The sequence below is a fragment of the Aeoliella straminimaris genome (genome assembly GCF_024054565.1).
Classification (GTDB): domain Bacteria; phylum Planctomycetota; class Planctomycetia; order Pirellulales; family Lacipirellulaceae; genus Aeoliella; species Aeoliella straminimaris.
Map to the genome: position 1 here is coordinate 1 of NZ_JAMXLR010000038.1, position 57,671 is coordinate 57,671.

The window sequence follows — 57,671 nt, forward strand, 5'->3', positions numbered from 1 at the left end:
CCGGGTTGGTTGTCAGATCGGATCTGGCAACTCTGCCTTCTCCGGTCGGACCAGTTCGTAGTGTCGTAGCACTTCTTCGTCCTTGAGAGGTTGTGGGTAAACGGCTATCTCATCCAATTGGCCGATAAACGGTCTCCATTGGCGGCTACGATCGAGTTGGGCGATCAATAGCGTCAGATTGTCAGCAAGTGGGGTGCTGTCGGCAACCTCGGAAACCAACTTGCCGTTTACGTACAGCCTCGAAAAATCCGTGTCCTTTACGGACACCAGGTGGGCCCACCGTCGCGCTTCGTAGGGCACGTCGGAAAAACAGGAGGTGCCCGCTTCGACATCGCCGCTTGGCGGATTGCGGTGCAGAAAGCGAAACTGACCGGCATGCTCGATGATCGAGGGTGTGGCCAGGGTGCCTCCCAATTCGATCAGCACCCCGTGGTCGCCAGGCTCGCGAAACAACGAGACCAGGGAGCCCAGGTGGTAATGGCTTGGTTTCACCCAACACTCAACGGTGTAGCTGTTGCCAAGTTCGTCCTGCAGCGGTGCATCCGCCTCGATGTACGAATGCTGCGCCTCGGCCGTGGAATCCATGCCGAATTCGATCGCCTGGTTGTCTCCCTGATGGGACCATGCTGGACTGCCATGAACCACTCCGTGGTAGCGGTCGTCGGCCAGGTTCCGCACAATGCCATCGGCCACCTCGTCGAACCGCCAGTAAACGATCGGGGATGCCTCTAAAACCTCGTCGACGTACTCATCGGGAACTTCCAGCAGATCGGCAAGCATTGTGGATTGAGTGGTGAACTCCCAAGGTTTGGCCCCATCGCGTTGCATGGCCATCCGATCCTCATCCACAAATATGCGGACGCGCTCGCCCGACTCGACGTACTGTTTATCCGTGATTCCTCGCTTCGAGAACCAAGGGCAGTCGATTGCCACCCTGCCCGTGAAGACGTGAATCTCCACGTCCAGACCATTGACGGCGATGCCAAGTGAGGTTTCTTCAAGCACTCGCACACGTCCGAAAGGCATGTCAAAAGCCACCCGGTCCTCTCGTGGATAGATCCGCGAGGTGAACCTGCCCTGCGTGAGGCTGGGCCTGCCATCGGAAGTGAGCATCATACGGGCCGGGCCCTCCATCGCCAGGGTGGCATTTCCAGCAGTAGCAAAGTTCAGCTCGATCTCGGCGAGCCCTTCCATCAGGTTGAAACTTTCTCCCGCGTGAAGGTTGCCGGCGCCCACCTTGGGGGTGGCACCACCGGGCTCCCAGATGCAGGCCGTGTCCTGCACAAACTTCGCTACATAGGGCGACTCAGCAATCGCCGAGGGGGTTGTATCTTTCGCTACCGCGACGCGATTAGAGTTGCCCCGCGATTGATCGACCCAGCGGGTAAGCAAACTGCCCCCAATGGCACCGGCGCTCAGCAGAACAGCGGCTGCCAACCAGCCCAAGCGACTTCCCCAGTTTCGAGGGTGTACAGTCGAAGATCCAACCGTGCTGGGTGCGATGGTTGGAGCCATCGGCGAGTCTGGGGCAGATGAGCCGTCTTTAACGACCGGCCTGATGTTGCTCAGCAACGTATCCAGGTTCTCTTTCCCGTGGTCTTCCACATATTGCTGCCCAAGCCAGGCCTCCTGATGCAGAAGTTGTACCACGTGCAAGGCGAGTGCCTGATCACTTTGAATCAGGTGTTCCAGGCGGCTCCGCTGGTCGGCCGTTGCTTCACCAGCCACAATGGCAAGCACCAAGTCGGACAGTTCTCGTTGTAGTTCTTGTGAGTCCATTTTCACTTCTCATCTGCCACTTGTAGGGTAACGCATTTCATCAGGGCCGAGTGAACTCGCGTCAACGCTCGGTAGACTGAGTACACCGATCTGGAAAGCGATGCCGCCATTTCCTTCGGAGTCAGTTGCTGGCGGTACCGTTGTTCGATGAGCGCCTTGTCATGATCGGGCAGCTTCTCGACGCAATGTTCCAGGGCATGCTGGCGGGCATCGAGCGAATCGGAATGAGCAATGGCCTGGTCAGCCAGCACCTTTAAGGTCTCATCGCCCACGAGCAGCAGCCGTTTGCTCTTGCGACGCAATTGCAGTACCTCGTACGTGGCCATCTTGCATGCCCAGGCCGGGAAGTTTCCCTGCGGATCATACGAGTCGAACTTCTTCCACAGCAGCACGCACGTGTCCTGGAATATCTCTTCAGCGTCGGCGTGCGACATCACGAGCGTGAAAATGAAGTTGTAAATGCGACGGGAGTGCCGCGAGAACAACCGCAGGAACTCGTCATGTCGTTGTTGGTCCGAGTCCTGAATCATTGTCTCACCGTGTTGCGACTGCCGTTAGACAAGCTTACAGAGCGATCGGGTGCATCGACCGTGGCGTCCGATACGAAAGGCCGCCCGGCCGTGCTGAATTGAAATTCGCAACCACTCATAGGCTTTCGTAACTGGGCCGTCCGGTTTTGCGCGAAAAAACCACAATATCTTAGTCCTTCGCGCGCAACAAAATACGCCTCCAGGTACGATGGTTAGTATAGGCGGATCCCTTTCTCGTCCAATCGGAACAGTGCGCTGCGGCTGGCCGCAGCGCACTCTGCGCTCTCCAGGGGCCGAATTTCAACGACGAAACACGGCGATCTGTCAGCATTCGCTTAATCGTAGAACCTCCCTATATCCCTGGTTCCCGTTCGAGATCCCCAGGAAGCCTCTGATGACCTCGTCGGGGTCGGGGTGGCTATCTCCTGCGAGATTGATGCAAACTTCCCGAAACCCCATGCTCAATTTGTCGAAATGGTGTCGGCAGGTCCGTGTCGCTAACCGGCTAGTGGTGGGTCGCGTCGAACGCACTGGCTTCGGCCGGGCCGCGGACATTTGCACCCGTCGTGTTGGGCTTGGTATTGCGATGACTGATCGCCCCGTGAGATTTCTTCCCCCACTTTCAAGAGCAGTGCTTTTCGCTGCGTTGTTAGCGTCATGTTCCGCTGTCGTTACGCCCCATGCCAGTGCCCAGCTGCCCAGCGGCACCTGGCAGTACCAATGGGGCGACGAGTTTGGCGGCAGCGCGCTGGATGGAACCAAATGGCACAATGGTTATCCAGAATGGGGCATGTCATCGGCCGCACCGACTCAGATCCGCCAGGATCTGGCCACCGTCGACGACGGTGCACTTACGCTCACCGCCACGAGGGTTAGCGAAGGTGGTGCGGAGCCCTTTGCCGGCGGGATGATCTCCACCTATCAGAAAAACTACTTCAACGGCGGCTATATCGAAGCTCGGATCTTGCTACCCGATACTCCCGGCTCGTGGCCCGCGTTCTGGGGCTTGTACGATGGCTGGCCTCCCGAAGCGGACATCATGGAGTACCCGATCGACACGGCCGCTGGCAGTGGCTATAGCCAGGACGAATACCATACGGCGTTCCATTATCGAAATACTAGCGGAGGAAACTCGGCGGGAGCTGGCAAGGTGAACCCTGGAGGCGCGGGAGATCTGGGTGGCGCTTACCACAATTTTGGCATGGAGTGGCGCGAAGACGATTGGGTTGGCTTCTACTTCGACGGCCAGCTTGTCGGTCAATTTGGCGACGACGCAAGCATCGCCCAGATGCAGCGGATGTACCTAATTCTGAACTATGCTGTGGCCGGCTGGCCGGGCACACCCAACCTTACCGAGTGGCCGATTGGCCACCGTGACGAGACGAAGGTCGATTGGGTCCGCGTATGGAAGCAGGAAGCTGGATCGAGCAGCAACTGGAGTTACACGGGAACCAGCGAGTACGTGCAGTGGGACGCCGTCTCCAACTGGTCAAACGGCTCACCGAACCTGGGAGGCGTTGCCGCTTCGTTCGACACCGTCAGCGCGGCCGAGCAGCGAATCGACTGGTCGGGAAGAAGGACTCTAAGCGTGATGAATTTCGATGGCGACACCCGATACCGCTTCGGCTTCAACGACGATCGTTTGGTCCTGGGTCCTGGCAACAATGGTTCGCAGAAGTCGACGATCAATATCGCGTCGACTTCTACTGCCGAGCACGAGGTGCTGGCAACGCTTGAGTTTGCCGGCGGGCTGGACATCAACAACAACTCGACCCAACCGCTTCTGCTCACCGGCGACGTCAACGGGGGCGGTGGAAGCGTGCGTGTTCGCGGGCCTGGCGTCGTCAGTTTCGATGGCAGCAATAGTTACACCGCTGATACTTATATCGGCACAGGGCAGGACCAGGGCATCGCGCGAGCACGTGGTCAAAACGCTTTTGGTGTTGGAGGAACGGTCGTCATCGGCGAAGCCGGCAATGCAACGACGGCCCGCATCGAGTTGGAGAATAACGCGTTGGTTTCAAATAACATTGCCTTTCGTGGACGCACCAACTCGAGCCCAGCCATCGTAAACAAAAGTGGAAACAACACGATCTCCGGCACCTTGAACGTAGAATTCGGGGGCTCCACGTATCTGCTTCGCTCTGAAGCGGGGCAACTCACCCTGTCGGGTGGCGTGGCCCTCACCGCAGGTACGGATATGGGCAATCGAAATATCACGCTCGATGGCGCGGGCGACGGAGTGATCCGTGGCGACATCCTGAACGGGCCCCGAACCTCGCTGACTATTACGAAGACTGGCACTGGAATCTGGACACTAACGGGAAACAACTCTTACAGCGGCACGACAACGGTGGCTGAAGGAACACTCGCCTTCAGTGGTTCCACCGGCCAGGGCGCGACGAGCGTTGCTGCGGGGGCGACGCTGGCTGGCAGTGGTACCGTATTCGGCAACTTGAGTGCTCAATCGGGCGCCGTAATTCGAGTTGGCAGCGCTGGACTGACCAGCAAAGTGGCTGGCGAAGTGATCGACGACTTCGATGGCTATAACAATGGTAGAAATCAGAACATCGGCGCCCATGCCAATGGAGACGTGACTGGCGGAGTGTGGGACGGCGTGTTCGACGGTACCGGCGCTGCACAAGTCGTCGACAACGCTGGTTCGGGCGACAATTCACTGTTGGTCTATGGTGCTCCTTCGTCGGGCGGCGCCGGCTGGCGTGGTGGAGTGACAAGTCTTGCCGAAGGCTACGCGAGAGATTTCAGCTTGCTAGATGGTCAGACGGCTACGTATTTCTTCCAGGTCATGAATGAAGGCAACGCGTTTGCTGATACCATGATCGGTCTGACTGCTAGGACAACCACGATAGACGTGAACGACGCCTGGCAGGACTACTCTGTGATGCCTTACGTCAACGGCAATCCCGGATCAACAAACCTGAACGTCTATGGCGACAATGGCACAGGCGGGCTGATTACGCCCCTAACCGATGGTCTGTGGCAGAATATATGGCTGGTTGTAGACAATGCGACGAAAACCTTCGATGTGTACACTTCAGCCGGAACGGACGCGGGAACCTTGGCTCTTTCCGATGTGGAGTTTGGGCGAATGACCGACCCCGTCGACCTCGAGGCTTTTGGCGTTATGGGACGAGAAGACGGCCGAGTTCGAGTTGATAACATCTATCATCTGAGCGGCGTAGATATAACGAATCCGTTGGCTCCGGAGTTGCCTGCCGGCGAGATTCTCTCCGTGCAGGGCAATCTGACGCTCGGCGGCGCTACGCTTGAGGTCGACCTCGATGCGAACACGCACGACACGATTGAGGTGCTCGGCACGGCCAACCTGGATGGCGTGCTCGCCATTTCATTGGAAGAGGGGTTCCATCCGGCTGTCGGCGAAGGCTTTACCCTGCTATCTGCCAGTGCGATCTCCGGTACCCTGATGCTCGGCGGGCCCGACGGATCGAGATTCACCCTCGCCAACAGTACTGCGACCGAACTCATCCTGACCTGCCTGGGGGGACTGCCGGGTGATTTCAATAGCGATGGCGTTGTGGATCTGGCCGACTACGTCGTCTGGCGGAACAACCTGGGCGCGCCGGAGTCGGTGCTGCCGGCTGGTAGCTCGGACGACGCCAATAGCGTGGTGGATGCCGGCGACTATGCCACCTGGAAGGTGCACTTCGGTCAGATGTCAAACGTCGGCTCGGTTGGAAGGAGCTTTGCAGGTGCCGTTGAAGTTCCAGAACCCAGTGCCCTCTGGTTGCTGACTCTCTCCGCGGCACTTTTTCGACTTAGAAGGCGAGTATGAGGCAATTCCTGGCGGTATTGTACTGTATCGGGCTGTTCGTCACCCTGCTGACTGAGTCGTCGGCTGCGCTAACTTTCTCTGTCAATGGCAGTTGGCCCGATCAAGCTCGCTACGACGCCGCGGTGGCCGCAGCTAGTTCGGCCGTCGACCGCTACAACGCGTATGGCAACTTCAACAATTTTCAAGGCCACGTTGATATCTACTACAACGCGGGCATTCCGACGGCGCAGGCGAGTTTTGGCGGCGACATCGGATTCGGTGGAACTTGGCCGGCCGAACGCGTCATGATGCACGAGATGGCCCATTTCCTGGGGCTACCAAACTGGAGTTCGGGAGGCTGGAATGGAACCGGTTCGGGCATGATGTCCGGCGGTGTCTGGCAGGGCGCGATTGCCAGTCAGCTGGTGCAGCAGTTCGATGGCGAGGGCGCCGCGGTCCGAGGCGACACGCAACACTTCTGGCCGTACGGGCTGAACTACGACAGCGAAGGAAGTGAACTCAACAAACAGCGTCAGGTGGCCATTGTGTACGCCATGCGGGCCGACCTGGGCATCGGCCCCTCGTCCCACCCCTCCTCTGTAACTAGTGTGGCGCTGACGGCTGATGATCCGTTCGGCACGTCGGGCTTCAATTACATGGATCGCTGGAGCGATGACTACTTCGCTCACGCCGGTGCTACCTACTCCACGGATGATTATTTGCTTCGCACACCTGCAAGCTCCAGCAGCTTTACGTTTGCTGGTGATTCGCTGGTGGTCAATAACACCGACGGCATCGACGGTGGCTTATTGTTCAAAGGGGGCGGCAGCGCGGCCGTGACGACGATCAACAACCTGGTGCTCGACGGCGGCTACGTACGCCACGCCAGCGGTGCCGGCGATCTATTTCAGCTTGATGGCTCGATGACGCTCTCGGGTAGTCCAACCATTGATGCCGCACAAGGGAACATTAAGCTTCTGTCGCCCATCGCTGGCAGCGGGAGCCTAAACCTCAAATCCGCTGGTTTCACGGTCATGCTGGCCAGCCCGAGCAACGACTACTCCGGGGCTACGAACGTGCAAAGTGGAACACTCGCCTTGTCGGGATCGACTGGAACGGGACTCACCACGGTCGCCAGCGGCGCGGCCCTGGTGGGAGATGGACTTGTCCGTGGGAGCCTTACTGCCGAGAGTGGTGCCACGATTCGCGTAGGTGGTGCCGGCCTTCCTATCGGCTTTTCCAGTGGACACCAGCTGCTCGATAACTTCGAGTCATACGCCACTGGTCAGATCGGTGCTACTCCGAATACGACCGGCAACGTGTGGACTGGCGTACAAGACGGCACCTCCAATGCCAGCATCGTTGAAGGCAATCGCAACCAGGCGTTGCAGGTGCTGGGAGTCAATCAGTCCACAAGCACATGGCGTGGCGCCGTCACCAGCCTCAGCAGTGCCTTCGACGACGACTCCTCCCTGCCCCATGGTGATACGGGCACTTACTTCTTCCGCGTACGTCGTTCCGGCACCGGGACGATTGACACAATCTTCGGGCTGACCGACCAGGCGGCGAGCACCGGCACGGCACCGGGAAATGATATCGACTCACCCTGGAACGAATATGCAGTACTGCTGTCGATCTTCGGCGACACCAACAACTCACAACTACGTGCGTATAGCGATGGTTCGGGTGATGTAAATGTCGGATCTGTTGCCAATGCGGAATGGTTAAATGTCTGGCTGACGGTCGACAACTCGAGCAAGACCTATCGCGTCGCCACCTCTACCGGACTGGACGACGGTGTCGACTCGGGCGGCCAGTACCAGTTTGGCCGCCGCACTGCTGGCACAGTGGGCAGCAATTCGTTGGTTGGTTTCGGCTTCCATGAAGCTCGTGGGGTCGCCGCCCAATTGGATGATCTGTACTTCGTTGACGGAGTGAATCTGACGAATCCCCGCACGCTTGCTTCGACACTAGTGGGAGAGAAGCTCACGGTGGATGGCGACCTGACGCTGGGGCCTTCGTCGCAGCTTCTCATGGATATTGCCAGTCCGACGGCACACGATCAGCTAGTGGTTGGCGGCACACTGATGGCAAATGGCAGCTTGTCCGTAACGCTGGATCCCTCCGCCTCCTTGGTTGCGGGGGATTCGTTCGGGTTATTCCACTTCGCCTCGGCTACTGGCGTCTTTTCAAGCTTCGACTTGCCAGAACTCACAGCTGGCCTTTCCTGGGACACCACACTCCTGCTTACCGACGGAACGCTAAGTATCGTGGGAGACACGCCGGGCGATTTCAACGACGACGGCATCGTCGACTTGTCCGACTACGTTTTTTGGCGGAACCACCTGGGGGCACCCGAGTCGGTGTTGTCGCCCGGCAGTTCGGAGGACGGCAACGCGACCGTCGACGCCGGGGAATATGCTACCTGGAAAGCCAACTTCGGCGTAACCTACAATTTGGATAGCTCAAACAGTGCAGCTTCGGCCGCTGTGCCAGAGCCACGTAGTCAGTGGCTGATGGTGATCGCTGTCGGGTGTAGCCTGCTGCTGGTGAGGCGGCGATACTGGAGCTGAAGCCGGTTTGACTGGAAGCTTTCGACAGCGACCTCGGCTAGCTTTTCATGCAGTGGAGATTCTGATCATGGGATTGAGAACCTTGCGATATTATCTGAGCGCACTCGCGGTCATATTCGCCCTGGCGAACGAGCAAGCTTCTGCAGCCGAGTTCTTCGAACTGGCGGATGTGAAGCTCCTTGATAGCCCATTCCGGCAGGCAATGCAGCTGAATCGCGATCAGCTTCTCTCCTACGATGCTGACCGTTTGCTTGCCCCGTTCCTCACAGAAGCGGGATTGCCAGCAAAAGCCGAACGGTATGGTAGCTGGGAGAATGAAGGGCTCGGTGGGCAGACGGCGGGCCACTACTTGTCAGCTTTGGCCATCACCGCGACGGCCCTGGGTGACCAGCAATGCCGCGAGCGATTGCAGTACATGGTGTCCGAACTCGCCCGCTGCCAGCAGGCGAACGGCAATGGCTATGTGGGCGGGGTGGAGAACAGCAAGCAACTGTGGGACGAGTTGGGCGAAGGTAAGATCGATGCGTCCGGGTTCTCGCTGAACGGCCGCTGGGTGCCGTGGTACAACCTGCACAAGACCTTTCAAGGTCTGCGCGATGCATGGCAGATTGCTGGCAACGAGCAGGCTCGCGAGGTCTTCATCGGTTTGAGTCAGTGGTGCGCAAATTTGGCCAGTAAGCTAAGCGACCAACAACTTCAACACATGCTCGTCGCCGAGCACGGCGGAATGAACGAAGTGCTGGCCGATGCAGCAGTGATCACGGGAGACGATAGTTACCTCGACCTGGCCAAGCGGTTTAGTCATCGGCAAATCCTCGATCCGCTCGCCAAGCGAGAGGATCGGCTCAACGGACTGCACGCCAATACGCAGGTGCCCAAAGTCGTTGGTTTTGAGCAGATTGCCGCGCTCACCGGCGATGAGTCGTACCACACGGCCGCTGAATTCTTCTGGCAGACGGTCACGTCGAATCGGAGTGTCGCTCTGGGAGGCAATAGCATTGCCGAGCACTTCCCGACGCCCAATCAGTCCATCGGTTGGATCGAGCGACGCCAAGGACCGGAGACCTGCAATACCTACAACATGCTTCGCTTGACCAAGAAGCTGTTCGAGGCCGACCCCCAAGCGGCATACACCGATTTCGCCGAACGCGCTATCTACAACCACATCCTCTCTTCACAGCATCCGCAGCATGGCGGCTACGTCTACTTCACTCCGCTACGGCCGCGGCATTACCGCACCTACTCTCAAGCCGGTCAAGCATTCTGGTGTTGTGTGGGCACCGGCATGGAGAACCATGGCAAGTACGGCGAGCTGATCTACGCCCATGATGCCGATGATCTGTATGTCAACTTATTCATCCCGTCCGAACTCACATGGAAGGACCGCGGGCTAACCGTCCGTCAGACTACCGAGTTTCCGGCGGCGGGTACCAGCCAGCTGAGCATCCGTCTGGAGGAACCGCGGCAGTTCACCCTATTCGTGCGTCATCCGAAGTGGGTGGGCGAAGGCTTCGAAGTCAAAGTGAACGGCCAACCGGTCGAAGCCCCTTCCACCCCGGGTTCCTACGCTTCGATCGACCGGCAGTGGCACGATGGCGATACCATGGAGGTTGCAATACCGCTGCGGATCCATACCGAGTCGCTCCCCTACCTGGAGGAGTACGTTGCCCTGCTGCACGGCCCCATCGTCTTGGCGGCCCCCACGGGCACCGACGATTTGGATGGCCTGCTGGCAGACAGTGCGCGGATGGCTCACATTGCCCAAGGACCGCTGAAGCCGATTGACGAAACCAGTGTGCTGATCGGCGACAAACAGGAATTGTGCGAAACCGTCGAATCTTCTCAAGGGGCAGATGAAACCTTCACTTTGCCGGCGGCTCTGCGGCCGGCTGAATTGAGCGATATCGAACTTGTCCCATTCTACCGCGTTCATGACACCCGCTACACAGTCTACTGGCACTTGATGTCGGCTGATCAGTACAAAGCGGAAGCGGAGCAACTGCGGCTGGAGGAGCAGGCTCGCTTGGCGCTCGATCGGCGTACCGTCGACCGCGTGGTTCCGGGCGAGCAGCAACCCGAGTCGGACCACAACATCCAAAGCAGCAACTCTTCAACCGGCAGCTGGCGGGATCGCTCCTTCCGCCACGCGGACGGGTGGTTCAGCTACGACATGCAGGCCAGCGGCCAGCGCCATCTCGAGCTGCAGGTAACCTACTTTGGCTCCGACCGTCGACGCTTCGACATTCTCGTCAACGGCGAGGTACTCCAGTCGGTCGACCTTCAGGCACCTCGGCCCGATGAATTCATCGACGTTCAGTATCCGATCCCCGCGGCAATGCTCGAAGCTGCTCCTGAAGGCAAGCTGGTCATCAAGTTCGCCGCCAAACCAGGCTCGATGGCCGGCGGTATCTACGACGTTCGGCTGCTGAAACCGGACGCGAAGTAATTCGCCACTCATCGATGCGACTGCTACAGGGCGGTGAACTCCCGACTCTTCAGCGCGGAGTTTTGCCGCGCCTGTGCGGCAAAACGATTCACTGCGACTTTACTCACTGCCTGTGACTCGGGGCTTGCGACACAAGTCCCCTCCTCAAAACACCTTACGCCATTCCAGTCGCCAAGCGACCCGTGAGTTTTGGCGCTCGGTATCACGCAGGTGCGGCAAAACTCCCCGACCGCCCAATTCAGGTCTCCCTCAGTCATTGGAGGTGATATGGAAACTATCGAAACGCGCGAGCGCGCATCTCTATCCTCAGGAAACCGTCGAAGATAGGTTGCTACTTGCCAAAGACCCAAAGTGTGCAGAATGCCACGAGTCTATTGGACCAAGCCGCAGGGCGATTACAACGCCTATTTTTTACAACCGCCAGGTTGTGGGAAAGGTCCGGTCCGCCAACTCAGTCGCCTGCGGATGCACGGTCGACGCCATGCTGGCCGGAGTCTCGCCAGGCAGTAGCTCCTTCTGTTGGCGGAGACCGACTCTACCAAACTTCACGCTAAAAGTAGCTAGCGTTTGGGGCGGCATCTTATCGCCCCCACCAGCAAACCAGCTACCAGCAGCACCGCCGTCGAAGGCTCGGGAACCTGTCTGCCTGCCAGCAACGCGCCGAGGTTCAAGGCGCCGGCGTTGGTATGATTGGTGCGAATAACGTCCCAGTCGTACAGATCTACGACACCGTCCATGTTGAAGTCGCCATCGGCGTAGGTGTTCAGGTCGCCCACGGACAGTCCGTTGATGACCTGCCTTTTCTGCCAGTTCGCGATGAAAGCGGCGACGTCGTCGTTGGCTCCTCCACTGCCATTGCCCATCACCAGGCCATCCCCTGTGAGATCGCCCGGCGTGGCATTCGCCAGAGCCGAGGTGACAAACTCGTTATCGGTGGCCAGGTTGAAGTCGCCGTACTCGTCAAACGGATCGGCGGAGGCGGTACCGATCACAAACATTTCCAAGTTGTCGAGCACACCTTGGTAGTAGTCGGCCGTACCGGCGTTATCGCCGCTAATGGAGCCGATTACGAGAGGAGTGGCATCTGCATTTGCATAGCTGGTGCCACCGGCGGTTACCGCGATGCCATCGATGTAAAGTCGTGCGCCCGCAGCCGAGCCGAATGGACGTACAAGCATCACATGCGACCAACTATCGTACGCCACATCGGCATTCGACTCGTACTGGGTTCCGCCATACTGCATGACCCATTGGCCCGCAGCATTGATGCGAACCGCATGCTGTGGAGAATCAGCAACCAGTGACTGTTCGGCTCCGTCACCGGAGGAATAGGGGAACGCCCAGAATTGCATTCCCCGGTCATAGATATCGGCGTAGTTCCGATCGCCGTTCTGCGTGGCCGCACTGGTGGAGTTGAGTGGTCCATTGAGATTGAAGCCGTCCAGATAGTCGCCCGTTCCCAGGAACTCCGCACCCAATTCGCCGGTGCTCGCGCCGGGACGCCCCATCAGGTCCGTACGAACGTACTTGGGATCGCCATGTACCAGCAGGTCGGCATAGTTTTCGAGGTCCGAATCGGGGCCAATCGAATCCAGGGAACTATTGGCCACGGCATTCCCAGGGCCGCTGCCCACGAGATCGTTGGTTGCATTGGCGGAATCTTCCAGCGGATCGTCCCCAAATTGGTAGAGACGATCCGCGGTCGAAGCCAGGACAATGCTGGGCATGAGCATCAGCGTAAGACCCACCGTTAGCAAAGGCCGAGAACGTTTCATCAGTAGGAGTCCGCCGGCCAACAGCAACGTCCAAGCAGCGGGCTCGGGCACCGCCGCGACGGCCGCCGGCGAACCACTTCCCGAGATCGCGCCAAACTGACTCTTCCAATAGGCATAGTCTTCGGCGTCCACCACGCCAGGAGTCGTGGCCGATGGATTTTCGCCCATCAAGGCGACACTCGCTCCCAAGTTGTTGCGCCAGACCGTGTAGTCCGCAATGTCCACCGTGCCATCGCCGTTGTAGTCGCCACCCAGTACTTCGTCGATGTAGGTCGCCGCTACGTCGATGTAGCGATTCGAATTCGTGTCTCGATACCGTAACATGATGTCCTCGCTTCCGGTTCCCTGCTGGAAAACGCCTCCCAGGTTGACGGATGCCCCTGCTGCCAGGACTGAGTCGCCGGAAAGGTAGAACTCGCCCAATTCGCCGTTGTTGCTTCCGCCGGCTTCTTCCCAGCCGCTGCCGAGTCCGTCGCCCGCTGGAAAGTCAACCATGTCTTGGTCGTACAGGCTGTTCCACCCCGCCACATCCAGCGAGTCGGTTGCGCTCGTCAGTTTGTAGAAGTTAAATTGAATCGGACCTGCGGTGGCGTTGACGATCTGGGCGATGCCCGTGTTGGTATTGACCACCAAGGACAATTCGGGATCGGGAGCATTCAACGAAAGATTGTCCAGTGCAAAGTTGTTTCCTGAAGTGGCATTGCTGCTCACGTTGAAGCGTAGCGTATAGGTCGAGCCACTGGTCAACGAGACATTCGGGAAATCCGCCACGATACCGACGCCAACATTGCTGGCAGCATCGGCAGTCCCTAGTGGGCCGATTTGTACCGCTGATAGTTCGTTTAAGCCGGAATCGAGAATGCTCACATCGACGATCCCGCTATCGGGGTGCGCCCCAAGCTGATTCGCTCCGCCTCCGGAGATGAACTGGTAATCGAATTGCAGGTAATCCAACTGGATGCCGGGGGATGTGGCGTCAAACGTCAGGTCGATATTCCAGGGTCCAGCCGTGTCGATGTTCTGCGCGACGGCCAGTCGATCCAAGTTAGCAGCTGCACCACCGGTTTGAACGGTGGCCGGCGATGACAGAGCAATAGTCGAGCCTGGATCGCTGACGCCGTTGGTGGTCCAGGTAATGCCGGTGAACTCGGTTGCCCCATCGATGGAGCCGTGAGCATCGAAGTTGGAAGAAAGCACTTCCAGTGCAGATGCAGACTGGCCTGTGGACAGCATGGCGGCCACCAGCAGTACCGGGATGGCGGCGAAGGCCCTCTGCAGGCGGCGACCACCCCTCAGCCACCAGTAGAACATACCGCAGAGTGCCATCAGACCTACTGAGTTGGGCTCGGGCACGGCTGTCGCCGCGACCATCGCCGCAAAGGCGCCACCACCATACATCGCGTCGTACTGGCTCTCGAAAACCAGGAAATCATCTTCGTTACTCAGACCATCTTCATTCAGGTCGCCCATTTGATACTGCTCCGCGGGGGAAAGACCGGCAAGGTCGCTATACAAGTTGTCGCGTAAGGTTGGCCAGTCGTTCTCGTCGAACATGCCATCGAAGTTGAGGTCGCCACCGGGAATCGGATCGCCCGTGAATCGTAGAGAAAACTCCGCGGGGCCCGACGGTCCCAGCACCTGGAGCACCAGATCTTCATCGGGGTTCTGGATCCAGACATTTCCCAGGTCGACCGACTCGTTCTGTCCCAGCGTTACGCCCGTGCCTCCTGGCTGTTCCGCCTCACCAATGTTCTGGCGATCGCCGGCGGCCGTGAACTCAAACCAGTCGTCGTCCGGCGTGCCAGAGTCAGCGATCGAGGTCCAGACACCGTTATCAGAGTTGAGTGCCCCAGTTGCCGAGGTGAGAGAATAGCCAACGAACGTCTGTGGTGCCGGGAACGGGTTGCTGATGGTGATGTTACCGGTTTGGCGATTGACCTCAACCGCTAGCTGTGGTGTAGCGGTAACGGCCGAGGCCAAATCGGCGATCTCCATCGGAGTGAGCGCCGTGTCATACAAGCGAACGTCATCGAGATTGCCAAGGAAATCGCGGCCGGTGTCTTGGTAGCTATCGCCCATGCGCAGAGGGCCGAGACCCGTGGCCAATTCACGTGTATGGGAGAAATTGCCCGCGAACACACCGTCGACGTAGTACTCGGTTGAACTCACCGTGGCCGGATCGCTGGCAACCACAACTGCGACGTGGTGCCAGTCATCGTCAGCAAGAAGGGAGTCTGTGGTGAAACCACCACTCTGCACTTCGAGCCGCAAGTTACCGCTAGCCAATCGAATGTCGAATCGATTTCCAGCACCGGAGCCACTTCCCAAAGAAATCATGGTCGGGTTGGGATCGGGCTGTGTAGATGGCGCTTTCATGTAGAAGGCAACTGTACGGATCGTGCTGGTGGACCAGTCGAAGTCGTTGCCGGAGACAGCCCCGTCATCGCCCGCCGTGTCGGTGCCTGGATTGGCAGATAGAGCCAGAGACCCAGTGCCGACGAGGTAGTTGGTGTTGTCGATTGTGGCCGCTCCACCAAGTGTGGCGTCTGTGCCCACGGTGGCGCCGCCGCCGGTATCAAATGTGTAGTGGGCCACCAGCACGGCCTGCGAGGGTGTAGCCAGCCCGACCACCAGCATGGAACCGAGCAATGCATAACAAGATCGCGACATACTACTGCACCTTCGAGAATGTGTAGTCCATGAAAATACGCTGCGCTATCCCACTGTCCGTTGGACTACGGGGCACGATAGCGCAGTGCACTCGATTGAAGATGGGGGGGAATGGGCAAGACTTACTTGCGGCGTTGCCGAACGGCAGCAGCGGCCACTGCCAGCCCGAGCAACATCAGCGAACTCGGCTCGGGAACTAGCGAAGCAATCTCGCTGGCGCTAAGTGCCGAGTCGTACAGTCGGACGTCGTCGATGTGACCGACGAAGTCGCGATTGGTGTCTTGATAGCTATCACCAATGCGAAGCGGGCCAATACCCGTGTCGACGTTCTGACCATTCGAAAAGGTCCCTACATAAGCCCCGTCGATATAGTATTCCACATCGTCGACCGTGGATGTCGCATTCGGCACAACCACCGCCACGTGATGCCACTCGCCGTCGCCAACGGCGCTAGTGGTGGTGAAGCCGCCACTTTGCACCTCCAGCCGCAAGTTTTCTCCGGCGAGTCGAATATCGAACCGGTTCCCCCCACCTGTGCCGCTGCCCAAGGACAGCATGGTTGGATTGGCGTCCACCTGTGTGCCGGCCTTCATCCAGAACGCAGCGGTACGAACGTCGGAGGTCGTCCATTCATAGCTGCCGCCGGAAATGGCGCCGTCTTCGCCCGCGGTGTCGGTTGTCGGAGCGCCCGAGAGCGCCAAGGACCCTCCGCCCATGGCAAAGTCGGTGTTGTCGATGCTCGCGGCCGAACCAAGCGTGGCATCTAAGCCCACCGACGCAGTAGCATCGGCATCGAACGTGTAGTGGGTGACCAAAGCCGCCCTCGTTGAAGTTACCGAGATCAGGCCCAGGATGAGAAGACTAGTTGTGATGAGTCGCTGCATTGGTACATTTCCTTCCAACTGCAATGGATGTGGAATCGGTGACGCCTGTAGCGGAGTGAGGAACCCCAGCAATTTGGCGATGACGCTGCTCGTGATCGCTGATGCGATTTCCCACTGGTAGGAGAAGTACGGTCGGTCGCAATTTGATTACCCCTAAAAAACCAAAAATTCGGTAAACACGAATTTGGCCGTCGGCTCATCCACTTGGACAAAGCCTCCATACAGGGCTAGAAAGGCCTGAACGAAGAATTTCGGCGAACTTTTGTGGAACGGTGTAAAAAGATTTGGTCCAACTGCACTTACCTAGATGAGGGCACGATGTGCACTTGGACTGCGGAAACGCCGCAATGCCTGATTGGACTTCCGTTTCGATGAATCAAGGTTAAACGAGCGAGAGCCATGGAACTTTCCGACGACAGAAAGACCGAGGACTTCCTGCGACTCTACAACCAGGAGCAGCGGCGCATCCATGCGTACATCCGTACGCTGATGTTCTCGCCCGAAGAAGCGGAAGACGTGTTTCAGGAAACCTGCATCGCCCTGTGGAGGTCTTTCGATCAATTCGAGCCGGGAACCGACTTTGGGGCCTGGGCGCGAACTACGGCTCGCTATCGGGTATTGGCTCACGCCAGGAAGCGAGGCACGGACAAACATGTCTTCGCTTCGGAAACCGTGGAGCGATTGGCGGAGGAAATCGAAGACATGCCGGGCGAGTTGGCTGCACGGAGCGCCAAACTGGAAGGGTGTGTTGGAAAGCTGCCGGACGCCGATCGGCAGCTATTGGCAAGTCGTTACCTGGAAGGCAAGCCCGCTTCGGAGTTGGCTGAGGAGTTTAAGCGCCCCTTGAGCACGCTCTATAAGTCGCTGCGACGGATTCGCCGCGCCCTGCTTCAGTGCGTGGAGCTTTCTCTCAAGCAGGAGGAACACTCCCTGTGAACGATTCAAGCACACCTTCCGACTTCGATCAACTACTCGAGCGTTTGGGCGACGAGCACCTCTCGAAAGAGGAGTTCGAGCAACTCGAGCGGGAGATCGCATCGAGTCGAGAAAACCGGCGAGCCTATATCAAGATGTCTTGGCTATGCGGTGATTTGACCTGGCTGTTTCGCGATCAAAGCGAGGAAGCCTGTCCAATTGCCATTCCAGCCGCGCCGGGTGCCCCAACCGCTTCGCCGAAAGTCGCCGGCCACCGGAGTCTGTGGGGCAATCCCTTTCTGAGTGCTGCGGCATCCGCCATTGCGGCTTCCCTGCTGCTGTATTTGGGGGGCTTCCTGCAGTTTACCTCGCCCCAACCCAGCGCAGACCAAGTGGCGATTGCCGAGGAAGACAGCCAACCGTCAGTTGCCGAGAAAGCGAACCAAGGGGCACTTGTCGAGGAAAGTCCCGGTGATTGGGAGGCGTCCCCCGAGGTCGCTGCCACGCTGACTGGCTTGGACGATTGCCGGTGGGAACCTGGCTCGGCAGCACCAACCTACGGCGAGCCATTGCTGCCTGGCAGGACGCTAAAGCTGGCAGAAGGCCGGGCAAAACTGACCTTCGAAAGCGGGGCGCAGCTGATCCTGCAGGGTCCAACCGAATTCGAGGTCGTATCCTCCATGGATGGGTCGCTGCCCTTTGGCAAGCTGAGAGCGTTGTGCCCCGTGCAGGCTCACGGTTTCAAGATCGCCACGCCCACGGCGCAGGTCGTCGATCTCGGGACTGAATTTGGCATGCAGGTGGACGGGTTAGGGGAAACGGAAGTGCACGTTTTCGCGGGCGAAGTACTCACTTGGCCTGTTGATGCGAAGGGGAAGATCGCAGAGCACGCGTTGTCGTTGGTGAAAGACAAAGCGGCTCTGTTTAAGAAGGGCATTGCCGTCGAGCACGTTTCTGCCAAGGCAGACCTATTTGTCCGAGACATCGCGGCTCATCTCGATTCCAAGAGTTTGCCTCCCTTGCCGGTGCATCGCCGTCTGCAGCTCTGGCTGGCGGCGGACGTGCTGGCCAAGCGAGACGACGCAGATCGAGTCATTGCGTGGCGGGACATCCTCGTCGGAGATAATCAGTCTGATGAAGACGCCTGGCAGCACGACGAGGATGCCCGCCCGCTGTGGATCGAGGATGCCATCGGTGGGAAGCCAGCGTTGCGATTCGACGGCATGAATAGCCACATGTGCACCACCCCGTTCCTGACCACCCCGTCGCAAACCGTGTTCATGGTGTTTCAACGGCATGACTTGCTCGCAGAACCCAAGAAGGCGGAGAAGCGACAGCTGCTGAATTACAACGGCCCCCCCTACGATCTGCCAAAGACGATGCGGGCATTCCGCATTCTGCAGATCGACGACATGGAAGACGTCGGCAAGTATCGCGCGTACATCTACGCCGGTCTCGAGAAAGAGAAGATGTATGCCCAGTTGGGCGACGTGCGGATGAGAAAAGCGGCCCAGGTGAACGAGCCTGTCGTGTTGTCCTATCTGTACGATCCTGAGTCCAACCGTTCCGAGTTGTGGGCAAATAACGAAAGTCAGGGCTTCAGCAATGCACCAGCCGGCGAAGAGTTTACGTCGCGCAAGATCATTGGCCGGCATCCTTTGCACAAGACCTGCTTCCATGGCGATATCGCCGAACTGTTGATTTTCAACGAGGCTCTAACGCCCGAAGAAATCTCGCAAGTGAATGCTTATCTCGGGAAAAAATATTCCATTCCCACTTCATCTCCAGGCGAATCCGAAACGCAACCAGGCGATTGAAGCCCAACAGACGCTTATCGCTCAAGGAAGGATTTGTACCATGCCGGTTACCGTGACTTCAGATAGAAATACGAACAGACTACGCGGCTTCACGCTCGTCGAACTGCTGGTGGTAATTGCCATTATCGGTATTCTCGTGGCGCTGCTGCTACCGGCGGTCCAAGCCGCCCGCGAGGCCGCTCGCCGGACGGACTGCACGAACCGCTTTCACCAGTTGGGCATCGCGTTGCACAACCACCACGACACCAAAGGCCGCTTCCCGGAAGGTGCTCGAGGTCGTGATGTGACCTCCAGCACCTTGGCCTATCCAACCAATTCGGGGTATCGACGAGTTGCTTTTGCCATTCACCTGTTTCCCTTCATGGAGGAGGGGGCTCGATACGACCAGTACAACTTTACGGATTACCACGCGATGGTACGCGATCCAGACTCTCCGTTCGCTGTTCCCCAACCTGGGTTCATTTGTCCCAGTGACGAACCAGTGCGAACCACCAAGTGCGACGGAGGACTCGCTCGTGACTACAAGGGGAACTACGGTGTGAACTGGGGCCCCTGGAGTTATGACTGCCAGGTAGTCGAGTACCGAGGTTCGCGGGGCGGCGTAGTTGCGTCGCGGGGTTGTCCCACCGATTCGAGCGAGGCCGTGAAGATGCACAATGCTCCCTTCCACCAGGAGTGGGGAGCAAAAATGCGAAACATCACCGACGGCACAAGCAACACGCTGGCGATGATGGAGATCGTTCAAATTGAAGAAGTGGGCAATAAATGCGATCGGCGGGGCCGCATCTGGAATGACGATTTCGCCTGTTACCAGATCAACACTCGTGCCACTCCCAACAGTTCGGTCGCCGACGTCGGCATCTGCGACGCGGCCAACGAAATTCACCCCTGCCAGCAGATGAACAGTGCTCAAGAAGCTCGCTTGGTGGCCCGCAGCCGCCATCCTGGAGGGGTCGTCGTGATGCTGTGCGACGCATCGGTGCAGTTTGTTACGGATGATGTAGACCTCGTGACCTGGCAAGCATTCAGCACCATTGCCGGCGGCGAGTCGATCACCAGCCTGGACTGAGCGAGAGGACCCCAACGTTGAGTACACGAGTCATCTATTGCTGCGCATTGTCGCTCGCGCTGCTAGTTTGCGCAGGCTGCAATTCTCAATCAGGCCAAACGGTCGCGGGCACTATCACCTTGGACGGAGCCCCGCTTTCCCAAGGGCGGATAACCTTGGTACCGCTGGATAAGGGGCCATCCGGGGGCGGGGCGGTCGTCGATGGAGAATACTCCCTGCAACTCAACCTGGATTCACTACCTGCGCGCTACTCGGTGCAAATCTCTTCGATTCAGCCGACCGGGAAGATGATCAAGCATCCTGATGGACCCGGCGGAGAGTTGGAAGAGACGCGGGAGGTAATTCCTAGCCGTTACAACTCTGCTTCGGAACTGACGATCGAACTGACCACCGATCAATCAGAGCCCTTTGACTTTAATCTTGTGACTTCGAATTGATCGGAAACCTCCCCGTGAGAGATGTCTTACCTTCCAGTCTTATTGCACTGGGACTCGTGGCGTGGCTCGTATTTGGCGCGACTTCGGCCGGCGCGGATCCGACGCAGCCCCCCAACATTGTGTTGATCCTTGCCGACGACTTGGGCTACGGCGATCTGAGTTGCCTGGGGCAAAAGAATTTCGAGACGCCCCACCTCGATCGGATGGCGGCGGAAGGGATGTTGCTTACCAATCATTACGCGGGCAGCACGGTGTGCGCCCCTTCGCGGGCTTGCTTGATGACTGGTCAACACACGGGCCACGTATTCCAACGCTACAACGGCTCGGTCCAGTTTCGCGAGGACCCGCAAGACATCACGGTCGCGACATTGCTGGCCAACGCTGGGTACCATACCGCCCTAATTGGCAAGAGCGGCCTCTCATGCAATAGCAAGGATGGTGGTTTGCCCAACCGCAAGGGGTTCGAGTACTTTTACGGCTTCGTCAGCCACACCGCGGCGCACCGCTACTACCCACCCTTCTTGTGGAACAACGGAGAGAAGGTAACGTTCGACCAAAATTTCGGAAAGGAAGGCACGCACTACAGTGGCGATATATTCCTCGAGAAAACTTTGGAGTATCTGGAGATCCACCAGGAGGGACCGTTCTTTCTGCACCTCTCTCTCCAGCAACCGCATGCAGATTTAAATGTCCCGGAGAAGTGGAAGAAGCCTTTCATCGGGAAGTTTGATGAGGTTCCCTACGCCGGCGCCTATTATCGAGGCGATCCACATCCGAAGGCGACGTTTGCCGGCATGGTCACCTACCTCGACGATTCCGTCGGGCAGGTGTTGGCTAAGCTCCAGGAACTCGGCATTGCCGAAAACACGCTGGTCATTTTTAGCAGCGACAACGGCGCCATGTCCGAGGGCGGGTGGAGTCGCGAATACTTCAACAGCAGCGGGCCATATCGCGGTGGCAAGCGCGACCTGTACGAAGGAGGCATCCGGGTGCCGACGATCGCCTGGTGGCCTGGAGCCATCGCGGCTGGCAGCAAGTCCGATCACATATCAGCAGCGTGGGATTTTCTCCCCACGGCATGCGAATTGGCCGGAATGGGCGCGCCATCTGACATCGATGGCATTAGTTTCGCGCCGACCTTGCTTGCTCGCGGCAAACAACGGAAGCACGACTACCTGTACTGGGAGTTCTACGAGCAAGGCGGCAAACAAGCCGTTCGACGTGGCGACTGGAAGGGTGTCCGGCTGAAGGTAAGTGACACGCCTGTTTTCGAATTGTACAACCTGGCCTTCGATCCGGGCGAGCAGCACGACCTGGCTGAGGAGCATCCTGAAATCGTCGCCGAACTGCTGGAATCCATGCAGCAAGCCCATGAAGAGTCGGACGTTGTGCGGCTTACCAAACAGGAGAAGGCGGCTCAGGCGACACCCGTAGGTGGTAACCGTTGATAGGCAGCTTCTGTGTGGCAACAACCACAGCAACGGCATCGACATCACACCATGAAACTTGCAATTCAATTTGGCTGCGCTGTCACGGCGCTGGTGAGCTTCGCCTACCCGGAGTTCGCAAGCAGTCAAGCTCCCAACATCGTCCACATTTTTGCCGACGATCTGGGGTACGGCAGCGTGGGCTTTAATGGCCAATCGCAGATCCAGACCCCCAACCTCGACGCACTAGCCATCCAGGGGATGCGGTTCACCAACTCGTACGCGGCCACCGTTTGCGGCCCCAGCCGCGCGATGCTCTATTCGGGCTTTCACAATGGACACACCTTGGTGGATAGCAACGCCAATCTCAATGGCGATGTCTTTCGTTCCGAAGGGCAAATGGTGGGCGACTATCTGCAGTCTGCAGGTTACAGTACGGCCGTGTTCGGCAAGTGGGGTTTCGGCGGTACCGGCAGTGGCGGCGACGGCCTTAAGCCGAATCCAGTTGTAGACGGTCCAAATTCCATTCCCACGGCGCAAGGCTTCCAGTCATTCTACGGCTATCTCGACCACGCTCGAGCCCACTCGTACCGAGTTGACTCGTTATGGACGACCGAAGAGCCTGCCGATGACGACCTGGACGGTATCGATGAGGTAGGCGAGAAGTATCAGGCCAACGCCGACCATGGCCTGTGGCTCGAGAAAACCGGCAACAACAGTTCGAACCTGAACGTGAACTACTCGGCTGATCTGGTCACCCAGAAGAGCCTCGAGTACATCGAATCGCATGCCGGCAGCGGCCAGCCATTCTATCTGCAGTACGCTTCGACTATTCCCCATTTCGACATCGACGCGCTACGTAACTACCCCGGTTGGTTTGATGCCTACAACGGCGTTCCCGGTGCGGCGTCCTGGAACGACGATCAAAAAGCGTATGCGGCTATGATTACCAGGCTGGACGATGCCGTGGGGCAGCTAGTAGCAAAACTCGACGACCCCGATGGGGATGGCAACAACTCAGATAGCGTACTGGAAAACACGCTCATCCTGTTCTCCAGCGATAACGGGCCCACCGCCGAGGACGGCTCTCCCATCAATTTCTTCGATGCCGCGGGGGGCAAGCGGGGCGGCAAACGCGACCTGTGGGATGGCGGCATCAATACTCCCTCCTTTGCCTACTGGAAGGGAACGATTGGTCCTGGCCAGGTGAGTGAACGTTACACCGACCTACCCGACTTCATGCCCACGGCCCTGGAACTGGCCGGCACACGGGGGCCGGTGGGCCTGGACGGTGTTTCGCTGTTGCATGAATTGACTGGACAAGGAATTGACCGGGCAAAAGACTACATCATTCAAGAGCACCACGAAGGTAGTGGGCCCGACCCGGATGGCAAGAGTGGCCGCTGGGCGATTATCAAGGACGACTTCAAACTCATCAAGTACAGCGATGGGACGCTGCGGTTGTACAACCTGGAAACGGACCCCGACGAGAATAACGAACTCAGTCTGCAGGACTCTGCGAATCTGACTTTAGTCTCCAAACTGCAGGCCATCGCCCTGGCCGAGGGAGTGGAACAGAGCGATTCCTACAGCGTTAAGTTTCACAACTGGCAGGGCGCCGATGGCGGCCGTGTCGCCGACGCCGGCAACTGGACAGGAACCGATGCCCCAGCCGAATATTGGTCCGCGCTGCTGGCCAACACTGCCGGCACCGCCCATACCGCGATCGTCGACGAAAACGTGACCACCCTCGGCTTCGAGGTCCGTGGCAATGGAGGACGGGCCTCTCAGACGGTTACTGTCGAAGCGGGAAGTGTTCTCGAGGGACGCAATGAAGTGCGAATTAGCGCGTACGGCGTCCTTGAACTGCAGCAAGCGACACTTCGTTCGGTCCGTTGGGTTGACGTATTGGAGAATGGTCAACTCTCTGGCGATGGTCAGGTAGATGCCGACCTGTACAACGCAGGCAAGGTAGAGATTCACTCGGCCACTGGCGGTACCAGCCTCCTCAGAATCGATGGGCGTTTCCAGCAACTGGCGACGGGCTTGCTCGAAGTGAACGTAGGTGGCACGACCGGCGGGACGCAGTTCGACCAGCTCGAAGTCCAGGGCAACGCCTCGCTCGCAGGTACGCTCGATGCCCAGTTGGTTGCCGGGTTTATACCGCAGGAGGGCGACTTTTTTCCGCTGTTGAGGGCCGACTCCCTGACGGGACAATTCGATACGGTGTTGTTGCCAGCCGTTTCCGGCGTGGAATTGACCGTGCAATACACCAACTCGTTGGTACTGCTGGTGGCTGGCGACCTTGAACTCAAGGATGGCGACATTAACCTCGATGGACAGCTCGATCAGTTGGACGTCAACGCATTTGTCGAGGGCTGGCTCTACCATCAACCAGTGCCAGATGTCGTCTCCTACCAGAAAGGCGACCTGAACCTCGACGGCACGGTCGACCGACAAGACTGGCGTTTGTTGCGCGAGGCGTTCATCAACGCTGGCATGTCGGTTCCGCAGTTTGCCTACCAGGCTGTTCCAGAACCCGATGCTTGGATTGTAACGGTACTGGGCCTGTGTTGCATGGCGACTGCCGTCCGTAGACAAAGTCAGTTCTTCCAACCTGGCCTGAAGCAACCGCGACGAGACGGCTGAGACGTTGAAGACCAATCGAACACAATCTGACTACGGTCGCTGGTTATTTCCCACGCTAGGAACAGTTATTGCCATGCTGGGCGTCTCTCCGGTGCAGGGAGTTACGCTGACGTGGACCGGACTGGGAGACGGATCTAGCTTCACCGAGCTTGCCAATTGGTCGGGTTCTCCCACCGGAGGCTCAATCGATCCCGCAAATCTGGTCGACAATTACGTCATCAACTCCCCCGTCGACGTGCTCAGTACCTCTAATACCCTCGCTTTCCGCGCGGGAGGTGCTTTGCAGCAGAATGCCGGCACCCTGAACCTGCTGAACGGCAACGGGTTTGGCGTTCTGGAGTCGACCAATTCGTTCGGCTCGATGATCTTAGCTGGCAGCGAGGTCACTTCGCAGTACCTGGCGGAAATGAACGTCTCGTTGGGCGCTTCGGCGACCTTGAATCTGTTGGGCAGTGGTAACCCCGTAAATATCTCCACCATCAATTTCACGGATGTGACGGCCCAACTCCATTTTCTCGGTGAGTCGCCAACGGGTGTACTCAACGAGCACATCGGCAAGCTCACAGTGTTTGGAGAAGTGGCCGTCGAAGGAGTGAACCTTAGCGTGGTCAGCGACGGGGCGAGTGGAACCATTGTCTCTCCGATTCAGATCACAGAACCGGCTGTTGAACTGCTGGTCGACCGCGATACCGGATCGATGAAGCTGGCCAACCACACAGGCGGCACCGTCAGTTTCTTCCAGTATGATGTTTTCTCTCCTGCAGGTGGGCTGAACGCAACCGATTGGACTTCTATTGCTGGCAACTACGACGCGCCAACCAACGGTGGCGACGGAAGCGTGGATGCCGACGACGCCTGGTTACGGTTCAGTACTCCGGACAGTCGCACCGATCTGGGGGAAGGCACACTGGGAACCACCGCCCTGCCCCACAATGCATCGATCGAGCTTGGCAGTGCATGGACTCCGAGTCCGTTTGAGGACCTCACAGCCACCCTGTCACCAGTCGACGGAACCGATCTGGCGGTCGACGTCATCTACTCGGGTACTCGAATCGACGCTCCCATCGAGCTGGGAGATTTGAACGCGGATGGGGCGATCTCGGCAACCGACTGGCCGCTGATGCGGGACAATTTGTTCAAAAGTGTCGCCGGAAGTCTGGCCGTGGACGCCCATGCGGCCGGCGATCTCGATGGCAGCGGCAAAGTCGATGAATTCGACCTGCTGCTTTTTGAGGAACTGTACGATACCCAACTCGGCGCAGGGGCATTCTCCGCGATGCTGACCGAAGTGCCCGAACCACCAACATCGCTGGGGTTGTTGGCACTATTGTTGGGGGCAATTCGGCATATTCGGAGCTTGAACGCCCCCAAACGTTCGGCCATCTCTCCAAGCTCCGCATAGAATAGAAGTCTCAGAGGTCGCTAACCCGACGGTAGGCCGCCCCACTGGAAGTGGTGGCCTCTTGGAGGGGATAATGGCAGCGAGCCCGCCTCTGTAGTTGAATCCAACTTAGAACGCTGAGCCGGCAACTCGACTTTCACTGAATTAATCCCCCTTTGAGCCATGTGGTGGAATATGACACGCACCCGCCCAATTTACACATTCGTCACCCTGGTTGTTTCCATAGTCGCCAGCCAGTGGGGTAGCGTCAGCGGAGCCCAGCCGGATTGGGAAAACGAACAGGTCATCGGGAGGAACAAAGAGCCCGGACGAGTCTTCTCGGTGCCTTATGCGTCCAAGGACGAGGCCCGCCAATCCGCTTGGCGCGATTCCAGTCAGGTTAAGATGCTCAATGGGACTTGGAAGTTCCACTACTCCAAGCGGCCAGAAGATCGTCCGGAGGAGTTTTACCAGCCGGGATTCGACACCCAGGATTGGGACACGATTCAGGTGCCTAGCAATTGGCAAACGCAAGGCTTCGGCGTGCCGATCTATACCAACATTACTTATCCGTTCCGCCGCGACTGGCCACGAGTGATGGGCGAACCGTCCACCGAGTGGACGTCCTATGAGTTCCGCAATCCGATCGGCAGCTATCGCCGCAGTTTTAAACTGCCGTCCGACTGGGACAAGGAGGAAGTGTTCCTGCACTTTGGTGGCGTTGAATCGGCTTTCTATCTGTGGATTAACGGCGAACTCGTTGGTTACAGCCAAGGCAGCTACACGCCGGCCGAGTTTCGCATCACGCCGTATCTTAAGCCAGGAGAGAACAGCATCGCCGTGGAGGTCTATCGCTGGTCCGATGGATCCTATCTGGAGGACCAGGACTTCTGGCGGCTGAGTGGCATCTTTCGCGACGTATTTCTCTACCACACCCCAAAAACTCGGGTACAGGACTATCACTTCCAGCAAGATCTTGATTCGACCTACCGCAAGGCGTCTTTCGACGTTTCGGTGAATCTGCAGAACCTCGGCGATCTTCCCGAGGAAGTCACCTTGAAAGCAGAATTATATTCTGACGAAGGAGATTTGGTCTGGTCCTCCAAGACGTCCGAGAAAGTAAACAAAGACACCAATCAGGCGGTGGTACTCTCCGGAACGCTCGATTCGGTTAACACCTGGACCGGTGAGACTCCCCACTGCTATGACCTGGTGCTGACCTTGAGCGACAAGCAGGGCAGCGAACTCTCTGCTCACCGCCATACGGTCGGTTTTCGCAAAATCGAGATTAGCGAAAAGGGGGAATTCCTGGTCAATGGCAAGCCGTTCATCTTCAAGGGGGTTAATCGGCACGAACACGACCCCGACCGCGGTCGCGCGGTTGATATCGACCTGATGAAGCAGGACATCGCGCTTTTCAAGCAGCTGAACATCAATTCGGTGCGTCTCAGTCACTACCCTAATCACCCCGACTGGTACGAGTTGTGCAATCGCCATGGCATCTGCATGGTTGACGAGGCGAATATCGAGTCGCACGGCTACGGCTATGGGGAAGATTCACTCGCTCACCCCCCCGAGTACAAGATGGCGCATGTCGATCGCTGCGAGCGGATGGTACTGCGCGACCGCAATCATCCGGCTATCGTGATGTGGTCGCTGGGGAACGAAGCTGGCTTTGGAGACAACTTTATGGCCGCAAGTAAAGCCGTGCGGGCGCTCGACGATTCGCTTCCCATTCACTACGAGCGTGCCCCCTTCGATGTGGCGGCAACGGACGTGAATAGCACCATGTATCCGTCGGTCGAATGGCTCCACTCTGTTGGCCGGCGGGAGGGACCACGACCGCAGTTCATTTGCGAGTACGCCCATGCCATGGGCAACGCCATTGGCAACCTGGATGAGTACGTTGAAGCGTTCGAAACCTATCCGCGACTGATCGGTGGTTGCATTTGGGATTGGGTGGATCAGGGACTCCGCCAGCCAAATCCCGGTGACCAATTGTCGCCCAACGGACGCGCCGACTACTTTGCCTACGGCGGTGACTTTGGCGATCAGCCGAACAGCGGTAATTTCTGCATGAATGGCGTGGTGGGGGCAGATCGCTCGCTTTCCGGAAAGTCCTGGCAAGTAAAGTATTGCTATCAACCAGCCCACATCGACTACAAAGACGGACAACTGTCGATACGCAACGAGTATTTCCACACCAATCTCAAGGAACGGTGTGAGTTGCGCTGGACGATTACCCGCGACGGCGAAGAGATCGCCGCCGGCAGTGAGCCACTTCCTTCGATCGATCCGTGGACGACAGAAAGCCTGCCGATCGCACTTCCACAGCTCGAACAAGTCGCGGGTTCCGATGTACGCCTCAATGTTTCGTTGGTGCAGCCAGAAGACACGCCATTCTTGCCGAAAGGCCACACAATTGCCTACGAGCAGTTCGCCCTCCCCTCCCCTCCGCCGGTAGTAACCGATCCAGCAACACTTCCTCGCATCACTGTTGACGAAAGTCAGCAGGGAACGCTCAAGATTAGTGGCCAGGGATTCTCTGCGACCATTTCGCCTGCCGGCGAATTGACAGAACTCTCCTACCATGGCGAGAACCTGTTCGTGGGCGATAGCGGTTTTGAGCCGAACCTGTTCCGCGCGCCAGTCGACAACGACAATCCGTACAAGGGCGGATGGCGACAGTCGGGACTCGACCATTTGCAGGCCACAAGCGAGAAATCCAGTGTAGATGTTCGCGTGTCCCATCAAACCGACAATCTGGTGCAGGTGACCGTTTCGCGTCGTTTTGGAGGCACCGAGTTTTATGTCGACACTTCGACTGCGTACACCTTCTTCGGCGACGGTACCCTGCTCGTGGACGCGGTGGTCAGTCCATCGAACGATAGCCTCCCACTACCTCGGGTGGGCCTGCGATCCACTCTTGATCCTGGCTTGGATCAGGTCTCGTACTATGCTCGAGGCCCCTACGAAAACTACCGGGATCGCAAATCGAGTCAGAAGATGGGCCGGTACGATACGACAGTCCAAGAGTTGTTCGAGGACTACGCACGGCCCCAGAGCATGGGGAATCGATGCGATGTACAGTGGGTGGCACTCCGCAATGCCGACGGGCAAGGCGTCCTGATTAATGCCTATCAATCACTGAGTTTTACCGCTCTGGCATTTGCTGAGCAGCAGCTGGATGCGGCGGAGCATCCCTACGAAATTGGCCAGTCGGCCGGCACGGTGTTGAGCCTCGATGGGGCCCACACGGGGCTCGGAGGAGGCTCCTGCGGACCTGCTTGTATGACGAAGTACGTGCACCGCGGGCCAGCGAAAGTGCGTTTCTCTATCGCACCGTTAGCTGCTGGCGAAAGCCTCACTGCGAAGACCCGGCAACGATTCGCGGTTGGGCCTAGTCTCATCGTGGGCCGGAACCAACAAAATCAGCTTGTAACGCACTCCAGCGAACCTGTCAGTGCCGAAGTAAGCTTCAACGGAAAGCCGCCAGTTCCCCTAACTGAGGCGATTAACTTCGCTCAAGGCGGTACGGTCGTCGTACAGGCGACCAACGTGCCGGATCATGTGGTACCCGGGGTCACTACGAAGCGGTCGTTCCCCAAAACGTTTGATCGCTCCAGTTGGAAGGTAACGGTTAGCAGCGACGACAATGACGGGCGTGCTGCCAATCTGATCGATGGCGACGCGACGACTTTCTGGCATAGCCGGTGGCAACGTAATGCCCCTGAGCCACCTCATCAGGCCGTGATCGATTTTGGAGAGCCGCTGAAGATCACGGGCCTGAAAGTCGTTCCTCGGCGGCAGAACTCCAACGGTCGAGTGCGGGGATACCGTGTCGAGACCAGCAGCGATGGTCAAATCTGGACCGAAGCGGCAACCGGCGAACTCCCCAACCGCCAGCAGGCGGCCAACATCCGATTTGGCCAACAGCAAACGGCCCGCTACGTGAAGTTCGTGGCCACCTCCAGCTACTACGGCCCGTGGGCTTCAGTGGCTGAAATTGAGCCGCTGGAGGATTGACGCGTTCAGCTTGCACCGCGACGGTCACCTTCGTGCATCATGGGGGCACACATCGTGATGGTGTGCACTTGAACGTCTACCGGTACGCCACTCGCACGGATGTCGCCCTGTTGCTGGGCGAGTCGGAATAATCGCTAGAGCCCGTGCGATGCCAACACGGCAAGGGAGCGACTCGGCAGTTGCTGCCTCGTCTCCCCCGTGGATAGGCCCTCCGCGGCCATGACGAAAGCTACCCTTGGAGAGGTGGTCGTATTCTGCTGTGTTCACGCGACTATTTGCCCAGCCCCCTCTCCGACAAGAGCTCTCTGCATGATCGTTGTCGATGACTTCCACAAACAGTATGACCAAACTCTGGCAGTTCACGACCTGTCGTTCCGCGTCGAACCGGGAGAAGTGCTGGGGCTCATTGGTCCGAACGGGGCCGGCAAGACGACAACTCTTCGATCTCTGGCGGGCATCGTCAATCCATCGCGCGGGCAACTGAGCGTCGCAGGACACGACGTGTCGCGCGAGCCAATCGCGGCCAAGAGCCAACTCGCTTACGTGCCGGATGATCCGCCAAACTTTTCCGACTTGACCGTAGGCGAGCACCTGGCATTCACGGCCAGCGTCTACCGGGTCGATGACGCACAGAGAAAAGCGAATACATTACTCGAGCAATTCGAGCTCGCCGCGAAACAAAGCACTCCGGCTCGCAGCCTTTCCCGCGGCATGCGACAGAAACTGGCCATCTGTTGTGCCTATCTCTACGATCCGGCGGTGTTGCTGCTGGATGAGCCACTTACCGGACTCGACCCCCATGGCATACGGACGCTCAAGCGAACGATCCGCGAGCGCGCAGATAACGGCGCCGCCGCCATCGTCAGCTCACACCTGCTGGCGATGGTCGAGGATGTTTGCACTCACGTTCTGATTCTCGACAAAGGCACCAAGCAGTTCTGTGGGCCGATTGAAGACCTCTACCGGCACTACGAGCGTGAGCAGCAGGCCACGTCGTTGGAAGACATCTTCTTCGCGGCTACCACTTGACACGAGGAGCCGACACATTGAGAGGAATGGCAATCCACCCTGCGGTTGGCCAGTTGCTGCGTCTGCAACTGCAGGCTCGTTGGCGAAAGATGTTTGCCGGCATCATTAAACCTCGGCGAGTGCTTTTGACGTTAGTCGCGGCTGTGCTATTGTGCTTCTGGCTGGCGAACGCCGTGGCCAGCGTCCTATTCCGACAGTCGACGGACGATGAGAGCTTACGCATCTACGTGGCCTTCGCCCTCACCGCTTACACGGTGTGGCACGTCGTGCGGCTCGCTTGCTTTCAGCCCGCTCAGCCGCTCGAGATGCCCGATAGCGACCGGGCGGTTCTGGAGGCCTGCCCACTCACACCTTCCGACCTGGTGGGGCATCACCTGGCCGGCACATTTTGCGCGGCGTTTATCAAGTCTGCTTGCGTCGCGTTGCTGCTGCTTCCCGATCTCCGCCAGCCGGTGCTCGGATTCTTGGGGATCTTGATTGCCCTATGGGTTGTCGACTTATTGCGAATTGCACTGGAGATTACCACTTGGGGGATGTCGCGGCGTGTCTATCTGAGCTTTCGCACGATTGTGCTCGCCTCGTTAGCCGCTGCTTGCTTTCTTGCGGCGGGCACCGTTCGAGAAGCCGCCGTCGACGCGCTGGCCGTGGCCAGCGAAAGCAATCCCTTCGAGTCAATACAGGTTTTCTTTGGGCACCTCCAAAACACGACTGCGGCTGCCTGGTGCACCTGGTGCTGGCAGTGGGTACTTGAGGTGGTCACTGCCAAGGGGTTCTCCAGCACTAGTTTGCTCTGGCTATTGGCGGCCACTACCATGGTAGTAAGCATGGCGGCCTGCATTTTTCGGCTCTACAACCACGTGATGCGAGTAGTCGCTCTCCGCGAACAGCGGGAGTATGCGGCCACTCTGCAAAAAGTCGGTCGACTCCACACAAGCTCGCCTGCAGCATTGCTGTCTAGCTATGTTCGATTCCGTGTGCCGCCGCGGCTCACTGGAATTGGACCACTCGTCTGGCGTCAAACGCTGGGGGCATCGCGATACGCCGGAGGTCTGTGTACGGCGATGGCCGTGCCAGCGGCGTTGGCCATGGTACCCCTATTCGCTCCTGTCACATCAGAAGCTGCTTTCCTAAGCGTGGTGGGCGGGTTGGCGTTCTATACGTTTTTACTGCTGCCGACCGCCCTCAAATTCGACTTCCGTCGCGATTTGGACCGCATCGCCATGATTAAGGCATTACCGGTCAGCAGCCTGGGCACAGCCATTGGTCAAGTGGCAACACCCGTGATGATGGCCACCCTGTTTCAGGTGCTGGTGATAGCCATCGCCTGCTTCGTGCGACCGGTACCAACGGTTGTCCTTGCCGGTTCTGTCTGCATGTTGTTCTTGATGAACCTGTTCATCTTCGCGCTCGAGAATCTGATCTTCATGTGGTATCCCTATCGATTGCAGCAGGAAGGCTTGGAGATCTTTCTGCGAACAACGTTGGTCTTCACGGCCAAAGGATTGCTGTTTGCGGCAGCGCTCGCTGTTGTGGTGGCCTTGACCATACCAGCACGCTTCGTTGCCGACTTCGCATCGGATTCTCTTGGTATCGCCGTTAGCGGCTATGTCGTGTACTTTGTGGGAATCCAACTCCTGATGCTAACTGCGGGCGGAAGCTTGCTCTGTCTGCTCGCACGAGCCTTTGCCAGTTTCGATCCGTCACAAGATCAGGTGTGATGGCCACGCTGGGCAGCAAGTGCCCAACGCAACCGAATCGATTTCTGCCAGGCCAGCAAACAACCCTCTACAAACTTCTCGGTACTGCCTTTCGGAACTGGTACGGAGCAAGCAGACTGCTGTCATCTTCGAAATCGGTGAAGCATTCGTCCAGCGCGGCACGATGCTGCTCCTGCGATTGTTCGGAGGTCTCGATGGAAGTCCTCAGCTTTGGAGCCAAGCTTCGACCAGCAGGAAGTAACATCGCCAGTTGAGCGGCTGCATCGATCGCGGCCGGCGTCAGCTCGCCCGCTGCGGTCGGGACAGACGATGACTGCGTCTCGTGTCGCGATTCCGAATCGAGTGAGGTGACTCCTGCGATTGCCAGTGCCTGCGGCATATAAGCGCCCACATACACGTCATCGAAGTACGCAAGGGCGTCGCGCGTGCCAACTCCGACGTCTCCGTCTGTCAGGTCATCCGAGTATTGGCGCACAAGCTTCTCGGCTCCATCAACCAGCAGTCGTACCTGCGTCCCTTCGAGAATGACCTGCAGATCGTAATCCGTCCAAGGAGAAATCGGCTCGCTGTACGCTACGTCCGTGATCCAGCCCGTCGAATCTCGGTGCCCGATCAGCCACAAGTTGCTGGCAACGTACCCACCGGCAAACTTGAAGTTCGTGGGGCTTTGATAGTCATAGATGACGAAGCCGTTGCTGAAGCGGTTCGGCGTGACGTCGTCTGCGTTCATCGTCGCCTGAATTTCCACACTGCTCGGCAGGGCCTCGCTCAGGCGGACGGTGCTGACACCGTCCTGATCCAAGATCGGGACAACTCGGTAGCGACTTGACTCTACTGTCCAAGCACCAGACCGAATATCGAAGTAGTCTGCCACCGCATCGTTGAAGTCCTCGTACGCTGGCAACGTTGTCGAGGGTGGCGGAGGTGGCGGGAGGTACTCCTCGACTTGGACATTATCAAAGCGAGCCAGGGCATTCTGCGTTCCCACACCCAGGTCGCCGTCGTTCAGCGCGTCGCCGAATGTGTACGATGCCTTGGTCGCCCCGTCGACCGTCAACGTTGCGGTATTTCCCTCCAAGACAACATCGAGATCGTAGTCGGTCCAGGCTGCGATCGACTCGCTGAGCGTGGCATCTTCCACCCAACTGCTTGCAGTCCGGTGGCCGATTACCCAGCGATTTCCGCCTACAAAGGCTCCGGCGAACTTGAAGTTCAACGGATCCTGATAGTCGAAGATCACCAGGCCATTGGAGAGCCGACCGCTGGAAACATCGTCGGCGTTGATCGTCGCCTGGATTTCCAGGTTGGTCGGCAGCGCATCGGCCACTCTCAAAGTGCTGATGCCATCCTGACCCGAATTGGGTGAAACGCGATATCGGGCCAACTCTACCGTCCAGGTGCCCAATTGTGGTTCGAAGTAGTCGGCCACTCCGTCGTCGAAGTCTTCCACCGCCGGCAACGTCGTCGCAGGAGGTGGTGGCGGAGGTAAGTATTCAGTCACCTGGACATTATCAAAGCGAGCCAGGGCATTCTGCGTTCCCACGCCCAGGTCGCCGTCGTTCAGCGCGTCGCCGAAGGTGTACGATGCCTTGGTCGCCCCGTCGACCGTCAACGTTGCGGTATTTCCCTCCAAGACAACATCGAGATCGTAGTCGGTCCAGGCTGCGATCGACTCGCTGAGCGTGGCGTCTTCCACCCAACTGCTGGCAGTCCGGTGTCCGATTACCCAGCGGTTCCCGCCCACAAAGGCACCGGCAAACTTAAAGTTGTTAGGATCCTGGTAGTCGAAGATTACCAGGCCATTGGAAAGTCGGCCAGCAGAGACGTCATCGGCGTTGATCGTCGCCTGGATCTCCAGGTTGGTTGGCAATGCGTCGGCCACCCTCAAAGTGCTAATGCCGTCCTTGCCCGATATCGGCACAACTCGGTAGCCTCCCGATTGCACGCTCCACGTGCCCAACTGCGGTTCGAAGTAATCCGCCACTCCGTCGTTGAAGTTCTCGTCCACAGGCAGAGAAGTAGAGGGCGGAGGAGGTGGTGGCAGGTATTCTTCCACCTGGACATTATCGAAGCGCGCCAGGGCATTTTGTGTTCCGACGCCCAGGTCTCCATCATTCAAAGCGTCGCCAAACGTGTGCGACACTTTCGCCACTCCGTTGACCGTCAGCGAAGCGGTGCTACCTTCCAGAACAACTTCCAGGTCGTAATCGGTTAGTGCACTGATCGGCTCGTCCAGCGTGGCGTCTTCCACCCAACCTCCAGCAGTGCGATGGCCCACCAGCCAGCGGCCGACTCCGACGAAGGCGCCGGCGTACTTGAAATTCAATGGGTCCTGATAGTCGAAAATGACCAGGGCGTTCGACAGCCTGCCGCTCGAGGCGCTGTTCGCGTTGATGGTTGCCTGGATTTCGATGTTTGCTGGCAACGCGTCGGCAATCCTGAGAGTGCTAACACCATCTTGGCCTAAGGTAGGCGAGGCATGATACCTGCCAGACTCCACCATCCAGGTACCCGACCTTGACTCGAAATAATCAGCCACGCCGTCGTTGAAGTCTTCATCAACAGGCAACGTGGTCGCTGGTGGCGGAGGAGGTGGTAAGTACGCCCCCACCTGGAAGTCGTCGAACCGCGCGTACGCGTTTTGCGTACCAACACCCAATTCACCATCGTTCAGCGCATCGCCGAACGTGTGCGTCACCTTCGCCACACCGTTGACCGTCAACGTGGCGGTGCTTCCCTCGAGACGAACATCGATGTCATAGTCTGCCAGCGCCGCGATCGATTCGCTCAGCGTGGCGTCCTCTACCCAACTGCTGGCAGTTCGATGCCCAATCACCCACAGGTCTGCTCCGGCAAAGGCTCCGGCGAACTTGAAGTTCTCGGGATCTTGGTAGTCGAATACGATCAATGCGTTGGACAATCGGCCGTTGGAAACGTCATCGGCATTAATGGTTGCTTGGATCTCAACGTCAGACGGCAACGCCTCGGCAAGCGTCACGGTACTCACTGAGTCGCGGCCCAGCCCAGGATAAGCTGCGAAGCGGCCTTGCTCAATGAACCAGGCACCCAGCGTCGGTTCGAAACTTGTAGTGGTGCCAGCACCAAAGTCGTCCGCAAATGGCAACGTGGCGGGCGAAGGGCTGAAGAATTCGCGCACCACGACATCATCAAAGTGAGTCGTGCTGTCCTTAGCGCCGAGTCCGACATCTCCGGAGGTCACAGGCGTGGCGTGCTGAAGAGATAGTCTTTCGATACCGTCCGCCAACAGCGTGACGTCGGTACCATTTTGGATCAACATCCGCACGTCATACAGCGTATCCGGCTGCAGGTCGTCAGCCACTTGTGCATCGACGCTCCAATTTCCGCCGGCAGTGTGTCCCATTATCCATCGGCCGCCTTCGATATCGGCGCCGGCGAACTTGTAGTTGTTGGCATCCACGTAGTCGTAGATCATCAGGCCATTGGTCTGGTGGTTGCTAAACACCAGACCAAACAAGGATATCTTGCCCGGATCGGCCTGCATCAACGTGCGTATCTCCACGTTCGCGGGTAGTGGGGCGTCCAAATTCAACGTACTGATAGCGACAAAATCGGGATCCTCCACCGCCGGTGTGGTGGTGTAGCGATTGGACGAGAAGCTCCAGTTGCCGGACTGTGGAATGAACGAGAACTGACTGTCCGAGAACTCCTCGAACATCGGCAGCGACGCCGGAGGTGGTGGAGGTGGAGGGGGCTCCGGATTGCCAACCGCCGAGGCGACATTCAGTCGCCCGCCCGTCGACACCAGACCCTGCAGGTTTGGCAGCGGATCGACCGAAGAGAGAATCTGCTGAATAACCTGATCGGAAGTCCAACTGGGATTTAGATCACTCACTAGAGCCGCGACACCTGCCACATGCGGCGCCGCCATCGATGTACCGCTGTTGTAGTCGTATCCGGTGCCGATCACGGTGCTAAGAATATTCACCCCCGGAGCGGCCAGGTCTACGGTCGTTGCGCCATAATTGGAAAATGTCGCCAACTGATCGTTGTGGTCGGTAGCCGCCACGGACAGAATGTTTTCTAACTCGTAGCCGGAAGGATAAAAAGGAGTGTCGTCATTGTTGATGCCAATCCCAAACAGGTTTCCATTCCCCGCCGCCGCAACAAAGATCTGGTCGGCGTCCCGCGTGGCAGCGATGGCATCGTACAACGCCTGTGAGTAGGGATCACCGCCCCAACTGGCGTTAATCACATCGGCTCCGTTATCCCGTGCGTAGTAGATGGCCTCGATGGCATCCTGCGTGGTGCCCGATCCATCGGCCCCCAGGAACTTGAGCGCCATTACCTGGACGTTCCAGTTAATGCCAGTCACGCCGAGACCGTTGTTACCCGCTGCGCCGATGGTACCTGCCACGTGAGTGCCGTGGCCCTGGTCGTCCATGGGATCGCCATCGTGATTGATGAAATCGTAGCCGAACACATCATCGACATAGTTGTTGCCATCGTTGTCGATACCATCCCCGGGGATCTCGCCTGCATTTACCCACATATTCGATGCGAGGTCAGGATGGTTGTAATCGACCCCCGTGTCGATGACAGCCACGACGGTGTTACCCGAACCGGTGGTTACGTCCCACGCCCAGTTGGCATCGATGTCCGCGTCCGTCGTCCCGCCACTCTGTCCCGAGTTTTCGAGCCCCCACATATCCGTGAAAGCGGGATCGTTTGGGAGTTGGGTGATCCGCAGCGTGTAGTTTGGTTCCGCATACAGTATGTTGGGATCCGCCCGATAGACCTCGAGAGCATCCTCCATGGCCAATCCTGTTGGCAAATCGATGCGATGCCAACCGTCGCGAATAGCGCGAATGCCATGAGCGCCTTCGGTATTGGCAACTGCCTTCTGCAGTCCCTCATCCATCGATTGAAGCACGTAGGGCTGCTCCGAGCCAAATCGCACAAGAATACTGCCGGATTCGTACTGGCTGCTATCCACCTGGAAATTGGCAGTTGGCGGAAACACAGTGCTGGTACTCAGCACAATTCGTGTCTCCAGCCACTCCGCCCCCGACAACCTGCGAGTGTGGCGAGTTCCGCTTTTGCGATTCCTCTGGGAGCGATGAAACCGAAACATGTCAGCGCACTTTCTTCTGCTGGACCAGCAAGACGAGACGAGAAACGACAAGTCAAACTGCAGAATAACCGACGAACGACGCATTAGAAGACAACAGACGTCAATTATCACATGCGATACGATGAGCTCAGTCGGTACGATCGCTACAATCGGAACATTCGCTTGCAATCGCGCAAGTGGATTGTCTTACTGCAGTCGTCCTCGACTCGCTAGATTGACAAGTCGTTCTATTCGAAAGAAGTGCAGCGGAGCGAGACACCAGAGTGGAGTCAGGCGGTCTTCGCCAAAGGAGGCGCCAAGCATCAGTTAAACGAGATCACAGCGCGCAGTACCGGCTGCGTGATAGGAATTCACCCAGTGCTCAAGGCAAAACGTATCAGCCGCCACCTCGGTATGCACAGCACCACGCGATTCCCCCTTTCGGCAGGGGGGATTGTCGCCCGTGTAGAAGGTTTTTACCAAGGCAACTTCGCCCTTGCGCCGTGCCTGATATCAGCCAAAGAATCTGCTTATTTGAGGTCGAAATCCAACTTCAGTGCACCGCGTATCTCTTTTGGAACCGAAGCGCTGAGACCGCTGGTACTGGCGTCGCTGTACTTTTCGGGTATTAGATGCCGCACGCTGGCAGGATCGGCCATTGAACCTTCGTACCACATGACCGACACCAAATAGTCACCAGGCGGAATACCAGCCTGATCGCGATAAGCTTTCACACGGTACCGTCCTTCGGCATCAGTGACGGAGGTCGCTGGTCGCTGCGCAGCACCGATGGCGACTTCCTCTGGCGTAAATCGTACCGTGCCACCGGCTACCGGCGATCCCTGGTAAGTCACGCGTCCTTCGACGAACGTCAACTCACGCTGCTGTTTACCACAACCGGTGACGACAACACAGCTCACTAGTCCAACAAAGAGTAGACAGCTCGCGCTGCTCCATGGACAAGGCCTTCCAATGGCTAACATCTTACGGGTGGTCCCAAATCGTTTCATCCGCTTTATTTCCCATGTACTGATAAACCAAATAGTCAATGTCTTCGTTCAGAAAACGCAGGCTGCCATCGCCAAAGCCGACGTTGATTCCTCCAGGGTGTTCGCTGGCGTATCCACCCATGTAGGCATGGCAGTCCCCAATTCGCTGGTCATAGGTCTTGGGACACAGCTCGGCGATGTCGGCGTCTTTGAACCAGTTGATCGGCGGATTGGTCGTGGCGGCATTGAACACCGAGTTAAAATACATCTTGTGCGAAGTGTAGATCGGCAGGCATTCTCCCACCATCAACGTGTTGGAAAGTCCATCCGTGCAAGTCTTGAACGAATAGGCAACCGGACCACCGACAAACAAGCCAGGCGCCCCGAGACTGCGACCCCGATTTGGCCCGTCGCCCAGCAATGCGCCGCCACGTTGGCTTAGGCAGTTAATCACTTGAGCTCCCCGCCCTGCCGGCCGAATCTCCGGATAGGGGCAAAGGTTGAACTCCAGCGGACCCCCGCAGGGTGCGTACGATTGTGCCATCGAGCGGGTGCCCGCGCCGCCCGGTAGGTAATTGGGTTCGCGACCATTATCCATCAGCCCCGCATCCGAGTCTGACGGACAGGTCCACCCCGGAATCACCAACTCGTTAAGCACGACAGGGTTCGGCCCCAAATCGTTGTCGACTGCAAAATCAATCTGATCGTAGATCGCCGATTGCTCCATGAATGGCAGTACGAATTCGGCATACGAGTGGCAATGCTGGATGTACGCAGCACTGTTGTGATCGCAGTCGGAGCCACGCGGTAGCTGACCAAACGTGTCATGGTAGTTGTGAAAGGCGAGCGCCCACTGCTTGATGTTGTTCAGGCATTCGGCGCGGCGGGCTGCTTCGCGTGCGGCCTGCACGGCTGGCAGTAGAAGTGCAACGAGTATTCCAATAATGGCAATGACAACAAGCAGTTCCACCAGAGTGAACGCGTTTGATGTGCGCTTTGGCTGTCGAATGGATACACTCACGCTAAGTACTCCCTTATTGTCTGCCTCAACATGCTGGCTCACGAGACCAGATGGATAGCGACACCGCAGGCTATTGAATGGTCCGGACTACTCGCCTTGTTCAACTGCCACAGCACAAATGCCATACATCGTGCTGTGTGGTTTACCCTGGTTAGGCCCAAAGACGACCTTACCCTCGACGACTTCTCTTCGGCGCCAAATAGAAAGGGCGCCGTCGATGCTTTTCCCGGGCCCACGGCCTGATTCGGCGTTGTACAGCCTGCCTCCTGAACGCCATGGCCCCATGTCGATTCCGATGTCGTCACCAGTGTCTTCAAAATCGGCCATTAGCCATTCCGGAGGATTCAGCCTGTCGTCGAAGAAAACGTAGACCTGGGATGGCACCGAGAGTGTAATCTGCAGCTGAAAGTTGGTTCGCAATTTGTCGTTATTGAAAGGCTTCACATAGTCTGCGCCGGTCAAATAGGACGGCATTCCACCCTTCCCTACCCCGTTCCACTGATGCGCTGGGCGATCCACGTAGGCTCGTGCATCTTCGCGCATCCCGTCCGGAACGATTTCATAGAACTGGAGAGTGTCAGAGGTTCGTAGGTTGTCGCGAGCATCAATGATTACAGGTGAATTACCCTTACTGGGTTCGTAACGGCAGCTGAACGTGACATCGTCCTTAGTGAAGATGCTCATGATGCGATCAACGCGGCCACCTCGGGTGAAGAACACGCCTTCTCCACCTACAAGCCGCCGCTGGTGGCCAGCAACTGGTGATGCAGTACGTGTCTGCGTCGGAACTCGCAGATCGACTTCCCCCTCAAAGACCACCAGCCCGGTGCCGTCGCGAGAGCCAACATCTACCCCGAACTCCGTACCGAGATCCGTGATCTCTCCATCGGGTGTCTCAACGACAAACCCGCGACCGCCGATATCGGTAACACGAAACTTGATGCGACCTTTGGTCAAACGAGCTCGTCGTGGTCCAATGAGTTCGAAATCTGAAGGTCCCTGCAGAGTCACCAATCCAATCTTCGACAATGACAACTGCGTTGTATGATTGCCAATCTTAACCGCGCTAACTTTCGGCAGCACCGACTCGTCGCCAGTCGATCGGCTGGCAATGGGCCCCATGTCGACCGTGGGTCTGAGCAGCGTCAACGTGCTCAGCACAACGATCCCAACGGTAGCTGCGATGCCTGCCGCGAATAATACGCTGCGCAACAGCGATTGTCCCGTGGGCAGCGATGCATGAACCAGCGCCGCCGAGTTGCCGACTGCCACCTGTTGCGAAGTGCGTTGCGCAACCACTTCCTCCACTAATTCCTGCGCCCGCTGGTCGAACGTTAGCAGCGCATGAAACTGGCACTGGTCAAGCAGCCGTTGCTGAGCCTCCGGGTTTCCGTTGAGCACGCGCTCAAGCTCTCGGAGTTGCTTCGGCTCGAGCCGCCCAGCGAGCAACCGGTCCGTCAGGTCATCAAGCTTTCTGAATGGTCGATTCGCCATTAAACACGCTCTTCACGTGCGAGTGAACGTTTAATGCAAGTGAACAGAACGCGTCGTATTCGAGACAAACTCGTATAGACGCTGTCAACGGGTCTGCCCAACCTGCGAGCCACATCAGCCGTCTTTGCGCCGGTGCCGTAGCATTGTGAAAGTAGGAATTGATCGTCTTGCGGAAGCTTCTTCTGACACGACTGCAACGCCGCCATGCGATCGTCGGCGTCCATTGGGGACCATAAATCGCGCAACGACAGTTCGTCGACGACGCGTTGCGAAAACCGCGACGTCTCACGACGCTTGGATCTCATGAATGTCATCGCTTTATTACGAGCTACGGTTATGGCCCATGCGGCGAAACTACTACCTGGCTCGAACGTGGCGAACTTGTCCCACAGCGTGATTGATACCTGCTGAAACAGGTCCTCCGCGTCGTCCATGTTTTGTACGACGCAAAACAGGTAGCCCAATAGCTGGGTACGGTGCTTTTGTAGCAAGTCGATAAAGCGTTCGTCGTCGCCTGACAGGGACGACGGAACACTTTGCGATTGCGTGCGGTGTAAGTCGGACATCAGCGCTGATAATTCGAAGGCACACTACGGAATTGCGCGAACCACCTGACACGCATCCATTACGAAAGGGTTTGCCTGGTGCCCTCTGTCCGCCCCAAGAATTACCCTGGATGTACCTTGCAGGGGCCTATTGCCCCCACAAAACAAGCAGAAAGCACAGCAGCACCAGTATATCGCCGGTGAATTCTGATCCTGATTCAAAAAGTGACATTGTGGTCCGTTTCTCCAAATTTCCTTCCGGCTCCAAAAATCCGGTTTAGGTTTTGCCAGGTTCCGGCAATGTTCTCCAATGGGGCGTTCCGTTAGGCCGAGCTGGTCTTGTCGGAGGAAGAGTCTGCACCTGGAGATTGATGATAATGGTGAACCTGCGGCTGTGTACGGCATCGAAGGCCTGCTTACGAATCACTGCTCTGCGGCGCATCGCGGCCTTTTTTCTGTCGACGATGGTCACGCAATTTGGCTGGGCTGAACAGGTTAGCAACCAATTCTCCTACTCCTCCAGCGTGTCGGAGGACGGCAATGGCCCGCTCGATCTGTTCGCCGAGTTGAACTACGACTCCGCGCGGGACGATGCACCGATCGCGGTGGTCATGCATGGCTACTCGCCCACGACTGGCAACTTTTCTAATGTGCGTGCCAATGCCCAGCGCTTACGCAATGCTGGATTCTTCGCCATTTCCGTGGCGATGCGGGGACGGGATGGATCCGATGGAGTTCGCGATTCAGGCGGAGTGGAGATCTACGACATTTACGATGCTGTCGAGGCCGTCAAGTCGGCTTACCCCGATCTGGTGGACGAAACCAACATCCACATTACGGGGTATTCGGGAGGGGGCGGGAACACTATGTCGGCTCTTACCAAATTTCCCGATTACTTTCGACTGGGCTCCTCGTATTTCGGCATATCGGACTATGGATTCGATCAATCCAGCGGTTGGTACTTCAATGGAGCGGCCTCGAATCATCAATCTCGTCTGCGCGCGGATATTGGCAACCCAACTCTGGATTCGCCCATCGTTGAAGATCGGTATCACGCCCGAGCTTCCAATCTTGCTTCCAAGAACAACCCCTATAGCGAGATCCACCTGTTCGTAAACTCGAATGAACCCACCTGCCCACCCGTAAATGTCACGAGCTACAGGGACAACGCCGTTAGCGCCGCCGTGACAGAAGGCGAGTTCGACAACATTCATCTGCATATTCCCTCGACCAGCGGGACCTATGAGGACTTCAATGGGAACGGAGTAAATGACTCCGGCGAGATGCAGTGGTGGCCGCATGGTTTTCCTGATGCTGATGAGCAGCACGCGGCGGAATCCTGGTACCTCGATCGTTTGCTGGCCGGCAGTATTCCCGAGCCCGTCCTGAATACAGAGGACGAGTTATTTGTGGCTGGGTTTGTGAAGACCAAGAAATTCGAGCTCTGGTTAGGCGATGGTGCGAATGCGGCAGGCCAAATGCAGTACTCGCTATCCCCCACGGAAAAGTCGTTTTCCCTGCAGATCCTCTCCAACAATCGTGGCATCGAAACACAGTTTTCGGTGGATACGTCGGACATGCAGGGCCAGGAGGTCGACGTCTTGCTAAACGGCATGCATGTCGAATCGCTTTCGATATCAGACGAGTACCAATCTACTTCGTTGAGGCATAACGATACCTTGTTGCTACGCTTGGCCAAAGAAGGCGACTACGATCGCGACGGGACCGTAGGCCTTAAAGACTATGAGTACTGGAGGTCGACCTTCGGCTCCACGGTCGACCTGCTAGCGGATGGCAATAAAGACGGCATCGTCGATCTGGTGGACTACACAATCTGGCGCAACAACTTCGGTACTTCCGGCGTTGCAGTGCCGACGACCAATGTCCCAGAGCCAGCGGCTTTGCTGCTCGCAGCGACTGCGGTTTTCACACATGTGTTTGTTTGTCGCTGACAATTGAACTCGGCCACTCCGTGCTGGCTGTTACTTCGAGACGGAGACGTTTTTTTGAGATATTCGGAGTTAGATATTTTGAATGCCGGCGATTTATGACAAGGGGGGCATCGGCCATCCGATCTCTGGGAGCCCACGGTTCCTCTTCCAGACTACCAACTCGTTTTGCTGATACCAACTTACTTTGAGGTTCGAGCTACTGAGAAAGGGTTTCCAATGATTTGCCGATTCATCTCCGCGTGCAGTCTTGCTCTCATCCTAAGCGGCTACGCACATGCCGCATCGCTGCTGGTCGATGTCAACGACCGCAATGCATCTTCGCCAACTCAGGCTGGGTACCTCGCCCTTACGCAGGACGGAGTCACCGGGATCTCCACCGACTTCGGAATGCTGGATCTAACTCTAACTGGCACCGTCGGAGCGGCGCTCGACGATCGTGACCGGGGAGCACTGGACGCGTCTCAACCGTTGAGTGACCTGTTGAGAGATTTTGTCTTCATCTCCCAACAACTCGACTCGAGTACTGGCGACCCAATTACGGGGGATGGCCAAATTGAGCTAACGATCAGCGGTTTGGATGCGGGTTACTATGAGTTCAAGGGCTACTTCCACGATCGGTCGGTCGATCATGTTTCCGGTGACATTGCGGTTAGCACCGATGGTGGAGGGACATTCGACGAGGAAATTGATGACGGCCTTTATTCGTACGGCAATGACCCGCTGGAAGTCGGAATGGCATCATTCAACTTTACAGCCACGGGGACCGATCCTGTCGTTGTCAGATTTACCGGCCAGGAAGGTTTATTCTTCATCTCCGGTTCTCAAGCCGGCAATTTCCTCGATCAGGACTCAGCACTTATTTCGGGATTTGAGATCCATCAAGTGCCTGAGCCATCAACGGTGGCATTGTTGTTGCTTGGCGGCGCCGCGATTGTAGCGTGCAAGCTTCGGCAATGATCGCTCTCCTCATGGATCGAGCAATGAATGGCAGCTCAGGATTGCTCGGTCCATGAGGATGGGATGCAAAAGCACCGCTGATCTCATCTCGTTCCCTAACTCGCTGCAGTCGACCCTACGCACAACACTTTCTAAACACGAGAGCATGATAATGAGTCGCTTCCTGCCGATTACCGCCATTCTCTTCGCGTTCGCAGCACCTGCCTTGGCTGACTTGCGGGTCGATATCAACGATCGATCCTCCGATACCGAACCGCAGACCCAGCCCAGTTTCACTGGCGTAACACAGGATGGATTGACGGGTATTGTGACCGATATTGGAACCATCGACATTTCGATGACTGGCGTGCCCGGAACCAGCAACCTGGACGACCGCAATCGAGGTACCACATCTGTCGATACGACGCTGCCGCTGTCTCGCCTACTGCGAGACTTGGTGTTCAACGCGCAGAATCTCCCCGACCGCGGTACCATTGACGTGACCATTGCCAACTTGAATGCCGGCGACTATCTCTTTACGGTCTACTCTCACGATCCCAGCGTCGACCATGTGTCGCAAGATTTGCAGTTGAGTACCGATGCCGGAGCAACTTTTCCGATTGAGGTGCAGAATGCCCTTGTTTCAACCGGTTCGGCTCCGGTGCCCTTTGGGCACACCTCAATTCCTTTCACCGCCAGCGGCGCCGATGTAGTGCTCCGCCTTGTTGGTGATGAGGGGACCCCCGGGTTTAGCAACGAGTTGGCCATTCTCAACGGCTTTGTGATCGAACCGTTTACGGAGTACGGAGACTTCAATCGGGCGGGGGGCGTGACGGTAGACGACTTCTTCATTCTCAGTGCCAACCTTGGCACTCATCTGGATGGCAATTTTGCCGGGCATGCTGGTGGCGATATCGATCTAGATGGCGACGTGGATCTGGACGACTTTGGCACCTTCAAAGACATGTACCCAGCAATTGTCGCGGCCGCAACTGGTGTACCCGAGCCGAGCAGCGTCGTTTTGGTCGCGACCGCAGCAGTGGGCGTGCTCGCTTTGCGACGAAGAGTACGGCAGCCCTAAGACGCTACCCTCAGCCTGAATACCAGATCCCAGTACGCCCTCTGCGGTCGAGCATCCATCATGCAAAATCTACCAACCCGCGTTCTTCTGTTGCTGGCAATATTAGCCAACGTATCGATGCCCACAATGTTAGCCTTGGCGGACGACAGCGCCTGGTTGCCAGAGGGCACTGACGACTACGCAGTCGACGGCAACTGGGAATTCAACGTCGTGCCAGAACTGACGGCCACCTTTCAGGACGTTGCTCTCATCAATAATGGGGGCACGGCCGTGCTGTCGACGGCCACGAACAATAACGCAGGAATTACCTTAGTCGACGGCACTTTGCAGATTGACCGCGGCGGTGCGCTGGCTACAGGTACTGATTTTGGCGCCACGGGTGAGCTCAATCAGCAAGCCGGTGGAGTGCTTCAAATGGGCGGGCTGACTGGCACTAATGCCGCCACTCTGAACATCGCGAGCTCTGCTATGTTAGCCGGCGAGACTCGCTTGATTGGCCCGAATGCCAACCTTTCCGCAGCCACCTTAGTCCTTTCCGGAACACTGAATACAGTGGTTACCCCCAACGGCATCTCTGCCATTGACGTAGCTGGAGACGCTGATATTGGAGGTGAACTGGTTCTCGATTTCTCGGGCGTGGCGCCGATGACTGGCGATACCTGGACTCTGGTTGATGCGGGAAACCTCTCTGGAAGCGGTTTTGTTTCCGTTTCCACAACGTCCTCACTGGGACCAGGACAACTCCTGCAGATTAGCCAAACTGCAGGTGGCAATGGCACGCTACTGCAAGCGTCCGTTGAACAAGGACTCATGCTTACCGCCAATCGCCGGACCGGTGAGATTCAGTTGGTCAACCCATCCTCGACGGACGCAATTGACATTGATGGTTATCTGGTTTCGTCCGCCGATGGCAATCTGCTCCCGACAGGTTGGACAAGCTTAAGTCAACAGGGACACCCTGGGATGACGGAGTCAAATGCCGCCAACACTCATTTCGGGGAGCTCAACCTTGAGGGAAGCAACTCTATTGCGACCAACTCGCGAGTTTCGCTGGGATACGCCTTGGATCCAAGCATTTTCTCCGAGCAACAATCGACGGACCTGCGGTTCGAGTATCACATTCCCGGCGGTGGAACTGTTTCCACGCCGGTGGCGTACGTGGGGCCGACCAGAGATATAGCTTTGCTCATCGATAGTCAGGGGCAGAGTTTCCTGCAAAATCAGACGTCCGAAGACATTGTCATCGATGGATACTTCATCAGTTCTTCTTCCGCCTCCATCGAGGGTGCTGGGTGGAGCACCATTGCCGACATCGATGCGAATTGGACTAGTTCGCCGGCCACCAGTTCCCATCTCGGCGAACTCCGCCTCGAGGGCGGTACCACCCTGCTTGCCGAGGGGGAAGCCATCAACCTAGGGACGATCTTCGACGCGACAGGTGTGCGGGATCTGGTATTTGAATACCATGTGTTTGGCGGCGGTACCGAACGGGGTAGCGTTGTGTACGATGCGGAGCCCCATACCTTTGTGACTGGCGACTACACTTTCGATGGCATCGTGGATGCCTCGGACTACCAACTTTGGAAAAGCACGTTTGGCTCGAACTCGCAGCTGAGTGCCGATGGCAACGGCAACGGAGTTGTGGATCTCGCTGACTATGTGATTTGGCGCAACCACCTAGGGACCAGCGCCATGGGTACATCAGCAGTCTCGTCTCAAGCGGTGCCCGAACCGTTGTCGGCCGTGATGTTGTTGTCTTGCTGCGTCGCTGGAACACTGTTTGTGCGTCGCACACGTGCCAACCACTGAACACTTGGGGACCGCTTCTCATGCAGCCACTCATGCTCAGGGCGAGGGTTTTAACCTTGGCCTTCGCAGGCAAGCAGGACCGCGGAGGGGGTAACGGTGGGGCGAATCGAACCGATGCCTTAGCTGCGATTTCTGGAGGTCCCAGTACGCCCCATGAATTGAGAGCTTGCAAAGAGTGCCGATTTCGCCTCAAGACTGGCAGCGGAGCGACGCAAGAGCAGGTATTGGATCAGCCCAATCACCGCCATGCAGAGTACCATGGGGATGATGTCGACCCAGCTCGCGTTGGCATCATAGACGACGCGAACGACAATTTCTCGAATTGTGTACCCAGCAACCGCGACCGCCGTAACAAACCCCACCAAGTTAGGTCGGCAACGCAAGGCCGAGGCGGCGACAATCACTGGATAGAGCATCACCAGCGTGCTGTTTTCGGGGGCGGCGAACATAGCCAATGCAGTGAGCAGAAATACATCGCTCGCTGTCCAGGCGTAGAGAACCCACGGTTCCCCCTGGGTTCGGCTCAAGACCTGCTGCCACACCCATGCGCTGACTAATGCAACCGGCGTGATCACGAGTGTCGCAACCTCGAACTCCATGCTGTTGGTTGTTCCGGTGACTAGACACAACAGGTGATAGGCAAAGAAAACGGCAATCGCACACCAGGAGGCTGCCAATCCAGGATGCGTTCGCGCCCAGCGAAGTGTGCGACGGTGAAAGGAAAGAGGCCTGGCCATCACGGCATCGCCGTCTATAAATCGCTTCAGGTCATCCTCTAACTCCTGAGCGGTGGTGTATCTATTCGATGGCTCCGTCTCCAGGCACTTCATGCAGATCGAATCGAGAGCTCGCGGAATCAGTCGGTTCCGTGAACGTGGTGGTACAATGTCGTTGTGGCGAATTTGCTGCTCCACATCCACCGGATTGTCACCGTCCACCACGATGGGGGGAAAACCGGTCAATGCTCGGTACAGTATCGCACCGAGACCGTACACGTCGGTCGCTGGAGAAATGGCCTTGGAATGCCCCAGCGTCTGCTCCGGAGCCATGTAGCCAATGGTCCCCATGGCAATTCCAGCGGCAGTGTAACATTGGCTGTCATGAACATTCTTCGCCAATCCAAAGTCCGCAACCCAAGGCTGCTGAGTGACACCATCGATCAGAATATTCGACGGCTTCAGGTCTCGATGAACGATTCCCTTCTCATGCGCCGCGGCCATGGCATGGCACACCGGCAGCAGCGTGGCAATAACCTCGTTGATGCTCATCGAACAACTACGCAGCTGCTGTTCGAAGTTCATCCCTTCCACTAACTTCATCGTGAAGAAGGGCTCTCCTTCGTGCTCATGAACCTCATAGATGGGCACGACGGTCGTGTCGTCCAATTGTGCAGCCGCCTCGGCCTCGCTGCGAAAACGCGCCCGCTCCGATTCCGAGGCAAAGTGACCACGGCGCATCATCTTCAATGCCACCAATCGATGAGGACGAAGTTGCCTGGCTTTGTAGACAACTCCCATTCCTCCGTGAGCAATCTCTCCGAGAATCTCGTAGTTGGGAATGCAGGGATGAGTTCGTCCCGAACCATTGGACGGAGCAGCATCCTGGTCGGCAGATTCACTATTCCACTGCTCGGTCGCTTTGGTTGTCGGCTCGATGAAACCTTCATCGGCTAACAGCATGGCCTTCAATTCGGCAAGCAATACTTCGTCACCGCCGGCCTGCACTTCGATCCATTCGAGGCGGGCCTTGGCATCCACCTTCAACGAATCCTGAAAGATCTGGCACACCCTGTTGTACCGGTCCGACGCGCCGTCGGCGACTGGCATATTCTGGTCAGACATCATGCCCCCTTACAGTCACGAGCCAGGGTTGAGCTGACTCCTAATCCAAGCCCGGGCGGTTCTCCAGTCATTCTTTACTGTTGCGGGCGACACACCTAGCAGGCTGCTCATTTCGTCTACGGTGAGCCCACCAAATACCTTCATTTCGACAATGCAGGCGTGACGCTCATTGAGAGACGCAAGCTTATCCAAGCAATCGGCCAGGGCGACCAACTCGGTGGGATCGGTTGCCTTGTTTAAACACAAGACGTCGTCAATGCTTACAAGGGGCCGTCCGCCGCCACGCCTTTCTGCTCCCTTGGAACGTGCGTGATCAATCAGCACTCGTCGCATGAAGGTGGCCGCCATGGCCATAAAATGGCTTCGGTCACGCCAAACAACTCGCGATTGCTCGCTCATCCTAAGATACAGCTCGTTTACCAGTGCAGTTGGCTGCAAAGTATGCCCGGGTCGCTCGGCCTTTAGTTTGCTGGCAGCGAGGGCCCTAAGCTCGGTGTAGACGTGCTCAAACAGCAACTCCACGTTTTGCCCGTCTCCCTGGGAAAGTCCGTGCAGTAGCTGAGTGGTGTCCACACACATGGTCAGACGTCCGTTATTGTCATAGGCTCTCTTAACCAATCGATTATAGCAAAACTTGCTGGCCGACTACCTGCTGTTTTCGGCCTCTTTAGGTAACGCGAGATACTTGGTTAGCCAAGATAGAACACTCCGGTCAATTCCTTGGGTGCCGCTCTGCCTAAATCGACTCCAACGCAATCAATATCGACTTTCTTGCCTTTTCGATTAGTCGGACGGGCAGAGAATTCCGCGGTATAGGGATAGAGAGCCGGATTTTCGCCGGGACATAGATGGACCGAACTCGTTGCAGAACCACTGGATCTCACCTGCGTCGAGCCGCATTCAACTTGTAGTGCGGTGGCGAGCAGCGTGCGATGCAAATGGTGCCTCACACTCAGTTGAAAGGTCAGATTATGAGGTTATCCAACCGTCTACTATTGGCCTGTCTCATCACTTTGCCAGCCACAGGAACGGGCGCCGCCGACCATCTTTATGGAACCCTTGTGGGGTGGGGGCAAATGGTAGATCCCGATGGGGATTGTAACTTCCTCGTGTCCCAGGACCGAGTGACCATCGGCATTGGAAAGCGGTCCCACACTCTGGATATCGAACAAGGCAGCATGAACTCCCCACGGGTCGTCGAGACCTTAACGGGTGACGGGGCTATTGAGGTCACGGTGAAAGGCAATCTGAAGCTGCCGGACGAACTACAGTATGGCAAATCGGCCTACGTCAGCGGCGGCCTGCTTGCCATGAGGGATGAGCGCAATTACCTGCGACTTGAGCGGGCAAGCTTCTCTCGAGACAAACAGTCTCACCACTACTTAAACTTTGAACTGCGTAGAGACGGACGACGCGTCCGTATGGGCAGGTTTGCCGACTACCCGATCGATGCAAAAGCAGACCTGCGACTTAGAATGGAAATGAGTGGCCAACAGATCCGAGCGCTGGTCCGACGCATCGACGGCGATTGGCATGAGATGGGCACGGCCAATCTAGGAAATTCTTCCGCCCTGCAGGTTGGCATCCACGCCCTGAATACCTCCGGCGAATCAATCACCATTGATTTTGAGTCACTTCGCAGAGAGCGTGAACTTGCACCCGCGAGGCAGGAAACAAGCTCTCACTTGGCGCTGAATGCTGCCACTAACCGCACAAGCGTGCGTCACACAGTTGGTGAAGTGCCTCTGGTAATAAGGCAACAGCTGATGGCTCTGCAGCAACGAACCAGTAGAATAGATGAATTGACTGAGCAAGAGAGGGATGCCATCATCGACGACATCGTAAAGCTTGTCCGTAGCGTACCAGGAGAGATTCGCCCCGCCTTGGCCTTGACCATTTCGCGCGACGTAAGTCGCAAGTTTGAGATGGTGGCGGACTATGGACACTCGCTTCAAATCTGCGATCAGTTGGCAGAGTCGCTGGAGTCCAGTTCCGAGGCGGGGAGCGAAGAAGCTCTGACACGAGTGGTGCAACTCCGAGAACAGATCAGCACCAGAGCAGAGATGATTGGGGAGCCTTTAGAGTTGGAAGGCGAACTTATTGAAGGGGGAACACTTAACTGGGATGACTACCGGGGAAGTGTGGTGCTCGTCGATTTCTGGGCTTCGTGGTGTGGTCCATGTCGTCGGGAAATGCCGAATGTCATCCAACAGTACGACACATTTAGAGACCAGGGTTTCAAGGTACTTGGCGTCTGCCTGGACACCGATAGAAACGCAGCTCGCACCTACATTGCTGAGTCAGAAATGACCTGGCCATCCCTGTTCGTCGACGATGGCGGTTGGAACCACCCAATGGCCCAAAAATACTCAATTCGATCCATTCCGACAGCCATCCTGGTTGGACGCGATGGGCGAGTTCTCTCATTCTCAGCTCGCGGAGAACAGCTTGAACGACTTCTGAAGAAGCAGCTTGATACTCCGAGCGCTGAATCGGAACAGGTAACAACCGAAGGCGCTGAGTGATCGAACCGCTTCCCTTCTTGCGGCAAAGGACCCAAACCATGTCGAACCACACACTGCAGGCCCATCCGCTTTCTCCGATTTCCTCGCAGACTTCCGCAAAACTACTGGTCACTGCCGCCTTGTCATTCTTGCTGGCAACTCCAGTATTGGCTCAGGCACTCCCCGAGACTCCAACGTGGACATTGGATTCCGCTCGACGGCACGCTCAACTCTACCCCAACGACCCCTATGCGCAGTACGTTGCACTACAACTCTCGCGGCGTGAAGGGGCAAAGGCAGTACAGGCCACCGCGGCGCTGCTACGGCGGCGGGAGGGGTTTACAGCTCGCCGCTCGGGTCGTCGGGCCGATGTCGACCTATTGAGTTTCACTTCCGGTGCTTTGGCGGTACAAGAAAGCCTGCAACTGGACACAATGACCGCCGACATGATGGCCGGCAGCCTTGGTTCACCGAGAATGGGCCGACAAGACCAGGGATTTAATGGATCTCCGGAGAATCGTCGTCGATTGCAGCAGTTGTCGCTTGCCCTACTCAACTACGAAAGCGTGCATGGCCATCTGCCGGCTTCCTATTCAACCAACGCCCAAGGCGAGCCGCTGCTTAGTTGGCGAGTGCATATTCTTCCCTTCTTGGAACAATCCGCTCTATACGACCAATTTCGACTTAACGAGCCCTGGGATAGTCCTCACAACAAACAACTGATGGCACAGATGCCAGAAGTCTTTCGTGGGAGCACTGGCGGTGGCGCCAATGCAACCAAAACCACTTTCCTTGTTCCGACTGGCAAGGGAACCGTGTTCGAGGGCACACAAGGTGTACGACTTCGGCAGATCACGGACGGTACGTCCAACACGCTGATGATACTTCAGCTCAAGCCCGAAAAAGCCGTGGAGTGGACAAGGCCGCAAGACATCAAGATTGATGTCCAAAGGCCCTTTGAAGACGTCTTCCATGAAGATCAGACTTGGATCGACGGGGCCGCAGTCGACGGATCAATCCACAGCCTACCCAAGTCGGCTGGGCCTGCCGCCTTCGGAAGTATGCTGCAACGCAATGACGGACAAATTGTCGATTGGCAGGCGATCCGCCGAAATGCACCACCGCGTAGGATGTCGCGCGAGAAGCCTGGCATCGATATCCACTCGCTGAAGGGCCCTACGATCAAGAGCCATCCCTTTGCAGAGATGCTGGGCAATACGCCATCCCGTACTTCAGAACTGTCCAACCTGGTGCCAAATGACTTCTACTTCGTTCATTCACGATCGATGTCCAAACTGCTATCGATCGTGAATGACTATGAAGCGTGGTCGTCCGAACTACTGAGGCAGGCTCTACCGCACACGCAGCGGTCCACACTAGCTTCGCGGACGTTAGGCCAACTGGGCATGGATCCGGCAAGTCCGGCCATGCAAAGGTTAGACCAAACGTTAGTTGAGATAGCGGTAGTCGGCAGCGATTTGTATCTGAACGACGGCAGCGACGTGACGCTCTTGTTGCGTTTTGCCCCCGATGTAGAAATGTCCGGATTGCTCGAAGGGGAGCTAGCTGCCGCGCGAAACCAGCATGAACAGGCGGAGACATCGCAAGGAGAGTACGCCGGAGTCGCCTACACCCGGGTGACTACCCCCGATCGTAGCATCCACGCCTTCTCAGCCACACCGCGCCCCGACATAGTGATTCGCAGCAATAGTCTCGTGGCATTCAGGCGAGTGCTTGACCAATTTGCCAACTCCGGGGGAGATCAACAGGCAACCAGTGGTGAATCCCTGGGAAAGACCTCGGAATTTCGCTACGTGCGAACGGTCTTCGAATACGGTGCGGAAGAAGACGTGTTTGTGTACTTCTCCGATCCATTCATACGCCAACTCATGGGGCCATCGTCCAAAATCACTGAATTGCGCAGGCGACAATGCCACGTTCACCTTCAGATGATTCAGTACGCTAGCCTCTTGTTCCAAACCGAACATGGCGCGCTGCCCACAAGCCTCGAACAATTAGTCGAAAGCAACTGTCTGCCTGAGGCATTTCTAGCTGGATCCCTGCAGTGTCCGGATGGAGGTCAATATCAGTGGTCGCAAGAGCAGCACCGAGGGTGCTGCTCTCACCATGGATGCGCAGGTTGCATGAAACCAGGATGTGAGACCACAGCAGAAAAGGTGACCTACGACGAAAGATTGCTATATGAAGCCTTCCTTGCCGAGTACAACGAATACTGGCGGACCTACTTTGATCCGATCGCGTTCCGCATCCGTCACACCCCGGAAGCTTCCCGCGTAGAAACACTGATCCTTCCTCTCTTGGACAACAGCATCTACACCGCAATAGCAGACGTGCTAGGGGACACTCCGCCATCGGCTATACTGGCGCCCGTTTCAGAGCGAGTGGTGCTGAGCATCGGGGCCACGTACAGCAAGCAGAACGTATTCGCGATGGAGTCCCCTTCCAGTGAGTCAGCGCGGTCCAAGAACCTGAAGCAAATTGCTCTGGCGGTGCTCAACTTTGAGTCTGTTCATCGTCGCCTGCCGCCAGCTACGGCAGATGGCTCGTCTCTTAGTTGGCGAGTTCACATCCTCCCTTACTTGGGGCAGAGGGCCTTGTACGACCGCTTTCATCTTGATGAGCCATGGGACAGCGAACACAACAAGCCCCTACTCAAAGAAATGCCTGACATTTATGGCGCCGAGGGAACAAAGACCAGTATCCTAGGGTTCGAGGGCAAAGGCGTCTTGAACAATCAAGGAGCTGGTCTGCAGCTGGCGCAGATGCGCGACGGCTTATCCAACACCCTGCTCGCAGTGGATGCTGGAGAAGCGCAGGCTGTTCCCTGGACAAAACCACAAGACTTGTCGTTCGATCCCGCGGATCCGCTAGCCTCTTTGGGAGCAATCGGAGCGGAGGGACTAAACGTTGTCTTCGTCGATGGGCATGCAGCCGTTCTCCCCACCAACATCACGGCCGAGCAACTTCTAGGTTATGTAACTTACAATGGCCGAGAGATCGTTCAGCACGAACCGACTCCACGACGACGCCGGGGCGCAATCCGTGAGAAAGACATCCGAAATCTGCTAAGGGGCTTGGGCGCACCTCGCGAAGATCTCGAACAGTTGGATATCGCCGGGCTGGTACAACGAGGATTGGGCAACCAGCTTGGTTTCCACGTCTTCGATGCCGAACCCGCCTTTTCATTTAACCCGCTTCGATTTGCTGGCCAGCTCATGTCCGATCAATCCGGCTGGTTGCGTCCCGAGTTCCTGTTTGTCATGCCATTGGTGAACTCGCTGAACGCGCCTGTTTATGTGACCTGTTCAATCGACGACCCGAGCGTTGTGGATGGGTTCTTGCATCAATTGGACGGGGTACTTGCCACCGCGGCGCGAACCGATGCGACCACACCGGTTCAGTTCGATTTCTATCGAGTAGCCAGTTTCGATCAGCCGGCGTGGTGTATCGCTTGGGATTTCTTCGGCTTCCGACTAAGGGTGTTCTATACTCGCCTCGGAGATCATCTGGTAATCGCATCCCAACCGGTAGTTCTCGAAGACCTTCTTCGCCATCCGAGTAGCAGCCCCGACGGTCCTGGTGCAAGGCTGCCGGGACATGTAAAGGTGCAGATTCGCCCGCAACATTGGTCGCGAATCATGAACGAAATGCAACTTACATGGGGCGAAGCTGCTCGCGAAGCGTGCCTGAGCAACCTGGGCCCGCTCAACTCTGCCGCTCGCCTCGCACCGCATGGCTCGAACGATCCAACGACCGTTGCCCAGGAGGCGTTCGGAGCCACCTACGTCTGCCCTTGCGGGGGCACCTACTATCTGAACCAAGTGGAAGGGCAACATAACTCCGTTCGTTGTACTCTCCACGGCGATGCAGGTCATCCACAGCAAACAACTGGGGTGCCAGATAACAGCCCTGCCGCCATGGCTGCTTCCAGTCTTGGAGATGTCGACGCATCCCTTACGTTCACAGAGCATGGGTTACAGGCTGTCATTGAAATTCAACGGCGTATACCAAGCGACTGAACCCACGCTCGCCTTCCAGCCGGCCAAGATCGACCTCCAAATACCTCAGCAGCTGCACCAGAGGCAAGAATGCCATGTGGGAATACGGTCTGTTTTGGCTAGTGGCTGTTGCAGTAGTGGTCTTCTTGGCACGGCAATGGAGAACTTCGCACACAACTTCGGGCAAAGGCAAGTATCGAACTTGCCCGCGTTGCACCGCTTCTCTGCGGTGGGGGGATCGGCACTGTGAAGTGTGCCGGTGGCCTGGGGGGCCCCCTGCCGCAGTCAATTCGCGTGCCGTTCAAGCGGCTCTGCATCGAATGTTGTTTCGCTTTCGCGAACTTGGCATTTTGGATGAAGACAGGTATGACGCTCTGCTGCAGGCGACCCGCGGCGAGCTTTCTCAGGAAAGAGAGCACGAGTCCGTCAAAGTACCGACGACCGATTCGCCACTGCAATCAGAACGACTTGTTGAAGTTCCCTTGATCAGGGACGAGCCGGCGACTGCTCCTGCCTCGCCGACGGCGCCGATCGAGGTTACTTCCAACGAGCCAGCGACAATCGATCAGGCAGCGAATCTTCCCGCACCGGCACCTTCCGCCGGGCTCTCCGTAGGGACTAGGGCAGAACGCTACGCCGTCAGCCGGCATGCTGCGGCCGAAGTGGCTGCCACCGCCCCCCCTCCCCCGCCAAAGCCCAAGCGTGACTGGGGAAAACTGTTCCAGGCGTTTCTGGAAAAGAACAACATCATGCTGGGCGAGTTGGTGGGAGGGCTGCTTATTGTCACCTGCTCGATTGCGCTGGTTATCAGTTTCTGGGCAGAAATAGCCAGCCGGCCACTGCTGAAGTTTGGCATCTTCAATGGCGTCTCCGCGGCCCTGTTCGCCGCCGGTTTCTATACCGACCGGCGGTGGAAGATCCACACCACGAGCCATGGTGTGTTGATTATTGCCATCTTACTGGTGCCACTAAACTTTCTAGCAATCGCCGCATTCACAGCTAGCTCCCCGCCCACCGACCTCCTTTCCCTGGTGGGGGAAGCTTTATCGCTGGTTGCCTTCAGCGCTCTGACTTACTTCGCGGCGCGCACCGTCACTCCACAATCGCCCTTGGCTCTGACGTTGTGCATCATGATCTGTTCGCTGATGCAGCTTCTTATTCGCCGGTTTGCTGGTCCGGATAGTTCGCTTGGAGTTCTCTACCTGCTGGCAGTCGTACCCGTGGGTAGTTTTGCATTGGCAGTTCTATGCAGCGTTCGCCAATCGCTACGGGGAGATACGTCGAAAGCTGAGGACGTAGTACCTCACTTCACCGTGCTTGGCGTTGGACTTTTTGCAACACTTCTACCACTTGCCTTGCTCCTGTTTAGAGGAGCGGAGGTCACCGGGCTACTGCAGCAGTTATCGCCTCTGTTGGTTGTCCTGGCCGGACCTGCACTTGCCACAGCAATTTTGCTGTGGCCACGACTTG

Annotated in this window: 32 protein-coding genes (1 of these 32 running past the window's edge); 21 read left to right on the forward strand and 11 right to left on the reverse strand. The window is 57.3% G+C overall.

The window, feature by feature from the left end; all coding sequences use genetic code 11:
- Positions 1-12 precede the first annotated feature (12 nt).
- Together NG895_RS12125 and NG895_RS12130 are read right to left on the reverse strand one after the other, a co-directional pair.
- Positions 13-1,779 carry a LamG domain-containing protein gene (locus tag NG895_RS12125; RefSeq protein ID WP_252852771.1) on the reverse strand — a complete coding sequence of 589 codons (1,767 nt, stop codon included), beginning with the start codon at positions 1,777-1,779 and terminating at the stop codon, positions 13-15.
- A gap of 2 nt (positions 1,780-1,781) precedes the next feature.
- Positions 1,782-2,309, reverse strand: coding sequence for a sigma-70 family RNA polymerase sigma factor (locus tag NG895_RS12130; RefSeq protein ID WP_252852772.1), 528 nt, complete (start codon positions 2,307-2,309; stop codon positions 1,782-1,784).
- 631 nt (positions 2,310-2,940) lie between these two features.
- On the opposite strand from NG895_RS12130, the gene NG895_RS12135 reads away from it, so the two are divergent.
- The 3 genes from NG895_RS12135 to NG895_RS12145 all read left to right on the forward strand — a co-directional run bounded on the left by NG895_RS12135 (position 2,941) and on the right by NG895_RS12145 (position 11,121).
- Positions 2,941-6,123, forward strand: a complete 3,183-nt coding sequence (locus NG895_RS12135; RefSeq protein WP_252852773.1) for a family 16 glycosylhydrolase — start codon at positions 2,941-2,943, stop codon at positions 6,121-6,123.
- On the forward strand, positions 6,120-8,675 hold the full coding sequence (locus tag NG895_RS12140) for an autotransporter outer membrane beta-barrel domain-containing protein (RefSeq protein ID WP_252852774.1): 2,556 nt from the start codon (positions 6,120-6,122) through the stop codon (positions 8,673-8,675). The genes NG895_RS12135 and NG895_RS12140 overlap by 4 nt, the downstream gene beginning before the upstream one ends.
- A 67-nt stretch (positions 8,676-8,742) precedes the next feature.
- Entirely contained in the window at positions 8,743-11,121 is a 2,379-nt protein-coding gene (locus tag NG895_RS12145; RefSeq protein ID WP_252852775.1) for a glycoside hydrolase family 127 protein, read from the forward strand.
- A gap of 560 nt (positions 11,122-11,681) precedes the next feature.
- Here the strand turns inward: NG895_RS12145 and NG895_RS12150 are convergent.
- A complete protein-coding gene (locus tag NG895_RS12150; protein WP_252852776.1) occupies positions 11,682-15,566 on the reverse strand; it encodes a LamG domain-containing protein in 3,885 nt (1,294 codons plus the stop codon).
- A gap of 122 nt (positions 15,567-15,688) precedes the next feature.
- On the reverse strand, positions 15,689-16,450 hold the full coding sequence (locus tag NG895_RS12155) for a LamG domain-containing protein (protein ID WP_252852777.1): 762 nt from the start codon (positions 16,448-16,450) through the stop codon (positions 15,689-15,691).
- Between the two features lie 399 nt (positions 16,451-16,849).
- Between NG895_RS12155 and NG895_RS12160 the strand changes: the two genes are divergently transcribed.
- The 11 genes from NG895_RS12160 (at position 16,850) to NG895_RS12205 (ending at position 32,918) form a co-directional block, all read left to right on the forward strand.
- Positions 16,850-17,386 carry a sigma-70 family RNA polymerase sigma factor gene (locus NG895_RS12160; RefSeq protein ID WP_252852778.1) on the forward strand — a complete coding sequence of 179 codons (537 nt, stop codon included), beginning with the start codon at positions 16,850-16,852 and terminating at the stop codon, positions 17,384-17,386.
- Positions 17,383-19,182 carry a FecR domain-containing protein gene (locus tag NG895_RS12165; RefSeq protein ID WP_252852779.1) on the forward strand — a complete coding sequence of 600 codons (1,800 nt, stop codon included), beginning with the start codon at positions 17,383-17,385 and terminating at the stop codon, positions 19,180-19,182. The genes NG895_RS12160 and NG895_RS12165 overlap by 4 nt, the downstream gene beginning before the upstream one ends.
- Positions 19,183-19,222: 40 nt before the next feature.
- The gene (locus tag NG895_RS12170) at positions 19,223-20,251 is read left to right on the forward strand and encodes a DUF1559 domain-containing protein (protein ID WP_252852780.1); all 1,029 of its coding nucleotides are present in this window, start codon (positions 19,223-19,225) and stop codon (positions 20,249-20,251) included.
- Positions 20,252-20,268: 17 nt separating this feature from the next.
- Positions 20,269-20,688: a hypothetical protein gene (locus NG895_RS12175; RefSeq protein ID WP_252852781.1), complete on the forward strand. Its 420-nt coding sequence runs from the start codon at positions 20,269-20,271 to the stop codon at positions 20,686-20,688.
- 14 nt (positions 20,689-20,702) lie between these two features.
- Positions 20,703-22,136 (forward strand): arylsulfatase, encoded by a 1,434-nt coding sequence (locus tag NG895_RS12180; protein WP_252852782.1) that lies wholly within the window; start codon positions 20,703-20,705, stop codon positions 22,134-22,136.
- 51 nt (positions 22,137-22,187) lie between these two features.
- Positions 22,188-24,764 carry a sulfatase-like hydrolase/transferase gene (locus tag NG895_RS12185; RefSeq protein ID WP_252852783.1) on the forward strand — a complete coding sequence of 859 codons (2,577 nt, stop codon included), beginning with the start codon at positions 22,188-22,190 and terminating at the stop codon, positions 24,762-24,764.
- Between the two features lie 73 nt (positions 24,765-24,837).
- Entirely contained in the window at positions 24,838-26,166 is a 1,329-nt protein-coding gene (locus NG895_RS12190; protein ID WP_252852784.1) for a dockerin type I domain-containing protein, read from the forward strand.
- A gap of 162 nt (positions 26,167-26,328) precedes the next feature.
- A complete protein-coding gene (locus NG895_RS12195; protein ID WP_252852785.1) occupies positions 26,329-30,171 on the forward strand; it encodes a glycoside hydrolase family 2 TIM barrel-domain containing protein in 3,843 nt (1,280 codons plus the stop codon).
- Positions 30,168-30,302 carry a hypothetical protein gene (locus NG895_RS30250; RefSeq protein ID WP_261360810.1) on the forward strand — a complete coding sequence of 45 codons (135 nt, stop codon included), beginning with the start codon at positions 30,168-30,170 and terminating at the stop codon, positions 30,300-30,302. The genes NG895_RS12195 and NG895_RS30250 overlap by 4 nt, the downstream gene beginning before the upstream one ends.
- 178 nt (positions 30,303-30,480) lie before the next feature.
- Complete coding sequence (locus tag NG895_RS12200) at positions 30,481-31,200, forward strand: ABC transporter ATP-binding protein (protein WP_252852786.1); 720 nt, start codon at positions 30,481-30,483, stop codon at positions 31,198-31,200.
- Positions 31,201-31,226: 26 nt separating this feature from the next.
- On the forward strand, positions 31,227-32,918 hold the full coding sequence (locus tag NG895_RS12205) for a hypothetical protein (protein ID WP_252852787.1): 1,692 nt from the start codon (positions 31,227-31,229) through the stop codon (positions 32,916-32,918).
- 67 nt (positions 32,919-32,985) lie between these two features.
- Here NG895_RS12205 and NG895_RS12210 read toward each other — a convergent pair whose 3' ends face one another.
- The 5 genes from NG895_RS12210 to NG895_RS12230 form a co-directional block, all read right to left on the reverse strand.
- Positions 32,986-37,938 carry a S8 family peptidase gene (locus tag NG895_RS12210; RefSeq protein ID WP_252852788.1) on the reverse strand — a complete coding sequence of 1,651 codons (4,953 nt, stop codon included), beginning with the start codon at positions 37,936-37,938 and terminating at the stop codon, positions 32,986-32,988.
- 602 nt (positions 37,939-38,540) lie between these two features.
- Positions 38,541-38,930 (reverse strand): carboxypeptidase-like regulatory domain-containing protein, encoded by a 390-nt coding sequence (locus NG895_RS12215; RefSeq protein ID WP_252852789.1) that lies wholly within the window; start codon positions 38,928-38,930, stop codon positions 38,541-38,543.
- A 64-nt stretch (positions 38,931-38,994) separates the two neighbouring features.
- On the reverse strand, positions 38,995-40,020 hold the full coding sequence (locus NG895_RS12220) for a DUF1559 domain-containing protein (RefSeq protein ID WP_252852790.1): 1,026 nt from the start codon (positions 40,018-40,020) through the stop codon (positions 38,995-38,997).
- 87 nt (positions 40,021-40,107) lie between these two features.
- Positions 40,108-41,514: a FecR domain-containing protein gene (locus NG895_RS12225; protein ID WP_252852791.1), complete on the reverse strand. Its 1,407-nt coding sequence runs from the start codon at positions 41,512-41,514 to the stop codon at positions 40,108-40,110.
- A complete protein-coding gene (locus NG895_RS12230; RefSeq protein WP_252852792.1) occupies positions 41,514-42,080 on the reverse strand; it encodes a sigma-70 family RNA polymerase sigma factor in 567 nt (188 codons plus the stop codon). The genes NG895_RS12225 and NG895_RS12230 overlap by 1 nt, the downstream gene beginning before the upstream one ends.
- Before the next feature lie 350 nt (positions 42,081-42,430).
- Here NG895_RS12230 and NG895_RS12235 point away from each other — a divergent pair, with 350 nt between their 5' ends.
- The 4 genes from NG895_RS12235 (at position 42,431) to NG895_RS12250 (ending at position 47,837) form a co-directional block, all read left to right on the forward strand.
- Positions 42,431-44,011 (forward strand): prolyl oligopeptidase family serine peptidase, encoded by a 1,581-nt coding sequence (locus NG895_RS12235; protein WP_252852793.1) that lies wholly within the window; start codon positions 42,431-42,433, stop codon positions 44,009-44,011.
- 216 nt (positions 44,012-44,227) lie between these two features.
- Complete coding sequence (locus tag NG895_RS12240) at positions 44,228-44,968, forward strand: PEP-CTERM sorting domain-containing protein (protein WP_252852794.1); 741 nt, start codon at positions 44,228-44,230, stop codon at positions 44,966-44,968.
- A 151-nt stretch (positions 44,969-45,119) separates the two neighbouring features.
- Positions 45,120-46,028 carry a PEP-CTERM sorting domain-containing protein gene (locus NG895_RS12245; RefSeq protein WP_252852795.1) on the forward strand — a complete coding sequence of 303 codons (909 nt, stop codon included), beginning with the start codon at positions 45,120-45,122 and terminating at the stop codon, positions 46,026-46,028.
- A gap of 117 nt (positions 46,029-46,145) precedes the next feature.
- Positions 46,146-47,837 carry a hypothetical protein gene (locus NG895_RS12250; protein ID WP_252852796.1) on the forward strand — a complete coding sequence of 564 codons (1,692 nt, stop codon included), beginning with the start codon at positions 46,146-46,148 and terminating at the stop codon, positions 47,835-47,837.
- Positions 47,838-47,956: 119 nt separating this feature from the next.
- Here the strand turns inward: NG895_RS12250 and NG895_RS12255 are convergent, their stop codons facing one another.
- Together NG895_RS12255 and NG895_RS12260 are read right to left on the reverse strand one after the other, a co-directional pair.
- Positions 47,957-49,678: a serine/threonine protein kinase gene (locus NG895_RS12255; RefSeq protein WP_252852797.1), complete on the reverse strand. Its 1,722-nt coding sequence runs from the start codon at positions 49,676-49,678 to the stop codon at positions 47,957-47,959.
- Positions 49,679-49,693: 15 nt separating this feature from the next.
- Positions 49,694-50,257, reverse strand: a complete 564-nt coding sequence (locus NG895_RS12260; protein WP_252852798.1) for a sigma-70 family RNA polymerase sigma factor — start codon at positions 50,255-50,257, stop codon at positions 49,694-49,696.
- Positions 50,258-50,802: 545 nt separating this feature from the next.
- Here NG895_RS12260 and NG895_RS30600 point away from each other — a divergent pair.
- The 3 genes from NG895_RS30600 to NG895_RS12275 form a co-directional block, all read left to right on the forward strand.
- A complete protein-coding gene (locus tag NG895_RS30600; RefSeq protein WP_252852799.1) occupies positions 50,803-52,203 on the forward strand; it encodes a TlpA family protein disulfide reductase in 1,401 nt (466 codons plus the stop codon).
- Positions 52,204-52,241: 38 nt separating this feature from the next.
- Complete coding sequence (locus NG895_RS12270; protein WP_252852800.1) at positions 52,242-56,222, forward strand: DUF1559 family PulG-like putative transporter; 3,981 nt, start codon at positions 52,242-52,244, stop codon at positions 56,220-56,222.
- Between the two features lie 299 nt (positions 56,223-56,521).
- Positions 56,522-57,671, forward strand: partial view of a hypothetical protein gene (locus tag NG895_RS12275; protein ID WP_252852801.1) — the 5' portion only. 4,826 nt of this gene lie beyond the right edge of the window; 1,150 of the gene's 5,976 nt are visible here — the first part of the coding sequence; its start codon is at positions 56,522-56,524; its stop codon lies off the right edge, out of view.

Bases quoted from the DNA above. Each gene is read 5' to 3' on its own strand.
- NG895_RS12125 (WP_252852771.1), bottom strand. From the start codon at position 1,779: ATGGACTCACAAGAACTACAACGAGAACTGTCCGACTTGGTGCTTGCC.
- NG895_RS12130 (WP_252852772.1), bottom strand. From the start codon at position 2,309: ATGATTCAGGACTCGGACCAACAACGACATGACGAGTTCCTGCGGTTG.
- NG895_RS12140 (WP_252852774.1), top strand. From the start codon at position 6,120: ATGAGGCAATTCCTGGCGGTATTGTACTGTATCGGGCTGTTCGTCACC.
- NG895_RS12145 (WP_252852775.1), top strand. From the start codon at position 8,743: ATGGGATTGAGAACCTTGCGATATTATCTGAGCGCACTCGCGGTCATA.
- NG895_RS12150 (WP_252852776.1), bottom strand. From the start codon at position 15,566: ATGTCGCGATCTTGTTATGCATTGCTCGGTTCCATGCTGGTGGTCGGG.
- NG895_RS12155 (WP_252852777.1), bottom strand. From the start codon at position 16,450: ATGCAGCGACTCATCACAACTAGTCTTCTCATCCTGGGCCTGATCTCG.
- NG895_RS12160 (WP_252852778.1), top strand. From the start codon at position 16,850: ATGGAACTTTCCGACGACAGAAAGACCGAGGACTTCCTGCGACTCTAC.
- NG895_RS12170 (WP_252852780.1), top strand. From the start codon at position 19,223: ATGCCGGTTACCGTGACTTCAGATAGAAATACGAACAGACTACGCGGC.
- NG895_RS12185 (WP_252852783.1), top strand. From the start codon at position 22,188: ATGAAACTTGCAATTCAATTTGGCTGCGCTGTCACGGCGCTGGTGAGC.
- NG895_RS12190 (WP_252852784.1), top strand. From the start codon at position 24,838: ATGCTGGGCGTCTCTCCGGTGCAGGGAGTTACGCTGACGTGGACCGGA.
- NG895_RS12195 (WP_252852785.1), top strand. From the start codon at position 26,329: ATGTGGTGGAATATGACACGCACCCGCCCAATTTACACATTCGTCACC.
- NG895_RS12200 (WP_252852786.1), top strand. From the start codon at position 30,481: ATGATCGTTGTCGATGACTTCCACAAACAGTATGACCAAACTCTGGCA.
- NG895_RS12205 (WP_252852787.1), top strand. From the start codon at position 31,227: ATGGCAATCCACCCTGCGGTTGGCCAGTTGCTGCGTCTGCAACTGCAG.
- NG895_RS12225 (WP_252852791.1), bottom strand. From the start codon at position 41,514: ATGGCGAATCGACCATTCAGAAAGCTTGATGACCTGACGGACCGGTTG.
- NG895_RS12230 (WP_252852792.1), bottom strand. From the start codon at position 42,080: ATGTCCGACTTACACCGCACGCAATCGCAAAGTGTTCCGTCGTCCCTG.
- NG895_RS12235 (WP_252852793.1), top strand. From the start codon at position 42,431: ATGATAATGGTGAACCTGCGGCTGTGTACGGCATCGAAGGCCTGCTTA.
- NG895_RS12240 (WP_252852794.1), top strand. From the start codon at position 44,228: ATGATTTGCCGATTCATCTCCGCGTGCAGTCTTGCTCTCATCCTAAGC.
- NG895_RS12245 (WP_252852795.1), top strand. From the start codon at position 45,120: ATGAGTCGCTTCCTGCCGATTACCGCCATTCTCTTCGCGTTCGCAGCA.
- NG895_RS12250 (WP_252852796.1), top strand. From the start codon at position 46,146: ATGCCCACAATGTTAGCCTTGGCGGACGACAGCGCCTGGTTGCCAGAG.
- NG895_RS12255 (WP_252852797.1), bottom strand. From the start codon at position 49,678: ATGTCTGACCAGAATATGCCAGTCGCCGACGGCGCGTCGGACCGGTAC.
- NG895_RS12260 (WP_252852798.1), bottom strand. From the start codon at position 50,257: ATGTGTGTGGACACCACTCAGCTACTGCACGGACTTTCCCAGGGAGAC.
- NG895_RS12270 (WP_252852800.1), top strand. From the start codon at position 52,242: ATGTCGAACCACACACTGCAGGCCCATCCGCTTTCTCCGATTTCCTCG.